Raw genomic sequence first — 57,671 nt, 5'->3', positions numbered from 1 at the left:
AAAACCATCAATTGCCAGCTTATCAAGTGAAAGATGCTGGCGTCTACTTTGTTCTTTTTTTGAATAAGTCTTTCTTAAAAGATCCATTGCTTTATGTTGCAAAGCCGAAAAATAGTAAGTGGTAAATTTACTGTCGAAATTATTTTGATACTTATCGACCGAACGCATTAGTACATCCAAGGCTTCGCTCTTCCACTCGTCAAAATCCAATACACTCTTTAAATAGCGATTATGTATTTTTCTAAGGAAACCTTCGGTTTCTTCTATTCAGAAATAAATAACCCATTGATCCCCTTTTTTAATCATTTTCAAAGCTGATTCGGCCCTCATATTTCCTCCACTAATTTATCAAACAGCTTATAGTGCTTTATTTTCGAAAGATAGCGAACATATGTTCTTAAAATTTAAAAGATATCAAATATTTGTTTTGAGATAAAAAAATCCACATATATCAACGATTTGACTCAATTGAAATAAATATGGATTAAAGATAAAAAATATTTTATAAAATATACCAAATATTCTTTATTTATTTTTTAAACGACGGCTGTTAAAACCCTGGTAAATCAATAAAGCCGCTGCGACACTAGCATTCAATGATTGAACATGACCAACCATTGGAATCGTCAGCATTTGATCAACTTTTTTTTTGGTTTGAGCCGAAATTCCTTTTCCCTCATTACCAATCACAATTGCTACCGGACCATCAGCATTCCAATCATTATAGTCTGCCCCTTTCATATCTGTACCAAAAATCCAAAAATTTGCTTTTTTTAATTTATCGATCGTATTGTTGATATTGACCACTCGCGCAACCGGAACATATTCAATTGCTCCAGTTGAAGTTTTGGCAACCACTTGGGTCAATTGAACGGCTCGTCTTTTAGGAATAATTATTCCATCGACGCCGGTTGCATCTGCTGTTCTCAAAATCGAACCAAGGTTATGTGGGTCCTCTATTTCGTCCAAAATAACCAGAAAAGGGTCATGGCCTTTGATTCCATTTAAAATATCGTCAAGTGGGACATATTCGTAGGCGGCAATCGAAATAGCGATCCCTTGATGATTGCCGTGATTTGTCAATTCGTCGAGGCGTTGATTATCGACTTCCTGAACGACAATTTTATTTTTTTCGGCTGTCTGCCTAAATTGCTGAGCTCGATTTTTTGCCAACGACTTGCTTAAATAAAGCTTATTGATTGTTTGATTATTTTCCAGAGCTTCCATCGAAGCATGGACTCCATAAACTATTTCTTCACTCACGCGTCTGCCCACTTTCAACTTTCTCAATCATCCAATCAATAATTTCATTCAAACGACTGCTTTCTTTATTTAAATAAAGGTAACCCAGCAAAGCCTCCACCCCAGTCGATATTTGGTAAGTTGCAATATCGGTGTTTTTAGCTTTGGTATGAGGGTGAGAATTACGGCCGCGCTTAAAAATATTGCTCTCCTCTTCGGTTAAAAATCCTTCTTTTTCCATCAAAAAAAAGAGTTTCGCATGAGCCTTTGCCGAAACGAATTCTTTTGAACGACGCTGGAGATCGTTAACTTTCGTCAAACCCGTCGACAACAAATAAGTCCGAATTTTTAGTTCATCAACCGCATCCCCGATAAAAGCCAAAGAAAGTCCATTAAAAGTCTTGACATCTTCAATCATGCTATATATTATAGTTTGCAATTCACTTAAAATCTGTGAAGGATAAATTATTTAGGAGAAAGTTTCAAAATGAAAAAATTGATAAGTAAGTTTTTTAGTGGTTTAGTGTCGGCAATTGCAGTAATTGCTATTTTCGCGATAACCGGAAATCAGGTTCAAGCAGCGGGAAATAAGCAGGATGTGCTGTACTCGAAGATTAAAGCCCAAGGAAAGTTAATTGTTGGTACATCTGCTGATTTCCCGCCGTATGAATTCTTGATTTCAAAAGATGGAAAACAGACTCCAGTTGGAGCCGACATGTCTTTGGCGAAAAAAATAGCCAAGAATCTTGGAGTAAAACTACAAATTAAGAACATGTCTTTTGACTCTCTGCTGGTTGCTCAAAAAGCCGGCAAAGTTGATATATTGATAGCCGGAATGGGCTCAACGCCGGAACGTAAAAAAGAAGTCGATTTTTCTGTACCATACTACACCGCCAAAGAAACCCTTGTAATTCGGTCCAACGAAGCAAAAAAAATCAAGTCCTATAAAAACTTGGCTGGTTTAAAGGTTGGTGTCCAAACGGCTGCTCGGCAAAAAGATTTAGTTAAGAAATCTCTGGCAAAATTAGGTAAAAAAGCTCAATACAGTCAAATGCAGGCAACAAATGACTTGGTTTTGGCTCTAAAAACCAACAAAATTGACGCAATTGCTCTTTCAGGTGGTGTTGGCCAAGCCTATGCCAACAGTGTTTCCGGACTGAAATATGTCTATGCGGATTATCCAAAGGGCGTTCAGGATGAAGAAGGAATGTCGGTTGTCATTCCAAAAAACCAAAAAACCTTAAAAACAAAAATCAACAGTACTATTAAAAAGCTGAATAAAACAAAGACATTTGCATCTTGGATTAAAAAAGCCGGGACACAGGTTAAAAAGGCCCAATAATGCAATCGATAATTTTAGACGTAAACCTTTGGAAATTTCGTTCCGAACTTATTTCCGGAATCGAAGTCACTTTGCTCATATCCATTTGCGCTGTTGTTTTAGGTTCGATTATCGGCCTGTTTATTGCAATCATGCACATGTCCAAAAAAAGAGTGGTCAATGTGATCGCTACAACCTATGTCGAAATTCTCAGAGGGACACCGCTAATAGTCCAACTGATGTTTGTCTACTATGCTGTTCCATTGATTCTCCAAGCGATTCTTAGCAATTTCGGATCATCGATTGAAATCAATATCCCAACGATTCCAGCAGGAATTATTGCTGTTGCCATCAACTCATCGGCCTATGTTTCCGAAGCAATTCGGGCTGGTTTCAATTCAATCGACAAGGGCCAGACTGAAGCGGCCCGCTCGCTTGGTCTTCCGAAAAAATTGACTATGCGTTACGTAATTATTCCCCAGGCTTTAAAGAATATATGGCCGGCTTTAGGCAATGAATTCGTTGCCCTAATCAAGGAGTCATCGATCGTACTGGTTATCGGAACTCCTGATATCATGTACCAAATCAATAATATTAGAGCAGTGACCTTTGAACCAGTCGCTCCTTTGATTCTGTCAGCAGTAATCTATTTTGTGCTAACTTTCGGTTTGACCAGAATAATGAAACATTTCGAAGGGAAGATGCAGCATGACTAAAAAAAATAGTGAAGACATCATCATTGAACTAAAGGGATTAACGAAAAAATTCGATGAAAACCTTGTTCTCGATCACATTGATGCCAAAATAAATCGTTCAGAAGTAATTACCCTAATTGGCCCTTCCGGGACCGGAAAGTCGACTTTAATCAGAAATCTAAATATGCTTGATACGCCGACTTCCGGATCGGTAATAGTCGAAGGTCAGGATATTACCAAAATAAAAGACAAACAGCTTGATTCGGTCAGAGAAAAAATGGGAATGGTTTTTCAATCCTTTAATCTTTTCCCACATTTAAACGTCGAGCAGAATATCTCTCTTGCCCCGATAAAACTAGGCAAGTGGAAAGAATCGGAGGCCCGAAAAAAAACTGAAAGTCTGCTGGAAAAAGTCGGTTTGACTGAAAAAATCTCTGCTTTTCCAAAATCTCTTTCAGGTGGGCAGGCCCAACGTGTCGCTATTGCGCGGGCTTTGGCCATGAATCCGGATGTAATGTTATTCGATGAACCAACTTCGGCCTTGGATCCGGAAATGGTTGGCGAGGTTTTAAAAGTCATGCAGAAACTGGCAGCTGAGGGAATGACAATGGTTGTCGTAACCCACGAAATGGGTTTTGCAAAAAATGTCGCTGATCGGGTTTGGTTTTTGGACGAAGGAAAGATTGCGGAGGATGCAAAGCCCGAACAATTCTTTTCACACCCGAATAATCCGCGAGCTCAAGAATTCTTGGGCAAACTACTTGAAGTTAACGTTTAAATTAAAACCGCCTTTCGGCGGTTTTTTTAATACGATAATTCAGTTGTTTAGCGTTCTTAATTCATTGATAATCTTTCGTGCCTCATCGGTTGAATGGGTATTAATTAAAAGATCACGATACTTGGCAGCATCTCGAATACCACGGATATAAATTTTGAAGAAACGTCTCAAAGTCTCAAAACGTTTTAGGCCAACTTCCTGAACATACTGATCGTAAAGATCCAACTGCATTTCAAAGAGATCCAGACAATCATTCAGTGAATGAGTTGCCGCTTTCGTTTCAAAGCAGTAAGGATTTTCAAAAACGCCGCGGCCGATCATGATTCCATCAATACCCGGATGTTTCTTTGCCAATTCAATTCCTTCACTGCGATTTTTAATATCGCCATTGATTTGCAATAAAGTTTCCGGAGCAATCTGATCCCGCATTTTAATTATTTCATCAATCAATTCGAAGTGAGCCGGAACTTTACTCATCTCTTTTCGTGTGCGCAAATGAACTGTCAATACTTGAAGATCCTGTTTTAAAAGCCAAGGAAGCCAATCATACATCTCATCGATTTTTGAGAAGCCAAGCCGGGTTTTTGCCGAAATCGGCAGTCCCGCTTCTTTGGAAGCTTGAATAACTTCGGCAGCAGCACTTCGGTGACGAATTAAATCGGAACCTCCCCCATTTTTAACTACGGTTGAATCTGGACAACCCATATTAATGTCAATTGCCTTAAAACCTTGGTTTTTAACCGACAAAGCAGCTTTGGCAAAGTCACTCGCATGATTGCCCCAAAGTTGAACAATCGGCCTCTGTTCGTCCTTTTTAACATATAAACGGCCCATAACCGAGAACTTGGCTTTAGGATGTGTGACACTGATGGCATTTGTAAATTCAGTATAAAAAAGATCTGGAGGAGCTGCTTTAAAAACAACCCGCCGAAATACACTGTCGGTCACGGCTTCCATTGGTGCAAGACTAAAAAAAGGTTCTCCCTTTTTTTGTGACGCATCTTTAATTGACTTCCAAAATTCACTTATCATAGATTAAAAAATAGCCTCGTAAGCAACCGGGGAACCAGAAATTGGCTGAATCGCAACTTTACTGTCAGGTCCCTTTAAACCGATGTATTGACCACCGCCAATATACATGGCGACCTGGAATTCAGCCCCTCTTTGGCCCCAAAAAAGTAGGTCTCCCGGCAAAGCTTGTGAAATACGCGCCTTTAATTTGCCGGCCTGTCGCAATTTGGCAGCCTGAATATAAACTTTATCACCAATTGCTGTCAGACCGGAAATTGCCCGTAAATACTCGATAAATCCCGGTATATCAAATCCTCTTTCATCATCGCCACCCCAAACAAAGGGTTTTCCAATCAAAGATAAAGCATTAGAAATAGTACGTTTGACCGAGATTGGTTGATTGGTCATATATTTATTAGGTAATTTTATTTGTGCTTTACGAACAGAATGATACTGATCAGAACTGGATCTTGCATCGTCTTTTTTGATCTGTTGAAGATTTTTAAAGATATCGGCCTTGTGTTTAAGGGTTGCCAGCGTCTGATTGGAAACGTGATTAAACAAACCACTAATTTTTGACTGCACATCAAATCCATTTACTTTATCCAGTTGAGCGGCGCCAGACTTTTCCCAATTGTCAAAGTCAGTCGTCAAGCTAACCGCCAAAAAACTCGGTGATTTTTCTGCCTCTATTTTTCTGATAATCAATTCCTGATTATTTAACTCATCGATATAAGGTTGAGCCAATTTAAAAACATCGGACGGCTTTCCAGCTAAACCGGTTTGTAGATTACGAAAATTAAGAAGGTCGTCGGTTCGAGAAAAGTAATAATTAATCTCCTCAAAACCGCTCACTTGATCATCAAGCCATTTACCGTGTTTAACCAAATCAATGATTGACTGATTACGAAAAATCTGGAAAGTATAACTTAAATTCCTACCTCGACTGCCGTCCTCATTCTCAAAAGGAATAATACCAATATTCAGAGCAAAAAGCGCCTTGTTGTCAGCATACTGGTCCCGACTATGACGCCATTTTTTTTCATCCAACATTTTTTTTGAAAGCAGTTTTGTCAGCTCATCCAAAGCTGATTCAACGGTTGAAAAATGTTTTTCGCGTGCTCTGATCGTATCAATCAATTCATCGGAAATAAAACGGCCCTGAAACTGAAATGTTCTCATGTCTGGAAAAAACTGACTAACCTCGCCAATAGAAGTATTTGGAGAAAACAGCCATTTATTTTCATTTGTAAAATAATTACGAAATTGCATATCTCTAATTTACCGTAAAAAAAAAGACCGGAGTCTTAATTTCCAAAACTAATTTATTTAATTTATTACGCGTGGATATATTGATAACTTGAAGCAGATGTAACAGTTCGAGTGTTTGTTGCAAGACCGGCGTAGTTCCCTTCAGAAATACGGATAGATCCGTCGCCATAAACAGCAGTAACAACAGCAACGTGACCCAGGCTACCGGCATATGCCTGACCAGCTTGGAAAACAACAACTGAACCAACAGTTGGAGTGTTATTGACAGTATAACCTTCGGCTGCAGCTGCAGAAGCCCACTGATAAGCATTCCCTAGGCCATTTGGAACCCATGAAAGCATATTCTTAACATACCAAGTGCATTGGCCATAAGTATATGTGTTAGTACTGGAAGAGGTTGTTGCATAATTGGAAGAAACTCCGCTATTGCTAGTGGTACTTGAACTCGAAGATGTCGATGTAGTTGGATATGTGCGACGAGTCGAATATGAAGTAGCACTGCTTGAAGCTTGAGAAGTATAAGAACTTGAAGCTACAGAAGAAGCAGTCGAAGCTGGCGCGCTAGTAGCTACGGAACTCGTAGCAGAACTCGCTACAGGTGCTTGGCTAGAAGCTACAGAAGAAGCAGCTGAAGATACAGCAGCCGATGAGGTAGTCGTTGCGACAGCAGGACTAGCAGTCGTTGCTGCAGCACTGCTTGTGGTTGTAGCGGCACTAGTTGTCGTAGTGGCTTTCAAAGAAAGTTTCTGACCAGCAACGATAAAAGTAGATCCATCGTTATTGGCAATCAAAGTTGAAACAGAAACACCATAGCGTTCGGCAATTCCGTAAAGGGTATCGCCGGAAGCAATCGTAACAGTTCCATCAGCATTCTCAGCAGAAATACTCGTAGCAGCTGTTGTAGAAGCCGAAGAAGCTGTCTCACTAGTAGTTGTAGCAGCAGACGAACTTGAAGGAATGTTCAAGCTGGAACCACTTAAAATCAAAGCGGGATTTGATAATTTATTTGCCTTAGCGATCGCACTAACACTCGTATCGTACTCTTTAGCTAAGGCCCAGACACTGTCACCCTGCTTAACGGTAACAGTATCAGCATTTGCAGAAACGGCACCTACCGCAAGAGCGGCAGCGGCACCGGTAGAAATAAGAAGCGCATTTTTAACAGTTTTTGTAGTCATTAATAATTCTCCAACGTGCAAAGTATCCGATTTTTTAAAAATCTATAAGGATTTCTAAAGCACGGTTTCTACAATAGGGGGCTTTCTTGACAGCATAATTAATACTTTTTTAAGGTTATTTTACATTGTTACAAAAAGATTACATAAATAAATTAAAAGCCCGGTATAACAGCCTTTATAGCAGCCTTCACCGAAGCTTTAAATGATTTTTTTTATTCCGTTAATTGAAATTTTGTAAAAAAGAATTTGATTTGAAAAGCACTTTTCTGTTTAAACCATCTTATATATTTCTTAAAAACTTCCCTTAATTCCCGGAAGCCGAACTAATGATTGATTTAATCGTTGCAACCACTGTATTGGAAGGAATTGAAAAACTCATTCCTTCGACGTCCTCGCTGCCGTCCTCAGTCGAACTGATTTTCATCGAATTTATGCCGATAACTTCACCAGCCATGTTAATCAAAGGGCCACCCGAATTACCGGGATTTAGTGCAACATCGGTTTGAATAGCCGACAATTTGATTGGGCTGTCATCGATTTGCCGATTGGTTGCCGAAACAATTCCGGAAGTTAATGAGCTGGCATAATCCGATCCCAAAGGAGAACCGATTGCCAGTACCTGCTGACCAGCCTGAACTTTGCTGGAATTAACAAAAGTTCCCGTTGTCGTGACGCTTGCCGAACTGATCCTTAAAACAGCAATATCTTTAGTCGCATTTTTCCCAATTAATTTTGCTTTGACCTTAGTACCATTGGCCATAATTATTTCAATTTCGTTAGCCCCTTTAATCACGTGATTATTCGTAACAATATAAGAATAGTTCCCGTCTGTTTCGTAAATCAATCCGGTCCCTTCGGCCGCCAATTGATCCTCTGTCGAAGAACTGCTGCTACTGCTGCTACCACCGGACTGGCTGCCGAACCATTCAAAAAAATAGTCGCTGGCCTCGGTAGACGGTTTCTGATAATTCTCTACCGTTACAACCGCATTCTTAACTTTGTTGTAAGCTTTGGTGGCTTGAGAGCTTGAAGTCCCGGTCAGATTGACAACTTTCGTCATGCCGGCTGCAATTGACGAGCTCTTCGCCGCTTTATTTTGTGCCGGTGCCAAATAAAACAGATAAAAACAACCCAAAACAACCGTCGCTCCGATGATGGCACTCAACAGCCCAATTAAAAAATACTTGAAAATGTGGTCTTTATTTTTCATGCTTATATTATTATCTCTAAAAATAAAATTAAAGTTAACTATTTATTTCAAAAAGCAAAAACAAGCCTTGTTTCAAGCTCTTTAAAAACTACATGTAAAATAGTTTATTAATAAATTTATCGGCCCCTTCTTGAGTCAATTGCCAATTATCGTTAATAATGACTGTTGCTCGATTTTTAAGTTTTTCAGGAAGATGCATATCGCGCTCGAAGTCGTTGGAACTAGTTCGTTCGACGACACGTTTTGGATTATCTCCACGCGCAATCAAACGATTTCTCAAACCAGCGACATCACTAACTGTTACAAACCAGATAATCGCTTGGTCTTTTAAGGTTTCCTTGTATGTGATTGCCCCAATCGTATCAACAACCAGGCTTATAACACCCGGATGATTCGATCGTTTCGACTTGGCCCAGGCCCGTTCGAGTCCTTCATAAGAGGAACCATACTTGTAACCAGAATAATTAACCTGTTCAATAAAGTGATTCTTGCCCCATGAATCTTCGGTTTCAAAGTAATAGTCGACACCGTCGATTTCACCTTCTCTTGGCTCGCGGGTTGTATGAGTGATCACCCGCGGAACACTGTATTTAGCACGAAGATAACGAGCAACTGATGTCTTACCAGCTCCGGAAGCCCCAGTGATTACGATTACGCGATTTTCGTTTTCCATATTGATTAAATATTATAAACTGAATTAACTTTTTCAAGTTTAAAATAAAATAATTCCCAAAAATATTCGGGAATTATTCTTCAACTTCTCCGGGCTGCATATTCGACATAGAGGCGATATCAATAACCTTATCAATCCAGCCTTCATAAAAACTCCGTTCGTGAGTGACAAGAATCAAACTTCCGTCAAATTTTTGAATCGCCTTTTTCAAAGAATTTTTGGTTGCTTCATCCAAATGATTGGTCGGCTCGTCTAAAATCAAAAAATTCGACGGTGTTAGTTCCATTAAGGCTAATTTAACTTTCGTTTGTTCCCCTCCAGACAATAAACACATTTGTTTAGTCGCATTGTCGGCATTAATCCCGGCCGCGCCAAGCCTTTGACGCAATTGTTTTTGTTCTTCCAAAGGATAGGCCGCCTGCATAATTTGTAAAGGAGTCTTTTTATCATCATCCCAAATCAGATCCTGGTCAAAGTAATTTGTCTTTGCCGATGGCGAAAATTTCGATTTACCGGAAATAGCCGGCAGAATGCCAAGCAGAGTTTTAATCAAAGTCGATTTACCAGCACCATTAAAACCCGTAAAGACGATTTTATCGCCCGAAGACATGCTGAAAGTAATCGGATTCAAGACGGGTTTTTTAGGATCGTAACCAACGACTAAGCGTTCCGCTTTCAAAGCATCGGTTGACTGCGATTCGATATAAGGAAATTTAAAAGTAGCCTTCGGATTTGTTTGTGGCGGCTCGATAATATCCATATGAGCCAGCATTTTCTCCCTCGACTTGGCTCGTCCGGTTGTCGAGGCTCGTGCTTTGTTCTTTTGGATAAAAGTCTTTGTTTTTTTGATAACTTCCTGCTGCTTGTTATAGGCCCGCAATTGCTGCTCGGTTTTTTCCGTTTTCTGCCGCATCGCTTGGTCGAAATTACCACGGTATTTTGTCAAAGTATTAAAGGATACATCCAAAATGACATTGGCAACATTATTTAGAAAATCAAAATCGTGACTGATGATCAAAGCAGCTCCATCGTAATTTTGCAAGTATCCTTCCAACCATTTAATGTGGGAAACGTCGAGATAATTGGTCGGTTCGTCAAGAATAATAACGTCATTGCCCTCTAAAAGCAGCTTTGCCAAAATAATCTTCGCCCGCTGGCCACCCGACATCTCGGAAATAATATGGTCGCGGCCGATCGAATCCAAACCCAATCCGGTGATAACTTGCTCGACATTGTTGTCAATCGAATAAAAATCGGCTGCATCCAATTCGTTTTGAAAACGGGTTGCCCGTTCCAACAACTTGTCATCGACAAGCTCGGCGTACTTCGAGTATAAATCGGTCATCTTCTTTTCTTTGTCGTAAAGATCGCTATAAGCGGTATGCAAAAAATCGATCAGACTCATTCCCGACGGTATATCGGCGTACTGATCCAAATAACCAATCTGAATTTTTTTCTTCCACTCAACCCGACCGGCGATTGGTAAAACTTTCCCGGTCAGAATTTTAATCAGTGTCGATTTACCGGCACCGTTTTGGCCAACAATCCCTAAATGTTCTCCTCGTTCCAGTGTAAAACCGGCATCCGTATACAATTTTTTATCGGCATAGGCCATCGTTAACCCAGTCACATCTAATAAAGCCATCAGAAACAGTCTAGCATGTTAGAATATTTGCTGAAATGAAACCTCGTAAAATGCGTCCAAAAATAATTCCGGCCGATGATACAAAACGTGCTTATCGCTTTTACCGGGATGTTTTCGAATTCCTTCGTAATCCAAAGGACCAAACAACATTAATTGTCGACGGCCAGCCAATAAAATTTATCAAGAGTTCGAAAAGAATCGAGCTGGAATTGCTGGTACGCGATCATCTTCATGAAATCCGTGAACATTTAGCCAACAATTTTTTAACTGAAATAGCCGAACCAGAACATCGTTTTAATAAAAAAATTGCCCTGAGAATCCATGATTCGGAAGGCAATACGGTTATTATCGAAGGAAACGAAGATAACTAATTTTTTAAAGCCTGAGCAGCAGTAATAATTGCAACTTTATATACGTCTTCTTGACTTGCTCCACGCGACAGATCGGAAACAGGTGCTGCCAATCCTTGCAAAATAGGACCAATTGCTTCGTATCCACCCAAGCGTTGGGCAATTTTATAACCAATATTTCCTGCTTCCAAACTTGGAAAAATGAAAACGTTCGCATGACCGGCCACTTTTGATCCCGGAGCTTTTAATTTGGCAACCGATTCGACAAAAGCTGCATCGAATTGTAATTCACCATCAATATTATCAGCTAAATCCGGTGCCATCTCCTGCGCCAGCTTAGTTGCCTGAGCAACTTTATCGACCAATGCATGTTTTGCCGATCCTTTGGTTGAAAAACTCAGCATGGCAACTTTTGGATCGATTCCAAATATTTTAGCCGTATGGGCTGATTGAACGGCAATCTCAGCCATGGTTTGTGCATCAAGTTCGATATTAATTGCCGAATCGGCAAACAGATAGCGTTCATCATTTTTTTGCATAATAAAAGCACCGGAAATACGACTGACACCAGGAGCTGTCTTGATAATCTGCAAAGCGGGACGAACCGTATCGCCGGTTGGATGAACAGCACCGGAAACCATTGCGTCGGCCTTGCCGGTATAAACAAGCATGGTACCGAAATAATTTACTTCCTGCAGCCACATAGCTGCCGTTTGCGGGTCAGTTTTCCCTTTTCGTCGGGTAACCAGTTTATCGATCAATTGATTGAACTGCTTCTCATCGAATTTAAGCGGATCGATAAGCTTGATGCCACTCAGGTCGAAATGATTATCTGCAGCTGTCTTTTCGACCGCTGCCTGATCTCCCAATAATATCGGCGTTAGTAAACCATCTTTTTTTAAACGGATGGCCGCCCCCTGGACTCTTGAATCATCGCCTTCCGGAAAAACGAGTCTCAGTTTTTTTTCCTTAATTTTATCAGCCAACTCAGTAAATAAATTTGTCATTTTTCCTCCAACCCCGTTATTATAGAAAGGGTTTTCATTTACACCTTATTTTAACCAATCAATTGCTGTTCGGTCGTGTGAAAGCAACCAGCTGTTCGTCTGACTGAAAGGTTTGCTGCCAAAAAAGCCTCGATTTGCCGAAAAACCCGAAGGATGAGCCGATTGAATTATCAGATCCTTTTTTGGATTGATTAAAACCGCTTTTCTCCGAGCAAAGTTCCCCCACAAAATAAACACCTTCGGCTGGGGTTCGGCGCTCGCCAGTTGAATGACTGAATCGGTAAATTTTTCCCAGATCATTCCGGCATGCGAATTTGCTTTATGTTCTTCAACTGTCAAAACAGAATTCAAAAGCAGAACACCCTGTTTGGCCCAAGGTATCAAATCATGTGAGTTACGCGTTTTTCCAAGATCGCTGGCAATCTCTTTATGAATATTTTGAAGGCTGCTTGGAGCAGGAAAATTGTCTGGAACACTAAAACTAAGACCCTGTGCCTGGCCTAATTCGTGATATGGATCCTGACCAACAATCACAACTTTTGTGTTCACCAGGCTCGTATAAAGCATTGCCGAAAAAATCTTGTCCTCCGGCGGAAAAACCCGAAGCGGTCCAGTATAAGCCTTATTAAGAAAATCATTAATCTGATTTAAATAGTCTAAACCCAGAACCGGTTTTAGATGTTGATACCAATCAGTCTTTTTTAAGTTAACCAAATAATCTTTCACGGTTAAAATTATAGTATGAGTCGCTACTTTTTAATGCAACAACATAATACAAATCAACGAGAAAATCGAGCTTATAACGAAGATTTTTCGATTGCTTTCAATATTTCCGGAAAAATCGGAAGCAAAAACGACGTCCTTTACGTATACGATACCCAAGGTGTAGAACAATCGAGAATCAGACAGGTATCTTATGGAATATTGCCGCGTTTTCAGCTGCTCTATCAGGACAAATACGTTGGTTCAATCGGTTTCAACTTTGCCGGTTTCAACGATGTGATTTTCGTTCGTTATTTAAATTGGGTAATTACCGGCGAAATAGTTTCGGGAAAGTACCGCATTAGACACGGCCGAAAAAAACTCCTGGAAGTCAACCCGGTTGAATTTCCCGATGGTCTTTTTTACCAACTAGATGTGCAAAACGACGCTCAAGCTTCTGTTCATGTCGCAATCGCCGCTCTTTTGGATCGTTGGGGAATGAAAAAAAATCGTAGTCTCTTAAAGCTGCCGACCAGATCGACTAAATATAAATACAAGATGGCAACAAGAATTAATCAATGAAAATTCTTCAGATTCTTGCCTAATTCCCGTTTTAAATCACGTTCTTTGATTGTTTGCCGTTTATCATAATTTTTCTTACCGGTCCCAATCGCAATTAATATTTTGGCGAAACCTTTAACAATATATACCCGTAAAGGAACGATTGTTTTTCCTTCTTTGGAAACGGCTCGATCCAGTGCAAGGATTTCTTTTTTGTGCAAAAGCAGTTTACGCCGTCGCAAGGGATCGACATTAAATTGATTGCCTTGTTTGTAGGGAGAAATATTCGCGTTGTTTAAAAAGGCCTGTTGGTCGCGAACCGTAATATAAGCATCTCCGATCGTAATTTGGCCAAGACGAACCGATTTAATTTCGGTACCCGTAAGCTGAATGCCAGCTTCGTAAGTTTCTCCAATAAAATAGTTGAAAGATGCCCGCCGATTTCTTGCCAGGGCATCATCATGTTTGTCTTTTTTGGCCATTAACGACGTCCTCCACGCAAACGATATTTGCCGGTTGATTTATAAGCTCCCTTTTGATGACGATTGTTTTGCCGATTTTCCTGATGCTGGTGATTATGGTGGTCCCCATTATGGTCATGATGGAAACTGTGCCGTTCCGGTTCGGCAGCTAAACGAATCTTGGTTACCGGCGCTGATTGCGGATCGATTAACTCAAAATCGATCTTGCGGGTTTCTTTATTGGCATTGATAACCCGTACCTTAACTTTCTGACCAATCGCGAAAATCCGGTGCTTGGTCCGGCCGATCAAAGCTTGACGGGTTTCATCATATTGATAAATATCATCTTTCATGGTACTTATGTGAGCAAGTCCTTCGATTGTGTTCGGTAAACTGATGAAAAGGCCGAATTTCAAAGCTGAATTAACAACTCCGTCATAAATATCACCGATATGATCCTCCATATATTCGGCAAATTTCATATCGTTAGTCGCTCTTTCGGCGTCCACAGCTCTACGTTCCCGCTCAGAGGTATCGATCCCAATTTGCGGTAGTTTTCCCCGCACAGCGTCAGTTGAAGAAGGACCAGTCCCGAATTTGGCATAATGTTTGATCAAACGGTGAACAACCAGATCGGGATAACGACGAATCGGCGAGGTAAAATGAGTGTAAAATTTTGCAGCAATGCCAAAGTGTCCAATTGGTTGCGGTGAATAATGAGCTTGTTTGGTTGCTCTAAGCATCATCGTTTGGATCATCATTTCTTCCGGCAACCCGGCAACCGCATCCAGCGCTGCTTGAAAGTCCTTTGGCCGCAGATTTTTCGGATCGGCTTTGATCGGATGGCCGATAGCCCGCATAAATTCGAAGAAATTAACAACCTTATCACCTTCCGGCACTTCATGAACACGGTACAAAAAAGGAACGTGCAAATGATCAAAATGCTCGGCAACCGTCTCGTTGGCAGCCAGCATAAAGGATTCAATCATTCGTTCACCAATTCCACGATCGCGAACCAACACATCAGTCGGGTGTCCTTTGGCATCGACGATAATTTCCGCCTCATCGGTTTCAAACTCGATTGCTCCACGTTTTTTTCTCATTGCCGCGAGAATTTTGTGCAAATCACCCATCTGATGGATCATTTCCGATAAATCAGCATATTTAGCTGTTTCCGCCTGATCGCCGTCTAGAATTTTATTAATCGAATCATAAGTCATTCGTGCATGCGAACGAATAATGCTTGGTTGTATCTTATGTTTGACAACTTGTCCTTCTTGATTAATTTCCATTTCACAGGACATTGCCAAACGATCTTCATTAGGATTCAAAGAAGCAATCCCGTTGGATATTTCCGTCGGCAGCATTGGGATAACCCGGTCAGTTAAATAAACCGAGGTTCCACGTTTATAAGCTTCGGCATCCAAAGACGTTTTCAAAGGCACGTAATTTGAAACATCGGCAATATGAACCCCTAGATGATAATTGCCGTTTGGCAGTTTCCAGACAACTACCGCATCATCGATATCCTTCGTGTCGGCTCCATCAATTGTAATTAAGGGCTGATCGCGAAAATCCGGTCGTCCCTCTGCTTCAGCGGCCTTTACATCAATCGTTTGTGGAATATTTTTTGCCTGTTGGGCAGCATCTTCCGGATAGTTGCTGGGAATTTTCAAGCTGTAGACAATCTCCAAAATATCAACTCCCGGAGCATCCGAACGGCCGATAACATTAGTAACCGATCCAATTAACAGATTTGGACGATCGCTGGTTGGAAACTGACTGGTTGTCGCCGTGACCGAATCGCGGTCCTGGGGCTGCAAACCTTTTTTATCAACGAGGTATTTGTATTCCTGAAGTTTTTCATCGTTAAAGGTGATCGTGCCGATGTAGTCATTTGGATTTAAATTACTTCTATTCGGCAAGTCGTTTTCGTTAACACCGGAACGAAAAATACCAACTACCTCTTGATTGGCATGGCTAAGGATCTTTTCGATTTTTCCTTCCGGAACCCGACCATCTTTGCCCGGGTGAATAATTGAAGCAAGAACTTCATCGCTTTGCATGGCCAAATTGGTATTGCTGTGACCGATGAACAAGTCATCCTGGCCTTCATCAGTTTTGACAAAGCCGAATCCCTTTGGATTAGCAACGAAGGTACCGTTAATAAAATTTTCAGAAGCGAATTGAGTAGCAGACATACTAATAATTATATCGGTTAATAAAAACGCCGCGATAATTAAATCGCGGCGGGTAGGTAGATAGATAAACTACCTCAGCTGGTCGCCTACCATTATATCAAATATTTTCATAAAGTTGCTGATCGATTTGATCAAACAGGCTGCTGAATGAATCGTCGGCAAGAACTGTCAAACGGTGCATAGCACGACTGGCGATTGTGTACAATAATTCCCGATCGTCTTCACTACCGTAATTTCGATTGTCGGCCTGCCAAAGAATAACAGCATCGAATTCGAGCCCTTTGGCTAAATAACCGGGAATAATAATTGTCCCGGGAACCAAACGCTGGTTTTCCAAGGTAATCAAGGTCGCTTGATAATTCTTTTTTTGTAGTTCTTCATAAACATTTTTTGCCTGAGCGGCCGTCTTCGTAATGATAGCGGTCGTTAAGTCAGCTTTAAGGTTGCGAGATAGACTATCAGCAAGATTTTTCAAGGAATCGCCACTTCGAAAAAGCGGTTTTTCACCCTCGCGGGCAAAAGCTTCGATTGTTTCAGAATCTTTCAGCAGAGCACTTGTAAAATTAGTGATTTGTTCGGTCGAACGGTAAGTTTTTGTTAATTTGATCGTCTTTGATTTCTTTGGATCGAACAACTCATACATTGCCGATTGCAAAGTTCCCGCATTTGTTCGGGTAAAAATCGCCTGATTCAAATCACCCAGCAGGGTAAATTTGGCTTTCGGAAATGAAAACTTCAAAAAAGCCAGTTGGAAAGCCGTATAATCCTGAACCTCATCAACGAATAGAAAACGAATTGTTCGATCCCCATGATGTCCATTGACTAAATCAAATAAATACAAGTAAATCGCCGTATCGTTCAAATTAAGTTTTTGAGTACTTAAATCAGATTTTGATCCTTCAAAAGCAGACTGCCATTCCTGATCGGAAATATCGAAATCGGCGAGATTGATTAATTGAGGTAGTGATTTTAGAAAACCCAAAAACAATTTGTTTGGATTCATAAAAATTCCATGACGGATTCGTCGAATAATTGGTTTTAAAGCATTCCGAACAATTATTCGTGCCAGTTCATTACGCTCTTTTTTCTCCGATTCGTATTGGCGTTTATCAGGGTCGCCAAGCATACTTTCCAATTCATCGGCTTGGAGATTTTGAATCGCAATGTCAACCCAGTCTTTTTTCATTTCTGAAGAAATTCGGCCGAAAACTTTTCTTAATAAAGCCTGTTTCGTTGCTTCTAAACGCTGATTGAGCGAATAATTGTCATTGAATGAATAATAGATTTTTTCGATATCTTCGCTTTTAAAGAAAGGTTCTCCCCGAAAAGCGAGACTGCGAAAACTCATTCCGCTGCGGCTAATTTTTTGAGAATAACGACCAACAGCCTTGAAAAAAGCCAAACTGCCCTTTAAATTGGTCATTTTAACCGATTCCGGGTCGTTTTCACTCTCGAATCGCTCGGCAAGGGTCTGCACTTGAATTTTTGGCAAACGATAATTAGCGTACTGATAAAAAGTCATCTGGATCATGTTATTTTCACCAAGATCCGGCAAAACTTCATTCACATAATCGTTAAACACCTGATTGGGCGAAAAAAGGACTACCTGTCCAGAAGTTATCTTCCCGCGATAACGATACAAAAGATAAGCAACCCGCTGTAAAACAGCTGCTGTTTTCCCAGATCCGGCCGCTCCTTGAACAAACAACAAATCCGAATCGGTATCCCGAATAATTCGATTTTGTTCATGTTGAATCGTAGTGACGATCGATTTCATTTTTGTCGAAGAATCAGAAGACAGAGCATTTAGCAAAAGCTTATCGCCGACCGCTTCTTCGGTATCGAAAACCGTCAGAATAATTCCGTCGGCAATTTCGAACTGACGCTTTAATTTAACATCCGCCGTTTGTTTGCCGACCGGAGTCTGATAATCAATTTTCCCAAGGCCGCCATCATAATATATTGAAGATATCGGAGCCCGCCAGTCATAAACATAAAAATGACCATCATTGTCGGAAAAAGATGCCAAACCGATATAAATCGTTTCTGTTTGGTTGGACTGATTACTGATATCGGTAAAATCAATCCGGGCGAAATAAGGCCTTCCCCGCAATTTTTGCAATGTCTCAAACTGGACTTCAGCCTGAGACATATCACGCTCTTTTTGTGCCAAGACCTGTTGCTGTGCGTGAACCGAAGCTCCAGTCTCGACCACTGCATTGAAATCAGAGAATTTAACTCTAATATCGCGCCAGCCCTTTTCAGCTTCTTTTAAATTGTCATTGGCCCGGTCGATCCGTCCTTGAGTTTCGCTAATTCTTTCATCAAGTTTTTGCAAAACCAAATCGAGATGCCGCTGTTCTTGTGCCTTAATATTATCTTTCATAAATCGTCATAATATTATACGCCAGATTTTTGCGATTAGATAGCGTTCAGCTGCGTGCTAGAATTAAAACATGACACAAAAGGGTATTAATGTATTTTTTGTTCGACACGGACAAACTTATTTTAATTTGATGAATCGTTTTCAAGGCTGGTCGGACATCGATTTAACAGAAAAGGGAATCGCCGATGGACAAGCGGCTGGTAAACGCTTAAGCAAAGTTCATTTCACCGCTGCCTATGCCTCCGATTTGCCAAGAGCTTATAAAACAGCTCAATTCATCCTTGATGAAAATGAAGCTGCTTCCCCGGCCAAGGCAACTTTAAATCGGGACTTTCGAGAGATTTTCTTTGGCAGTGCCGAAGGATTGACGATCAAACAGATCGCCGAGGATTTCGACCATGATATCGATACTTCAATGGTTGACGGGGCAATTGGTTATGGTGACACAATTAAAAAATATGGTTTTGACGGCCTGATGGATTTATTCAAGAAAAATGATCCATTGAGCCTGGCTGAAAATGCCGATGAATTTAATTCTCGTTTACAGCATGGCCTGAATATGATTCGCCAAAACTATGAGATTGGCGATAATGTTCTCGTTGTCACCCATGGAAGCTTAATGCGAGCCTTGGCAAACAAATACAAGTCCCCGGAATTAGCCTCCAAAAGCTTATCAAATGGCGCTGTTTCAAAACTTACTTTCGAAGCAAAAAAAGATGGCGATGTAACAATTGACCTATGGAACGATACAGAAAAAGTCTGGTAAATATAACCAGACTTTTTTATTGGCGATGAAGAATTTTTTTAAATAAACGATAAAAGTAATATTTTGTTTTCTGGACCGGGAAATCAAAGCTGCCGACCATTTCTCTCGTATAACCATTGAAGTGGGTCTTAAAACCAAGAACCCCATCAGATCCGTCGAATTTACCGCTGACACCGTAAAAATTGTAAAGAGGAATCCTCTCTTTAACCGCTTCGGTAATCATCGTATCCTGAATTTCGTAAGGAGCAAAAAGATGTTCGTATTTCTCATCGCTGCCGGAATAAAGATAGACAACTTCTTGATTTTCAATTACAAAAAGCGCAACCGAAACCAACACGATGTCGTGTTTAGCTTCTTGGTGCATTTTTTTGGCTTCCTGCAAACGCTTCTGCAAAGCCGTTTCGGTTTTTATCCCCTCGGATAAATGCCGCTTGGCAGAAGCGGAAAAATCACTTAAATCACTTATATTATGGTAATCCGCTCCAGCAATTTCAGTTAATTTTTTTTGAATATCGTTTAAATCCTTTTCAATAGATTCTGAGTATTCTTTAAAATTAATCTCGGCAAAAATAAATTTTGCTTTTTTGCCATATGTATCGAACAAAGTTTCATAAAAGTCTAAACTTTTATCGTGATAATGCAAACGATCAGCGGTTTGTTGAGTAATTCTCTTAAAGGCCGGCAGTTCATCCCTGCCGATTTTACGTAATTTAATACAAAACTGTTTATTTTTGTTCAAATGGTACTTCGCCTGTCGGTTATAAGATTTGACGACATGTTCTGGATCAACTTCAGTCAAATCTTTAACAAATTGCCATTCCGGTTCAGAAGAGGTTGAAAAACCAATTTGTGGTAATTGATGATCAGCCGCCAATGAATTTAATTTTTCGACAAACGTGGTATTTTTATCGCCAATCAGTTTGCCTCTCTCTGTGTATTTAGCATAGGCGATATTCGGACGGATTCTGATGAACAAGCCATCACGCTTTTTAGAAAAGACTGTTAGGCCACTGATAAAAGCTTTAATAAGCTGTTCATTTGAATAATCCAGTAAAGGGCCGCGTTCAATTGAAAATAAATTCCCCAATTTTACTTTCGCCCAAGTCACTAGCGCACCGGCAACAACTTTTCCAGTATCGTCTTTCAAACCAACCAGAGCAGCATTTTCGCCGCGCTTTTCCAAGAGACTCTTCTGTTCGGCCGACTGGACAAAGTTCCCTTGTGGATGATTATTCTCAAAATTTGCATACTCTAAAACAGATAACTCGCTGAAACGATAATTCATTAATTCTTAAATCCTCCCATAGCTCCATTTGATCCTTCTTCTTGTCCGGGATTCCACCAATTGACATGCGCATTGGTTTGATTAATTCGCATATCAAAAACTTTCAGCAAATCCTTCGGAGCTTTTAGGACTGGATATTTAACCAATAATGTTGCTCTTGTAATAATTCGATAATTAATATTAGGAAACAAACAGGAAATAATCGTCAGCGTCGGCTGGCCATTAATCGTATTGTTCGAGTCCATAACAGATACTTTTGTTTTATAAACGGTATTTTGAACTTTTACTTTATAAACATACAAATATTTTTTATCAATCGTGTAAACTTTCGTATTTTTCAGTGCCTGAACACTGTGAGTTCCACTCGAGGTCAAATAAGGCGCGTTTTTGTTCTCGGTGAGCTGCAGAGCAGAAAATCCGGTTACATGATTATTAAAATTATGAGCTGCCAAAGTGAAGTTCGTCGCCTGTCCCATTTTTTCGCCCTTAATCGAAGCGGCGCCTAAATTCAAAGTACTGCTGCTGTATGGATTGACGTAGATCGGCAGTAAAATATGACGGCTCGGAATACCGACATAACCGATTTTCGTTTTGCCTTGATCAGCGTGAGGATTCCATTCAACCATTTTTAAAATATCTTTTGCGTAGTCTGTGTCACTTTCGGACTTTGATATTTTTGAAGAAGTTTTTTTAGGCTGGCAAACTTTTAAAGGTTCGACTTTGGCAAGAAGCTCTTGATAATGCTGATAGCCCCAATAACTAAGCAGGCCGATCGAGAGCAAAAACAGGCTGATTGTAATTAGCCAATGTTTAAAAGAACGCTTCTTGTTAACTCTGGTTTTCTTTTTGCTCATTTATTAAATGTTAGCAAATATTTATCATAGGCATCTTTATCAAGAACTTTATCAACCTCGCCAATATATTCGCGCGGTGCGTCTTTGTAAGTAAAACCGTGTTTAAAACGATAAAGACCGTCAGAAGGATCAAAAACGCCAACACCACCAAAATCATATTCGGCTTTTTGTAGAGACAGACCCCACTTTGTCATTTCCCATTGCAACAAATAAGGCCCATAGTGTTTGGAATATTTCCGGTCGGAACCGGCATACATATACCAAATTTCATCCCCATGAGCAAAACCGATTCCCGATGCAACGATGTGGCCTTGAAAGTGGGCCAAAAAAATCTTGAACAAACCGGTTGAAGCAAATAAATCACTCATCCGATAAAAATATTCTTTTGGACGATAAGTAATTTGTTGGGCGTTGGCCATCATGACATAAGTCTCGTAGAAATCATCGACAAATTCACGCGAATGGCCAAAATCAACCGTCATACCGTCTTTAATCGCATGACGAATCTGAGTTCGGTAATCACGCTTGAAATGAGTCATCAAATCATCCTCATTTTTTATATCCTTATAGCTTAGGACCATATTTTTCCGCGGTTGAATATTTCCGTGCATGCTTTTAATCTGGACGTTTCTCGTTTGATAACCAGCTGCCTGATATCTGTCATTTAGATCCTGATCGTAAATAACCTCTGGATCCATCCGCAAAAGAAAAACATTATTCGGCAGGGCTTCAAGTGCCTCATTAACAAGGCTGTCAACAAGCTCGATATTTTCAAAATCGGCAATTGGCCCCCGCGGCGAATAAGCCAAAAGTTTTCCGGGAACCGCTTCAATTGTCAAAACGGCCATCGCGGCATCAATCTGGCCGCTTTCATTCTCATGGTATACGTAAAGGTGTCCCCAATTGGCCTTCAAAGCGCCCCAGAGAGTATCTTGGGTTGCTTGACCACGCCAGTTGGTCCGCACGAAATCGTTATACTTTTTTACTGCTGCTTCATTGTTTAAATCTAATATCATTACTTATCTATCATACCCGACATTTTCAAAGCTTCCTGCCAAGTTGGGATTATAAAACCTGTTTGTTGAGATTTTTTTAAACTTAAAACCGAATGCCGCGGGCGATAGGCTTTTTGAGGAAACTGATCTGAATTAACCGCTTTTATTTCAAGCGAATAGTTGTTTAAAATTTCTTTGGCAAAATCATACCAGCTGGCCGTTCCCCGATTAGATAAATTATAAGTTCCGTAAGCTGCCTGATGATCGATTAAATAGAGTATGAATTCAGCTAGTGTTTTTGTCCACGTTGGTCTTCCGACCTGATCGTTAACAACCGTTAATTTTGGATGCGTTTTAGCTAATTTTTGCATCGTATAAACAAAATTATTTCCGTATTTTCCAAAAACCCAACTGGTCCGAATAATATATGCATCAACAGCAGCATCCAAAATCGCTTTTTCACCGGCTAATTTCGCTTTACCGTATTCGTTTTTAGGATTAGTCGGGTCATTCTCTGAATATTCGTCGCTGGAAGTACCATCGAAAACATAATCAGTTGAAATATAAACCAATTTACTGGCAAAAGCTTTAGCTGCTTGTGCTAAATTCTTACTGCCATCTCGATTAACCTGCCAGTTGATCTGTTTTCCCTCGTCTTCGGCCGCATCGACTTTGGTATAGGCTGCTGCATCCAAAACAACATCCGGTTTTTGAGCTTCGATTGCTTCAAAAACCAATTGTCGGTTAGTTATATCTAAAGTTTTTGAATCGTAAGCAACAAAATCAAGACCACGATCCTCTAATAATTCATGGAGTTCTTGACCAAGCTGCCCATTAGCGCCGGTAATCATATATTTCATATTTCTAATCATAATACTGAAAACAGGCAAAGCTCTTTAATGAATAAATATTTTTCCATTGAGTTATAAAATAGTGCTAAGTTAGAGATTAAATAATTCTTTTTAAGGCGGTTTATTTTTTATGCAGGTTTTCCTTGAAAGCGGTTCAGGCATTCTAATGATTATTTTGATGGTGGCGGTCGGTTATTTTTTGGCGACACGCGACTGGTTTTCCGAGGATTCAACCAAGCTGATTGCTAAATTGGTCACCCAGGTGGCTTTGCCTCCCTATATGATTTCTTCGATTACAAGCGACTTTTCTAGGCAAGAACTTTTGAACATTCTCCCTGATCTCCGTTTTCCGATTTTATCAATGATGATCCTTTTTATTATTTCGATTATGATTGTTCGCCTGATTAAAGTTCGTCCAATCCACAAAGGACTTTTTGAGTCGATGTTTTTTAATTCAAACACGGTCTTTGTTGGTCTGCCGATTAATTTGGCGATTTTTGGATCAAAAAGCCTGCCTTACGTGCTTGTTTACTACATGGCAAACACGATGATTTTTTGGACTTTAGGTGTTTATTTAATTCAAAGAGATGGCGAGACGGCCGAACGTATGAGCCTCCAAGCAATTATTAAGAAAATTTTTTCGGCTCCTTTAATCGGCTTTATTATTGGAGTTGTTTTGGTTATTCTTGGAATTCATCTGCCTACTTTTTTAATGGAAGGCTTTAGCTATATGGGTGGATTAACAATTCCGCTTTCAATGATTTTTATCGGCATCTCAGTTCATACAGCCGGAATTAAAAATATGGAATTAAATCGTGATAGTCTTGGGGTTTTGTCTGGACGTTTTATTTTTGCCCCACTTTTGATGATGCTTTTGGTTCTGCCATCATCAATGCCAATCCTGATGAAACAAGTCTTTATTCTGCAATCTTGCATGCCGGTTATGACAAATGCTCCGGTAGTTTCGAAAATTTACAAAGCCGATGCCAATTTCTCATCAATCATGGTAACCGAGACTACTTTGCTGTCCCTATTGATCGTTCCGATTATGATGGTCATCATAACTCATTTGGCTTAAAATTTTTTTGGAAATTGTTTGATAACTTTTAACCTGATTTTTGTGGTCACGATTTAGTCTCGTGAACAAATATCAGTTCCCATTGGAACCACCTCGTTTCTTTCTCAATCAGTTTTAATTTTCCTAACTGACTATGGAAGAATAATATAGGCGTATTCGATTAAAAGGAATATAAATAGAAATTAAGTAAAAATAAAAAGCATTCCATTTTTCGGAATGCTTAATCGATATTTTACTTCAGCGCTGCCTTACTTTTAAGTGGCTTCCACCAGTCTTCGTGTTCCTTATACCAATCAATCGTCTTGATAATTCCCTTATCAAACATAATCGTTGGTTCCCAGCCCAATTCACGTTTGATCTTGCTTGGATCGATTGCATAACGACGATCATGACCAAGACGATCCTTGACATATTTGATTCGGTCTTTGGAAAGACCAAGATTTTCGACAATCAAATCAACAATCTGGTTGTTGGTTTTTTCGTTGTGGCCACCGACATTGTAAATTTCACCAGGTTTTCCTTGGTGAAGAACCAAATCGATTGCCCGACCATGATCCTCGACATACAACCAATCACGAATATTTTCGCCGTCTCCGTAAATCGGCAGATTCCCCCCGGTCATTCCATTGGTAACCATTAAAGGAATTAACTTTTCCGGGAACTGGTAAGGACCATAATTATTGGAAGTACGGGTGATATTGATATTCAGGCCATAAGTCTCGTAAAAAGCCCGTGTTTCCAAATCAGCCGCCGCCTTAGAGGCCGAATAAGGAGAATTGGGTGCCAAAGGAGATTCTTCGTTAAAATACCCTTCCTTGCCCAGACTTCCGTACACTTCATCGGTAGAGACCTGCAAATATTTTTTGATGCCATACTTTCTAGCTGTTTGCAATAGATTTACCGTGCCTTCAACATTGGTCTGAACAAAAATTTCCGGATGAAGAATCGAACGGTCAACATGCGATTCAGCGGCAAAATTGACAACTGCATCGAAGTCGTAGGTCTTAAATAAATAATCGACCAATTGCGCATTGCGGATATCACCGTGAATAAAAATATGGTGTGATTCATTTTTAATATCATCAAAATTATGCAGATTACCGGCATAAGTCAACAAATCAAGATCGATTAAATTATAATCCGGGTGTGCTTTCAACATATAATGTACAAAATTAGAACCAATAAAACCGGCTCCACCCGTAACAAGAATATTCATTGCCATTTAATCAAATCTCCCCATAAACGAAATTATTTTCAGCATCCTTGAGCAGTGGATGCTTTAAATCCTTATCGGACATAATTGCATGTTCGACATTGGTTGGCCACTGAATACCAACATCGGGATCATCAAAAGCAATTCCTCGGTCGGCTTTTGGCGCATAATATCCATCAACCTTATAGACAAAATTGACATTCGGAGTCAATGTCACAAAACCGTGGGCAAATCCCTTTGGAACCAATAATTGACGATGATTATATTCGGAAAGAATGTATCCTTCCCATTTGCCGTATGTCGGTGAACCTTTGCGCATATCAACCAAGCAGTCCCAAACAACTCCGGTAACAACCCGAACAATCTTCGTTTGCGCGTATGGCGCCAATTGATAATGCATGCCTCTTAAAACACCTGCTTCGGCCGAAAGAGACTGATTATCCTGAGTAAAATCAAATTTTAAACCAAGTTTTTCAAACTTTTCTTTCGTCCAGGTCTCCGTAAAGAAACCCCGTTTATCACCAAAAACCTCTGTTTCAATCAACTTGACATCCTGCAAGCTCGTATCGATTAATTTAACCATTCATTTATTCTCCTCATCGGCAATTCGTAAAAGATAACGACCATAATCATTTTTTTTCAATGACTGGGCTAATCCGCGCAACTGCTTACTATTTATATAACCCATTCGAAAAGCGATTTCCTCAAGAGCGGCAACCTTCAAATTTTGCTGTTTTTCAATCGTAGCAATAAAATTAGCCGCATCGAGCAAAGAATCGTGCGTGCCTGTATCAAGCCAGGCAAACCCTCGTCCCATGACTTCGACTTCCAGGCTTCCGCGCCGCAAATATTCGGCATTGATATCGGAAATCTCAATCTCGCCACGACTGGAAGGCTTGATTCCCTTGGAGATTTCAACAACATCGTTGTCATAGAAATAAAGTCCTGTCACGGCATAATGTGATTTCGGCTTTTTCGGCTTCTCGACAATCGAAAGCGCCCGTCCATCTGCATCGAAATCAACGACTCCAAAACGTTCAGGGTCCTTTACCCGATAGCCAAAGACCGTCGCGCCATTCTTCTTTGCTGCAGCTGTTCGCAAAAGCTTTGTTAATCCGGCTCCGTAATAAATATTATCCCCAAGCACTAAAGCAACATTATCATTGCCAATAAAATCAGCTCCCAGAATAAATGCTTCAGCTAAACCATTTGGTTTTTCCTGAACCTTATAGGAAATATTCAAGCCTATCTGCGATCCGTCGCCAAATAGCGCTTTAAATTGATCAACAAACTCCGGAGCACTAATTAAGAGAATATCTTGAATACCGGCTAACATCAAAACCGACATTGGATAATAAATCATCGGTTTATCGTAAATCGGTACCAATTGCTTGCTGGTGGCTTTCGTAATCGGATAAAGCCGAGTACCGGAACCACCCGCTAAAATAATACCTTTCATAAAATTCCTTTCATTTATCTAACAATAATTAGTATACTAATTTTTTTGAATATATAGCTGTTTATGCAAAAATTATAAAGAAAATGAAATTTTAATTTTGTAATTTATCGTATTTTGAGCAAATATAAATGATACTATTATGTTGATTTTTAAAATTTATTGAATTTTGGGAAAATAGAAAATGCCGTATAAAACGCTAAAAACAATTGACTATGAAGCACATCACGACAGCAAAACAGTCGGAACAGAATACGAACGGCGGATTCACAATTATGGTATTTTCAAAAGCGGTCTTTATCCTTTTCTGATCGATCATCAAGAATTGTCACAGGATCGTCGCGAGCTGTTCATCACCCCTTTAAGAGAGATTGCAATTGCCTGTGAACGAATCGAATATAATTCGGCCGAATTGAAATCCAAGCTAAAAGAACTTCCTCCAATTGCCGAAGAACTATATTTAAAAAAATCCCTCATTAATGAAATAACTACCAGCAATCGCCTATCAGGAATTGCAGTTAGAAGAACGGAAGTCAAGGCAGCCCTTGACTCGATCAATAAAGACAATCAAGAACAGGTTCGCTTTGCCCCGATGGCAAAAATGTATAACAAAATTCTTGAGGATGACTTCCAAAGAATCGAAAGTTTTGTCGACCTTCGAAAGGTATACAATCAGCTCCTCTTCGGTTTAATTGAAAAAGAACAAATGCCGGACGGTGCCTTCTTTCGTAATCGACCGGTTTCGATCAAAAATGATCAACAGAAAATTATTTTTCAACTGCCCGGCAACGAAAACGATCTGGAACAACGGCTGAGTAATTGGTTGAAATTTATTTCCAACAAAAATATTCCTTTCATGATTAAAGGATTATTGGCTCATGGCTATTTTGAGAATATTCATCCATTCTATGACGGAAACGGCCGAACAAGCCGCTATATTCTTTCTCTTTACTTGGCCAGAAAATTAGACCTTGTTACCGGCTTGAATGTTGCCCAGGCAATTTACGAAAATCGGGAAAGTTATGAGAAGGCTTTGCTTGCACTCGGTGATCAGGGAAATTTCGCCGAAGGAAGTTTTTTTATCAATGATTCACTTTCGATGATTGAAAATCGGCAGCGCAAGATCATCGAAGATCTCGATGTAAATATTAAACAGTTGTCCCGAACCAATAAAAAAATCCAGCAAATTTATCAAATAAATTCACCGGAGTATTTTGTTTTAAATCTTTTATTACAATCGAAAATATTCACTGATAATCAAGCAGACGGACTCCTTGATCGTGAAATTGTCGAAATTTCGGAAAACAGCAAGCATTCCAAACGGGCGATAAACCTGGCGATCAAATCTTTAGAGCAAAAAAAACAAATTACTACCCTCAAGAAAAATCCATTCCAGCATTCAATCGATATAAACTAAAATCAAACAGGATTGGCTAAAAGATCAATTTCTTCGGCAATAACTTTCTCTAATTTCTGCTGTGCCTGCTTTGAAAAACGGGAATAAGAATAACTATGTAAGAGAAAGTTCTGAATTGATTTTAAAAAGACAATATAGTTCGGTCCTTCTTCAGGCAGGCCAACGAAAAGACTGCGGTTATTTTTCCTAACCGTTTGCCAGGTACTGTCCAAATGAGCTCGATGAACCATTAATGGTTGGTTTACATGATAAAGAGACTCGCGCATTAAACCCGCCAACCAGGTTGCTTGATCGTGAGCCTGGTCCAAACCGTTCGAATCAGATCTGATTCCCGCATAAACTTCTTCAAGCGGTCCAATAATTGATTTCTTAAAAGCCATTGAACAACCGTCACGACGAATAATCAGATTATGGAGGTCAGGAATAACTTGGCCTACATCCCCATTTCCGACTTCGTCAATTGTGTCTTTTGGAAGGATCTTTTGATCAGCCGGAAGGAAATTGTAATCGGATACCAAAACTTCCATATCATCGTTTTCAGAAAAACATTTCATTGATTCAGAAATTTTGTTTTTATTCCAAATGTCATCTTGGTCGGCAAAAAAGACAATATCGGTATCGGTTTGATCAACCATATCCATAAAGTTGTCCCGCCAGCCTTTCCTTTCGGGATTAACCTGAAAATCCCAGCTATTCTGTAAATCATGTTCAAAAATAAAATTTTTAACAATTGTTTCCGTATCATCGGTTGAACAATCATCGCGAATAATTACTTTTGTCGGTTTAAGCTTTTGATTGGCAATCGAATCGAGTTGATCGTAAATATATTTGGACCCGTTGAATGCCGCCATAATCACTGTTGATGTTAATTTCATAACCACCCCCTAATTTAATTGTAATTTTTTCTGACAAAAGTACAAATCAGGGTTAAGTTTGTGCACTCATTAAAAATAAATCGTATTTAAGTGTGCATTGAATATCAGAAAATGAATTCAAGATAGTTCATCAACTGAAAAACTGCGAATTTTATTCTTGATTTCTTCTTGAAAATTCCGCTGTAGGAAATATGGATAGGACTGATTGCCGGCAAAAAATTTTTCAACTGCCTTCAAATAAACAACGAAACTAAGACTGTCACCATATAAATGATCTTTATGCTGCTTTTTTTCAGTTTGCCAAGTGCTGTCTGGATGAATCCGTCTAATAAACAAAGGCTGGTGAAGATGATAAAGCGTTCCGCGGGCAACTGCCGCCAACCAAGCAGCCTGGTCGTGAGTCTGGGCAACCGCATTAAAATCGACTTTTACACGACGAAAGATTTCGATTGTCGAATCAATAATCGACTTTCTTAAAGCCATGCCGCACCCAGGACGGTATACGGCCAAATTCGTCAGTGTCAGATCGACTTTATAGAGTTGACTGGAAACAGGTGTCTCTTCAAGTTGACGAACAACCAACAAATTTTGTTCTTTGGGAATAATTACATAGTCGGAAACCAACACTTCCATTTCCTCTTCGGCCTCAAAGGCAGTTAAAGTAGCTTCCACTTTGTTTTCCTGCCAAATATCGTCCTGGTCACTATAAAAAACGACATCGGTTTCAGTCTGCCTCAACATTGAAATAAAATTTTCCCGCCAGCCTTTTCTTTTTTGATTGACTTTAAAATCCCAACTAGCTCGCAAATTATTTCCGTCAATAAACTGGTTGACAATTTCAGCCGTATCATCACTTGATTTGTCATCGCGAATAATAACTCTGGTCGGCAAAATACTTTGATTAAAAATTGATTGAAGCTGATCATGAATATACTTGGAGCCATTGAACGTTGCCATGATCACAGTGGACGTTAATAACATATATCACCTCTTACATACATTGTAAAGCGTTCTCAAATCTTCTGCTGAGGCAAGACTTTCCCAATCTACTGGAGATCCTTTAAAATTCAAAGTAGAATGACTGTATCGTAAAAATTGTCATAGTAATATAATTTAAGTCATAAAGGAGAATAAACGAATATGAGCTTAAATTTGGGTGCCGGCGACTTAACAAAAGCTACCAAATCAAATTATGATTTGGTAGTCGAGAAAACAAGCATTCTGGTTCAATTTAAGGAGGCTGCTTACACAGGGGAAGGAAACAACAATCTACTCATATTAAAAACATCTTTTAGCAATCTGAGTTTCGATGACAAAATTATCGACGGCATTGAAATCTTGATTGGTAAAATTTCCAAAAAGCAGGAGCCAAGTTTTCAGGGATTAAAACAGCGGCTTACGAGGCATTAATTGATTTCGGGGAAGAAAAAAAGAAAACTTCGATTCTGCCCCTTGTCGTAAAGGCCAGGGAAAGCAAAACGGTCTTTCTCATTTTCGAGCGAGCAAATGGATTGGACGAGTGGCCAAGAAAAGCAAACCATTACCATTTCCTCGTTTCAATTGATTATAAAAAATATAAAAAAGTTTATTTGGAACTCCAAGAAGATCCAATCAGTCTTAAAGAATTCAAGAGCAGAGAGGGATTAGTTATTTGAATCAATTCAATAAAAAAACGCTTCAATAGGAGCGTTTTTTTATTATAAATATTAAAAGTAAGAACCCTTCTGAAAAAATCGAAAAATAACAAAAATCAAACAAGCCAACAATTTATTCTTTTTTAAGAACCCTCTTCTTTGATAAATAGAAGGAATTAATTTTCTTAAAAACTGATCTCATAAAGAATAAAACGGCTATTGTGATCATATCTGTCCCCTCATAGCAGAGAACATCGTAATTCATAAAGGATGCCAAAAATATAAAGAAAGAAAGTAATGGTATAAAAACTATTTTTTATCAAAAAGTTAATGGCGATATTTCTTTGGAGTAACACCGGTTATCGAATGAAAAATTTTTACAAAATAACTTTTATCAACAAAGGACAAGTAATTGGAGATTTCCTGCAGATTTTTCTTATTATCAGCCAGCATTTTTTTCGCTAATTCGATTTTCTTATTATTCACATACTGTTTGACGGTCACGCCATACCTTTTTTTGAAAATTGGATTAAGGGTTTGTTTAGAAACATTTCCCTTTTCGGCGATTTCATGTAAGGTTAGCTTTTTTTCAAGGTTGCCATCAATGTAGTTGCGACAAATAAAAGCAACACCGGCGCCGTCTTCGCGATTATGGTTTTTCAGTTTATCAAAATATGCCCAAACAATTTTTTTGATTTCACTATAAAAATTAACAATCTGCTGCTGATATACCCGATTGATAAGTTCCATTCTAATTTTGGCAGATTCATTCAGCGACAAACCAGAATCAATCGAATGATCGGCCATGCTGCAAATAAAAGAAATTAACAGTTCCTTTAAATAACTCTGATCAGCCGGGACGATCAATTGATTTTTCTGATGTTGATAATTCGGAAAAAGAGATTTCAACTCATTCATATTTTTGATGATATTCTTTTGATCCAAGGCCTGTAAATTATTCGCAATTTGTTCCTGGTAAAAAAAGAAAAGCGATTCTTTGGAATCTTTTTTAAAATTCAGATTTTCAACCTGTTCCACAAATTGTTTTTGTTCCAGCCAATAAGTCATAACTTGGCGGGTCGGCGGTTTCTTTTGCGTATAAAGAGAAAAAACAAGTTCAGCAAGTTGTACGGCATCAGCAATCGAGTGGACATCGCTTTGGGACTTGTCACTAAAATCTCTTTGAATATATTCATTTGGAAGCAACAAAATATGCGTTTCCAAATTAATCGGCAATTCGATCATGACCTTGCCTGCTCCGCGAATCAGAACATAGTTGCCCAAGTTGGCCAGGCGAAAAACCCGCTGCAGATCGTCTTTCCCAATTGCCGGTAAAACAAATTTATTGGCGTCGAATAGAAAATCGAGGCTGCCTTTTTTTACAAAAAAAATCTCCTGATCGGAAATATCACTGAAAAATTTGAGTTGTTGATTAGATTCATTCATATCGCAGACAAAAATAGAAACAAAAACAACTTTATACAAATTAATTATAACGTTACATAAATAAAAGCTTTCAGTTGCTAAGATACGGGCGTTTATTAAAAAAAGAACGGGGATGATTATTTTTTTAAAAAAGAAGTTGGAATTTTTAATCGAAAAATAAGGGAAATTTACGGAGAACTACTTTGTCAATCGAATTTAAGAATATTACAAAAACTTATGATCAAGCACCGGTACTTGAAAATATCAATGCCGAAATTGAAAACGGTGAATTCTTTGCAGTTGTCGGACCATCAGGATGCGGAAAGAGTACCCTTCTAAGAATGTTGGCTGGCCTGATCGATATAACCGACGGAATTATAAAGATTAATGGAAAACAAATTAATGGACTGGCCGCCAAAGACAGAAATCTGACGATGGTTTTTCAGGATTATGCGCTTTTTCCTTTTCTCAATGTCGAGGACAATATCGCTTTTGGATTAAAGGCCAGAAAAATGCCCGAAGAGGAAATTAAAAAGAGAGTTGCTCACGCGCTTGAAATGGTTGATCTTTCCGATTATAAGGAAAGAAAACCGAGGGATCTTTCCGGTGGCCAAAGGCAAAGAGTTGCATTGGCCCGGGCAATCGCCAGCGATGCCAAAATATGTTTAATGGACGAGCCTTTATCCAATCTGGATGCCCAATTAAGAGTAAAAATGCGTTCCGAAATTCGCGACTTGCAGCAAAAACTAGGTTTAACGCTTATTTATGTCACCCATGATCAAATCGAGGCAATGACGATGGCTGATCATATCATGGTTTTAAACGACAAACATGTCCAACAAATCGATACGCCGTTGGGAATTTATAATCAGCCGGCTAACGAATTTGTTGCCAATTTTTTTGGCTCCCCAAAGATCAATATTCTGTCAGGAAATTATCAATCGAACAATCACGAGATTACAATCGACAAATATTTAAAAATAAAAGTCAATAAAAAACTTGATAAGAACGACTATGTGGTCGGAATTCGACCGAATCAAATGGACTTTGAAACAATTGATAATTTAAAGGAGGGAAATGCAAGCGTAAAAAATGTTTCCAATTTAGGTTCGCAAACGATTGTATCGGCTTTGCTGGATAATGGCCAAACAGTCAGAATCGTAAAAGAAAATCAGCTATCGATTGCCCCGGGAGAAAGAATAAAAGCCACTTCAAGAGGCGACGCTTTCGTTTTCGATCCTGAGAAAAGAAACTTGGCTGCCATCAGCGTGGGAGTTTAATCAATGGAAGAGGAAAATAATTTACTCGATGCAAAAAAACAAAATATTCTTGAAAATTCAAAAAAATCAATATTGGCGAATAAAATCAGCGTCAAAAAAAATGACAAATTTTACGCACTGCTTTTTTTAGGGCCGTCGCTGCTCCTTCTAATTCTTTTTATTTTTTATCCAATGCTGAAAACAATCTATCTAAGCCTGTTCTTGACGAATGGGAATGGACAAAACACAGTCTTTGTTGGTTTGGAAAACTATGTTTCCCTTTTAACATCCAGCACTTATCTTGCCAGCTTAGGATCCACTTTCGTTTATGTTATTGGTGTTTCTGTTTTGACGATTTTTTTAGGTCTTTTACTAGCAAGTACAGCCAGCAAAAACGTTAGAGGGTCCGTTTTTTTTCGAACAATTTTTTCTTCGACGATGGGCGTTTCCATATCGGTCTCGGCAATCTTTTGGCTATTTATTTTTAATCCTTCAATTGGAATTTTAAACCAGGTCGCAGCCTTCTTTCACCTGCCGATTCTAAACTGGTCAACCGATCCGAACTTGGCGATGATTTCCGTGATAATTTCAACTGTCTGGATGAATTTGGGCTTTGCGTTCCTGGTACTTTTCAGTGCCTTCGAATCTTTGCCGCTAAGTCTCTATGAAGAAACAGCAATTGAGGGAGTTGGCCCGGTCTACCGATTTATGCACGTGACAATTCCACTCATCTCACCAACTCTTTTCTTCGTTTCTATCATTACATTAATCGAATCATTTAAAAGTTTCGGCCTAATCGATCTAATGACAGCTGGTGGGCCAAACAATGCAACCAATATGCTGGTTTACCAAATTTATCAAAATGCTTTTTTGAATGGTAATTATTCGCAAGCCAGCGCTGAATCGGTCATCCTAACGATTATTATCGCTATCTTAACCTTTATTCAATTCAAATATTTGGAAAAGAAGGTCAGCTATTAATGGAAAATCTAAATCAGTGGACCGGAAGCAAAAAAACTTGGCATTACCTGTTGCTGATAATTTTGTCGCTTCTAATACTTGGTCCTTTTATAATCGGCCTTTGGACAAGTCTTCTACCGACTGCCGACATTTCAAGCGGAAAACTGTTTATTGACAATATTTCCCTGGACAACTATTGGGCAGCCTTGACGCAAACACCAATAATTCGCTATTTGTTCAACAGTTTGTTTATCTCGATTTTAACAATGATCTGTCAGGTATTTTTCTGTTCCCTGGCTGCGTACGCTTTTGTCTTCATTGATTTTAAGTATCGGAATTTTTATTTTTATCTGGTTCTTTCAACAATGATGCTGCCATTTGAAGCAGAAGTAATTCCTAATTTTCAAACAATCAAATCATTAGGATTACTGAACAGTTACTTGGGAATGGTCATCCCCTTCATGACTTCGGCTTTTGGTATTTTTATGCTGCGGCAGTCTTTTATGCAAATGCCTTACGAATTAAAGGAAGCCGCCGACGTTGAAGGGTTGAGCCATTGGCAATTTTATCTAAAAGGAGCTTTGCCCTATAGTAAATTAAGCATTTATACATTAGCAGCCTATAGTTTCCTTTCTGCTTGGAATCAATATCTCTGGCCCTTGTTAACAACTTTCAGTGACGACTACCGGCCAGTTCAAGTAGGCCTGCGCGAACTTCAATCCCAGGAAACTTTCAACAACTGGGGGATGATCCAGGCGAGCGCGGCAATTATCGTCATTCCAACCCTGATCGTTCTATATTTTGGTCAGCATTACTTTAAATCGGGTCTCAATGAAGGTGCCGTCAAATGAAAAATCAGAAGAGAGTTATTTATAACTTAATCATCGTTCTTACGGTTGCGTTTTTATCTTTGCTCCCAGTTAGTTTGTTGGGCAACAAGCAGGCCTCTGCAGCCGACAATTCCAAAAGAATTAAAATTGTTTTTTGGCATGAGATGACCGGACCGGCACAAACGCAACTCAACGAATTCGTCAAACAATTCAATAAATCGCAAAGCAAATATCAAGTCGTTTCTCAATTTGAAGGAACTTACGAAGAAGCCGTTCAAAAAATCTTAAACACACATGAAAGCAATACTTCTCCGGCCGTTTTTCAATCAGCTGATATTTCAGTCAGCCAACTTTATCACAGCGGCTATATCACGAAGGTCCAAAAGTTCATCGATAAAGACAAGAGTTTTAACGTAAACGATATATCCTCGGTTGCCCGAGCCTTTTATAGTCAAAAAGGAGAGCTATTGGGGATGCCCTTTAATACATCGCAACCAGTTCTTTACTACAATGCGTCGTTATTAAAAAAATATAATATCACTCCGCCGCCAATGAATCCAAGTTATAGCGATATCACTCGCGTGGCAAAACAGCTCTATCAAAGATCAAACAAAAAAGTCAAAGGAATGACAATGGAAGTTTATGGCTGGCTATTCGACCAATTGATTGCAAATTCCGGCAACTATAGCGTTAACAATCAAAACGGTCGTCTAGCAACACCAACAAAAGCTTCTTTCATTAATTCCGGTTCGCTGAAAGCGATGGAATGGATCCAAGAAAACGTTAAAAGCGGCGACTTTATAAATTACGGTTCCGGTACAAACGCCTCAGCCAATGAAATGGCAGCCTTTTTATCCGGAAAATTGGGTATATTCATGGAATCATCAGCCGATATCGGCCAGTTGACTCTCGGCATGAAAAATCAAAAACTTGGTGTAACCTACTATCCTCATGCTGACGGCCAAAAAGCCAACGGCGTCGCAATTGGTGGTGCCGCTCTTTGGATCAGCAACGATAAAAGCTCAGAAGTCCAGCAAGGCGCCTGGAATTTTATTAAATACCTGGAAAGCGCCAAAAATCAAGCTACCTGGCAAAAAGCAACCGGCTATCTGGCTTTGAATAAGAACTCGAAAAAGACAAAAACTTTGAAAAATCTTTATAAAAAGAATCCAGCGCTAAAGGTTCCCAGCGAACAATTAGCCAAGACCGTTCCAAACAATTCCAACTCGGGAATCTTTGTCGAAGGAATTGTCCAGGAAAGAATAATTCTCAACACAGCCCTTGATCAAATTTATAACGGCAGCAATATAAAAAGCTCTTTGACTCAGGCTGAGGAAGCTATGAATAGTTACATTAAAAATAATAATCGAGCCAACGGTTGGCGTTATTAAAATCATCATTTAGGGAGTATATAAAGAAATGTCAGATCAGAAAACTTTAATTTTTGCCCATCGTGGAATTCCAGCCCGCCTTCCGGAAAATTCATTGGCAGGTTTCCAATATACAATTGACCATTCGGCCGATGGAATTGAATTCGATGTTCATTTAACCAAAGACCGGGTTCCGGTGGTCATGCATGATGAAAGAATAGATCGAACAACAAATGGAAACGGCTTTATTAAAGACTATCAATTCGCTGAACTTAAAAAATTCAAATTAGCCGACGGGCAGACAATCCCTTCTCTAAAGGAGCTTTTAAAATTAGTCGAGAATAAATCAATTAGGTTAAATCTTGAGTTTAAGACCGATTTATTCCACTATGAAAATATCGAAGCCATCGTTATGGAAATGGTCAAAAAAACAAATCTCAAATATCAAATTATCTATTCGTCTTTTTATCTAAACTCTTTAAAAAAATGCTATCAAATGGATAAGAATGGCCAATACTGTTTTTTGACTCCTAAATACCTTCATAATGCCCACCATTTTATGAAGATTAATCATTTGGCTGGTTTGCACTTAAAGCACTATCAAAAATTGGCAAACACAACCGAAAGAATCTGGACAATCGATGATCCATTAGAAGAGAAAAAACTGTTAAAAAAGCATGTTGCCGGCATTTTTACGAATAATTTTCAAAAAGCCGCCGAAATATTGAACGAACAATAGGCAAACTGTCAATTGCCAAGATAGCAATTTTACCGATAAAGATAAGCAGAAATATTCATTTTAGAAACAAAATAAAATCTTTTAAATTTATTCAGTATTCATTTTTCAAAGTGCAGAATCATTAAATAATCAAATATAGGAATATAAGAAAAGAACGTTGAATCATTCAACGTTCTTTTTTATGCCCTATGAAAAAATCCAAATATTGAATTCTACCATTGCTTTTGAAACCAATTGGAGAATGCTTCAACATCGACCTTCTTTGCAACTTTGGCATTAAAAGGTTGTTTTAATTTACCACGATCATCAATAACTGTAGCGCCACGCGTATATTTGCCGCCAATTTCGACAGCAACAAAGGCCGACGCAAGCGTAAAGAATTCCGGATGAAGCAAATAAGAAACCGTCAGAGCATCGTAAATATTAAAAGTATTCCTATCAGGACCACTATGGTAACCGCCAAACATTAAGGATATGGAATATCCAATTATTCCAGAAGCTTTAATCGATGTTATCGTGTTCTTGTTTATCTGTGCCATCCGTCCAATTTCTAAAGGAATAATCGTTAATGGTATCGTGCTTTGAAAGATAATGTTTGCTGCTTCCGGGTCATTAAAAACATTAAATTCCGAAAATATGCCAGCGTTTCCTCTGCCCCAAGATCCACCCATCATAATGATCTCTGATATTTTTTTTCGATCTTCCGGATATTCTTTTAATAAAATTGCTAGGTTTGTCAATGGTGCAATCGCCAAAATTGAAATCTTGTGATCAGAGTTACTTAACAATTTATGAATGGAGGAAACTGCATTTGTATTTAAAAGCAGTCCTTTGTCTGGAGCAGGAAACTTCGCATCTCCAAGACCATTGTTTCCATGGACCGATCGCGCCTCAAAATTCCTTCCCAATAGAGAAGCTTTGGAACCAGCGGCAACGGGAACTTTTTTACCCCAAAATGTTAACAATTTTAGCGCATTATTAGTAGACTGTTTAACGCCAATATTCCCATAAACAGTTGTGATTAAATCGATCTTTAAGTTGCTGTTCCTAAAAGCAAGCGCTAAAGCCAAGGCATCATCAACCCCCGGGTCGGTATCTACAATTAGCTCTTTGAGTTTATTCATTCTTCCCCTGCCAGCAATAAAGGTATTTTAGTTTGAGTTTTAACATCAAAAATACCTTTATCTGATACCTTAATCGAAGGTGACACCAATAAAGAAAGAGTCGACAAAGACATGATTTCATTGGTATTGACATATCCCAAATCTTTCATTGCCAGTCTTACCTTTTTTAATTTATGACCAATAATATCAATGGGTTCATCACTTATGATGCCTGCTATCGGCAGTTGGACATTGGCGACAATTTCTTTATCCTTAACAACTAAATAACCACCCTGCTGACTAGCAACTTTATCGTAAGCAATCGCCATTGAATCAGGATTCGTTCCCAAAACCATCAAATTATGGTGGTCGTGAGCCCAAGTCGTTGCTATTGCGCCACTTTTATTAATAGATTTAGAAACCAAAGCAAGAGTCAATTGACCTGTTTTGCCATATCTTTCCTGAACAGCTAATAATGCCAGACCAGCTTTTTGCCAGTCGACAATACCATCCTTAACAAGCAACTCTTTTTTGACTGCTTTCGTAAATGTTCCTTTAGCAGCTATTTCAATAACATTAGCAGTAATTTTTTTTAGATCTTTTGAAACTCTAAGTGTAAAATCTTTAGCTGATCGATTAGGAACATAAATCGAATGATACTCTTCACTAGCAAACGGTTTCTCATCATCAATCGACAATTTATCTATTGGGACGCCTCTCTTGTATACATTTTTGATAGAGAAACCATCTAAGTTGTTTAAAACGACAAAATCAGCAATTTTGCCGGGAGCAATCACGCCACGATCTTGAAAATGCATGTGCTGCGCGGGTGTATAAGTTGTCATATATATTGCCCACTCCAGCGGTAAGCCACATTTCACTGCCAGTTTGATAATAGAATTAAGGTGACCGTTGATCAAATCGTCGGCCATTGTATCGTCGGTAACCAGGGCCGAATAATCGTAGAAATGGTTCTTAACGATTGTTTCTATATTTTCCTTATTGAGAGATTTTTTCTGGAGCTGAATAAACATGCCATTCTCAATTTTCTCTTTAATTAAGGCAGGCGTTTGCTGAGTATGATCAGATAAAATACCGGCAAAAATGAACTTAGCCAAATCTTCTTTACTAATGTTTGGTACATGGCCTTCAAGGGGCATTCTTGGACGTTTCTTTTGACATAAAGCAATAATTTTTCTGATTAAAGAATTAGGCTCAGAAGTGATTCCTTTAAAATTCATCGCTTCTCCCAGACAAATAATTCTAGGATCTGCCAATAATTCCTTAACTTCCTCTAAATCAATAATTCCACCTGTTGTTTCCAGTTCGGGATTTGTAGAAGGAACAGAAGAAGGAATCGCGAAAAAAGTATCTATCAAAGAAGGCTGATCCATAAAACGTTTAAGGCCTTTAATGCCGCTCGTGTTAGCTATCTCATGAGCATCGGCAATAACGGTTGTCGTTCCAAAACGAATCGCAGTTTCGCTAAAATTAGTTGGCGTGGCCATAGAACTTTCAATATGCATATGCGAATCAATCAAACCAGGAATAACATAAGAACCTTTGAGATCCAGTATATCTTCAAATTTAAAATCATCGGATAGTTTATCTGCTATTTGAAAAAATTTCCCATCGACAATCGCAACTTCTTTTGCAGCGAACTGACGTGTAAAAGTGTTATAAATTTGGCCATTGATTATTTTTAGATCAGCTTTAATCAATTTATTGTTGTCTCCTTAATTATTAATCAGCGAATTCCAACGGGTAATCCAATTCTTTAAATGAGCGTTCACATATTTAAAATCAATTGTTTTAGCCCGATCGGCAATTTTTCCATAAGTTTTATTTTTAGCGTTAGCTGCACTTAATTTGACTTTTGTATTTACTGGTGCATTGTTAAGGGAACTTGTTTTAGCGACTTTTTTCTGAACACTTTTAGAAATACGGTAATCCAAATACTTATAGGCGGCTTTCAAATTCTTGGTTCCTTTAACAATCGAAACTGTATCATAGTTTGCATAAGTACCACTGTTGGGCACAACGTAACGAAGATTAGAATTAGAAGTTTCCAACATTCCAACAGCATAGTCACCGACAACGGCAGCTTGAATTTCCCCAGAATTAAACATATTTGCCAAATCAGATGACTGTGTATATGTTTTAACTAGGTTTGGCTTTAATGATTTCAAAGCAGAAAAAGCCGATGCTCCACTTTTGCTAGTGATGCTCTTTCCGGAATCATCTGCCGCAATATATAACATCGCCGGACCAAAGGTTGTTGTAACATCAGGAATCGAGATTTTGTTTTTTAATTTAGAAGACCACAATTGATTCCATGATGTTATTTTGCCAACCTTTTTTGCATTGTAGACAATTCCAACACTATTGATCGTATAAGGAATACTGTTAGTCTCTTTGGCCAGTTTTTGTTCACTTTTCGATAAATATTTAAAGTTTTTCAATTTGGAAAAATCCAATTTCTGAAAGACTTTCTCGTTATTTGCAGTTAATGCATTATTTTGCGATAACTCAACCACGTCAACGTTACTGTTTTTATTTTTTTCAATCTGAGTTAATCTAGTAGCACTATCGCCAAATTGGGTGTTTATTTTAACATTTGTCTTTTTAGAAAACGGAGTTAAAACATCGCTCTGCATTTGTTTGGTACTTAATCCAAAAGTCGAAACCGTCAAACTTCCTGAACTTTTAGCCTGTACATTTGTGTTTATTAATGAAACAAATGTTAATAAGGCTCCGGTAATAATTGCCGTACGCATAAAAATACTTTTTCTTAATCCCATTTTAATTCCCTTTTAAATAAATTTATTTGCTCAATCCCAAAACCTTTTGGCTGGGAAAGTTTAAAACAATCGGCTGTCCGGAAAGATATTTTTTATCCGTTCCAGAAACCGCAATCACAATCCCTAAAGGTGTATCAATTTGATAGCGATAGCTATCACCCAGATAGGTGGAAAATAATATTTTTCCTTCTAATTGATTATGATTATCCGAATTTTCCGTTTCTTTTTCGATTATTTCGATATCCTCTGGACGAATCGTCAAACTGATCACATTCGGAGATGAGTCAGCCGCTGTAAACTCAAGATTATGATCTAATAAATATTTTTGATTTTTTAAGAACTTTTTTACTTGGAAAAAGTTTTCATAACCAATAAAATGTGCAACGAACTCCGTTAAAGGATGATGATAAATAGATTCTGAACTGTCAAATTGCTCAATCACGCCCTTATTCATCACAGCTACATGATCAGAAATAGCAAAACATTCTGACTGATCATGTGTTACGAAAAGCATTGTTAATTTTAAGCGTTGTTGAATTTCGCGAATCATTTCTCTCATTTCAACCCTTAACTTCGCATCAAGATTACTTAAAGGTTCATCCAACAGAAGAAGACTGGGATGGGTAACTAAAGATCTTGCTAATGAAACACGCTGCTGCTGTCCGCCGGATAATTGGCTTGGAAATCTCGCCGCGTAATCCAAAAGACCAACTATATCCAACATTTCATTTACTCTCGAACTCAGATCGGGCTCACGAATATGCTGATTTTTAAGACCAAAAGCAACATTTTCTCTCACCGTCAGTTGCGGAAAAAGTGCATAACTTTGAAAAACCATCCCAAAATTCCTTTTATAAACCGGAATCCTACTGATATCTTTTCCATCAACCAGAATTTGACCCTGGTTGGATCGAATAAGCCCTGCAATTGATCTTAGAGTAGTTGTCTTCCCACATCCGCTTGGTCCAAGAAGCGAAACCAACTCACCATCTTCAATCGTTAAATTTATATCATTCAATATTTTATTTTTTCCGTTATAGCTTACTGCCAAATGTTTGACATCTAATCTAGCCATCTGATCCCCTTTTTTTAATTGATTAAGCTTTTCAGGCCTAATTTCTTTTCAGCCATCAGCATGAATATAAGTGTTAGCAACATCAAGCAGGTTGAAATTGCCGAAACAGTCGGATCGTAATTGTTTTGCAGATAATTTAGAATTGACGTCGGCAACATATTCACGTTTGCTCCGCTTAAAAATACAGATACCGGAATGTTATTAAAAGAATTGATAAAGGACAAAAGAAATCCGGAAATAATACTGGTGGAAATATTTGGCAAAACCATTTTGAAAAATCCAGATAAACGAGAAGTTCCCAGAACCCAACTTGCCTCTTCTATACTTGAATCAAATTGCTCCAAACCGCCAATAAGCAGCCTAATCGTATACGGCATACAAATTAGAAAATGTCCAAAAAGGAGGCTGAGAAATAATGGAAAACGGGCATATATAACAAGAGACGAATACAAGGAGAAACCAAGAACAACCTCAGGAACCATAACCGGTGCCAAGAAAACACTTTCTAAGAAATGACTGAACTTTGTCTCACCCCTTGTCAAAGCATAAGCAGCTGGAAGGCCAACCAAGGCAGAAGCAAGCGATGCCAATAATGCAATCACGACACTGGTTATAAAACCTTGAGTAAAAGAATCCTGAGAAAAAATGTTTGCATACCAAGCAAAAGTAAAGCCTTTGATTGGAAAAGAAATAGTTGGCTCAGTTCCAAATGATGTTACGACTATCAAAATCAGTGGAAAAACAAGGAACACAATCGTCACAATCCCAATTATTTTCGTAAGTAAGTGCTTATTCGTTGTCACAATGTTTTCCTCTTATCTACCTTTTTTTGAAATTTCCTTAACAGAAATGTCACAAACAAAGCAATAACAATCATTATCGTTGCGATAACGCTCGCAGCTTGCCAATTCCCGAGGGTCATAGCCTGCTGATACAAAAGTGTCGACATCACCAACCGCTGATTACCTCCCAAAATTTGTGGTGTTGTATAGGCCGTTAACGCTCCGACAAAAACCAGAGTTACTCCAGTAATAATCCCAGTTGTCAATTGAGGAATGGTTACTTTCCAAAATATTTTTGCCGGTCGAGTGCCCAACATCAAAGCTGCGTTGTCCAACTCAGGATCAAGCTTTTCGGATTCGCCAATTAGAGTAATTATCATAATTGGCAAAAATAGATAAACGATTCCGGCAATAATAGATCCATCAGTATAAAGGAAAGACAAAGGACTATTAATAATATGTAGAAATTTCAATAAATTGTTTAAAATTCCACTATTCCCCAAGATCGTAATCCAAGCGTAATTCCGGACAACACTATTGGTTAGGATTGGAAAGACAACTAAAGTCAGTAGAAAAGTCTTTTTGAAACCGGATAGTTTAGAAAGCCAAATGCTGGTTGGGATCCCTAAAAGTACAATAATAAAAGTTGAAACCAAAGCAATTGATACCGTTCTTAAAATTACCAGTTGATTTTGTTGATTGGATAAAAATCCAAAATAACTATTAGCCGAATCTTCGCTGGAAGAAAAAGTCGGCAATACCATCATTATCAAGGGGTAAAAAAAAGTAATAAGCAGAACAACAATCCCAGGAATAATCAATCCGAATTTATTTTTCTTCGACGAAGAAATACCAGCCTTTCAATCATAATTTGCGTCCCTCCAAAATGACGACTAATTCATAATATCACTATTTTACGAACTATATTAGAGTAATTTCCATAATCATTCATAAAAAAGTATTAAAAAAGCCTTAAAAAATATTTTTATTCGTTTTTGTTCGTCTTTAATCGTGATTTACTTGTTTTGTGATTTATGCTTGTAAGACAATTTTTTAAATCCATCAAAATAAAAAGCATCGATGCTTCCAATGATAAATTTTTATTAATATTTTTTTGATTCTCAATATCTATCTGAAATAATTTATAAATAAATAGTTCCCATAAAAATTATGTAATCGCTTGCAAATATTACCATAAAGATTTATTATCTACTTGAGTACTCAAGTACTCAAATTAGGAAATTATCTATGGAATCTTATAAAGGAAATAAAACAACTAGAAAACAAATTGTTTCTAGCATTCAGATGGACATTATAAAAAATAGAAAAATTGGAGAAAAACTGCCATCAGAAAGTGAGTATGCGAATCTCTTTGGAACAGCAAGATCGACAGTGCAAAAGGCTCTAAGAGATTTGGAAACAATGCAGTTAATCGAAAAAGTTCAGGGAAAGGGATCGTTTGTGATATTTAAACATCCAAAAATAGAGATGTTTAATTTTAAAGGATTTTCAGAGTATGCACATCAAATTGGGGCAACTCCAATAACAAAATTAATTAAAAAAAAGAAAATTGACAATGGCCACAAAATGCTTCTCAAGCGCTTACGCAGTATCAAAATCAATGATGAGATAGCTCCTTTGACATTCGACGAATCGATTTTGAGTTTAGATGATTTTCCAGGATTGGATCAATATAATTTTGAAAAGGGTTCTTTATATGACGTCCTAAGAAATAAGTACAACACTTATCCAGCGATAGCTAATCTTGAAGTCATACCAGTTGCTCCAGAAGAAGAAATCAGTAATTTATTGAGGGTCTCAAAAGGTAATCCTTTATTGAAAGTAAACGGTTTTGTATATGACTCCAATTCTGAAATCATGGAAAAAGTCGGCATAATATACAGTGACCAAGCGCGCTTTAAATTCACTCTTGGAATTTAGGAGAAATCGATGAGAGATAAAGACAAAATTTTAGGAACATTATACGGTCAGGCAATCGGTGATGCAATGGGAATGCCGTCTGAGCTATGGCCAATTCAAAAAATTAGAAAAAAATTCGACGGAAAAATAACTGATTTCATGGATGGCACACAAGATAATGAGATTGCGCTGAATTTCAGTCGAGGTGAATACACCGATGATACAAATCAAGCCTTTGCGATTCTTGATGCTTTAATAGAAGCACATTGGGAACCCAAACAAGAAATTCTGGTTAAGCACATTATGGAATGGGCTAATAAAGTTGGGGCGTGGAAAAATAATATTCTAGGACCAAGCAGCAAAGCCGCTCTCACTCTAATTAAAGAAGGAAAAGATCCAACTGAAGTTACAAAAAAAGCGTTGACTAACGGGGCTGGAATGAGAATAGCTCCAATTGGATCTCTTTTTGAAACAAATCAAATAGATAATTTGGTAAAAATGGTATATCAAGTCACAAAAATAACTCACTCAAGTGACGTTTCAATAAGCGGAGCAAGCATGATCGCTGGTGCAGTAACAGCCGGAATTGCCAATTATTCATGGGATGACATTATCAATTATGCAATTAAAGCAAACAACAAAGGACTAAAACTTGGGTCCCCCACTTGGGCTGCCAAAAACAAAAATCGTCTGGAAATAGGAATTGATATAGCGGACAAATATGCGAATAACGAAGACGAATTCAGCAAACAAATCTATGAAACTTTAGGAACTGGGACTATGATTTCGGAGAGCATTCCAGCAGCAGTTTCAGCGGCATATTATACAAAAGATGTTCAAAAATGTGCGATCCTATGTTCAAATCTTGGTGGCGATACAGACACAATCGGAGCGATGGCCACAGCAATCTGTGGTGCTAAAAATGGAGCGTCAAGCATTCCAATTGAATGGAAACAATTGATAGACAAAAAAAATCCGCAACACAACATTGAGGAACTTAGCGACAAAATAATTTCATTTAAAAACTAAATAAAAAAATTTTTTATGAATAACAGCGCAAGAATTTTTGAAATTATTTTATAGATTCCGAAAAGGAGCTAGAAAATGAATGAAGATTCAATCAGGATACAAAATTCAGAAAAAACACTCACGCCGGGTAAGCTTTTTTACAACTGGTTTGCTGCGAACATCGGAATATTAGGATTCGTCTACGGAGCTATAATTGTTAGCTACCATTTATCATTTATACAGTCAACTATTGCAGCTTTAATTGGAGCCCTCTCATTCACAGCACCTGGTTGGGTGGCAATGATCGGGCGAAAAGAAGGAATTACAACTTTTAAACTTAGTCGGGCCGCCTATGGGACCCGCGGAAACAAAATTCCGAATTTCATCGCCTGGATAAATATGATTGGTTGGGTTTCGGTGAACGTTTTAACCGGAACGCTCTTACTTACGGCTATGTTCAAAACAATTAATATTCCTAAAACTACTTTGTCTGATGCAATTGCTTTGGCTATCTTTGGTGGATTAGTCATTGCTTCGGGTCTTCTTAAAGAAAACGTCTTGGCCAAAATTCAAACTTGGTTAAGTTGGATTTTTGGAATATTAACACTAGTTATTTTATTTATATTCCTCTTTAAAGCTAATTGGAACGAAGCTTTTCAACTACCATCAGGAAGTTGGGTCAAAGGTTTTTTGCCAGCGATAAGTATCGTAGCTGCAGGATCAGGCATTTCTTGGTCTATGGCTGCAGCTGATTGGGGAGCTTATGTAAAGACTAATACTAAACCTTCCGCCACATTTTGGAATACAACTTTAGGTGGATCAATTCCACTTTTTATCCTAATGTCCGGAGGCGTCTTATTAAGTACAATTTCCCCAAACTTAGCAAACGCAAGTGAACCATTTTCAGTTATGTATAACGTATTGCCAAGTTGGTTCGGTTTTACTTATTTTCTTGTTGCAGTGGGTGGTTTGATCCCGCAATGCATAATATCGCTGCGCTCAGCAAGAATTAATCTATCAACCGTCGGAATAAATATATCTCAAAGATCATCACTTGTAATCCATGGTGCGATCGTTATATTAATTCCGATTTATGTTTTATTTGTTTCCGGAAATTTTCTCAGCAGCTTCGAACTCTTCCTTAATTTCCTCGGTATTTGTTTGGCATCTTGGGTTGCCATATTCTTGTGTGACAGCGTTATGTATAGAAAAAAGGGATATGACATTAAATTAATGGAAAACCGTTCACCAATACATTATAAATGGGATGGAATAATTTCTTGGATTTTGGCTACTCTTATAGGGCTATTATTCACAAATAATGCAATTTGGAACGGGCCGTTCGCGAAAGGTATATTCCGAAATAACAGTTTGGGAGTATTCATTTCCGGAATTACTGCAATTTTATTTATGTTTATTTTTTATTTACTTAAAAAGATGAACAAACGTGATTAGAAGGAGCGTTAATTATGAATAAAACACTAGTAATTGGAGCAGCTTTCGTCGACGTAATAGTTGATGTGCCAAAATTGCCAAAGACAGGTGATGACATTCCTGGAAATCTCAAATCATATGTAGTAGGTGGTTCGGCATTTAATGTTTTTGGAACTCTAAAGCACGAAAAAATTAATACTGATTTATTTGTACCTGTTGGTGAGGGAAATTATGCAAACCAAATCAAAGAAAAAATGAGAGAATTAAAAATTCCAATAAAATTACCAGTTAGGGGAAATGACAATGGATGGGATATTTCCTTTATTGAACCAGGAGGAGAAAGAAGCTTTCTAACAATACAGGGCATTGAACAAGATTGGAAAACGGAATGGTTCAAGACAATTAATATTAATGAATACAAATATTTTTATTTAAGTGGATATGAAATGGAAAATGAAAACGCAGGCAAGGTAATTCTTAAAGAACTGCAGAAACGTATCCCAGAATCATTACTATTATTTGATGCATCCCCTCGCATCTCTTCCATATCTAAAACAATAATTCAAAAAATAATGAAAAAAAACGTGATTATAAATTGCAACAAAGAAGAAGCAAATTATTTCATGCCCAAAGGCCACTCACTAGAAGAAAAAGCGAGAAGGATTTATGCAAAAACAGAAAGTCCCGTTATTGTAACTTTGGGGTCAAACGGAAGCTATTATTATGATGGAAATGATCACATAATTCCTTCTGAAAAAAAGGATAAGATAATCAACACAATCGGAGCTGGCGATACTCATTGTGGCGGTATTTTAGCGGGGTTAAACAAAGATATGTCATTCAAAGATTCTGTAATACTAGCAAACAGGCTTTCCGGTTTAGTAGTTGAAAAAGAGAGCGGCAGTTTGTAAATATAAATATAATTAGGTTCTTTAATTTAAAGTGATAAAAAGGAAAACAGCCCAAGATTTAATCAAATCAGAATTGAATCTTAGTTGTTTTTTAATTTATTTCATGAAAAAAATAAAGTTCTATAAAATCACTCTTCCTTCAGCCAACTCATTTTTTCTCCAATCATTTCAACAACATCGTTTAAAGCAAGTGAAGCAACGATTATGTAGACTGGTAAAAATTGGATCATGTATCTGCTTCTTCCTCCTTCGAAAATGAGCAGGTACAAAAATCCACCAACGATTGCCAACCGCAGAACTTGTGAAAACTTTGTTCTGTATCGCCATCCAAAAGCTATTATAAAGAGCCAAATTATCCACCAAAATTGCGCAATATATCTAAAATCCGCTAAATGTTTGCCATTCGGATATACAAAACTTTGAACAAAAAGCCTTAAGACCCTTAGAAGCAACCTTTGCTGACATAAAATGCCCTTCTATCAACCAAGCAAAACTACCATCGGATGAGTTCTTATTTTGTTTATGAAATAAAAACTTTATATATCCAAAAATACCCATTCTTGCTAAACGCTGATTAATCTTTCTTTTAGAGTATTCAACTTTTTCCTTTTTACTTGGTCGAGCAGCCATGGCCAAATTATCCTCTTTGTTATAGCCGCCATCTCCAGCCATCCCCATGCTAATAAAATGAATTGCCGGCATCGTCCTGCTTCTATCTATTTTCATATAGGTTTCAGAATTATTCGCATTTTGCAGATAACGGTAAGTAATTCCAGTTGAAACAATGAAAAAAAGAGAGGAAATTAAAATAATAAACGCGTATTTTTTCTTTCTTCGATCATCTTTTTTAAATAGATAAAGTATTTCAACAAGGAAAATAGCAATAAAAGGAATAATAGCCGACGGTTTGATAAAGTATGATGCACTTAAAACACTCCCGCCACTAATCGCTAAAAATACTCGAAGGATACCATTAAATTTTGAATGGAAAACAATACAATAACTCAACAAATAAAGCGAAACAAATGGCAAAACCCAAGTATCAGAGTAAGGAACCAAGATCATTGGAAATAGAGCCAACCAAATCGACTGAATATACAAAACATTGCTTATTTTTCTTCTATCCAGAACCGCGACAATCAAAGCGTTGAAAACTGCCGATAAATCAACCAAAAAGAGATTAATGTTATCAAAAAGCAACCATGAACTATTGGAGAAGAATTTCGCAAGATAGTGTTGCTGTAGCATCAAATTAATGTTGTTCGTGCTCAAACTATAATAGGCTTGTAGTTCTCGACTTTTAGTATCCGTCAATGCCGAATGAATGGCACCTGCATCGAAACCAATCGAGGGATGAGTCAGCTCGACAAAAATAATTTGCAACAGGATCACTAGAACAAAAATAACAATCGAACTGAATAAAGCGCGTTTGATAAAAATATACCGAAAAACATTGCGTAACTTTTCATTTACGAAAATCGCAAGACTGATTGTCAACAGAAAAAGTAAAAAGACAACTGAAATCCATGTCGTTCGATTTCCGGCAGGAGTATCGCCAAGTGTTAAATTGGGAGATGCGATAGCAAAATAGAGCGTTAAAAAAATAAAAAAATTGAAAATATAAAAAATAATTCTATTTCCCAAAGAAAATAGTCCCTTTCTTTTCATCAATTCATCTCCTCTTTAAGCAATTCCACGATAGGAAAATTAACCATACTTTTCCCGCTTTCTTGATAATCAATCTAAAGATATACAGTAAAAACGTGTCGGAGATTCTCCTACTTCAATTCTTATCAATTTACAGTTTATTTTTTTCAAGGAATCAGTGATCATATCGAAGAGATAATTTGTTAAATTTTCCAGTGTCGGATTGATTTTGTCGAAAGGGGCGATTGTATTGAGAAATTTGCCTGATAAGCCACTGATTGTCTCAGTAATAACTTCCTCAATATCTTCAAATTTAATCATATGATCATTAGAACTAACGATTTCACAAATTATCTCCCAAGTGTGGGGGTGCTCAGAACCAATCCCGGCCTCCCAACGAATTGCATGGCTGGCATTAATGTAAGATCTCATTTTGTAAGTATATTTTTTACGTGTCATTTATTTGTTTCCCTTTTTGTCTTTCATTCCCTTAAAATCACTCCGAACAACTTTTTTTATATCCGCGCATTCTTCTTTAAACGTTTTGGATTTCCATTTGATTGGTAGAGTGATACTGTTTATAATTCCAATTAGCCTGATAAAAGAACAGATTAAGTTGTATAAAGGCATCGTAAACATAATCCACCATTTTCTGCTATAGAACGATCGCTCTTCGTCAAATTTTTTTAGAAACATTCTAACGTTGATAAAATTCAGAAATGAATCAAAGACGTATAGCAAATACATAAAAATGACTGATAAAAGCAAAACAATTGGTGAGTAACCAAGGTAGGCCAAAACAAAAATTCCGAACATCCAAATCATTCGTGGAAAAACAAAGGTGTGGTCAATCATTAAGCGTCGAACCATAAAATTTTTAAAAAACTTATCGAGATGCAGCTGGTCGCTCATAAAGGAACGCGAGACTTCGATTTCGCCACGCTGCCATCTTTGTCTTTGAATATACAGCTGATCGAGACTTTCAATCGGGTCTACGTAGAAAAAAGAATCAGTACACAAAGCCACCCGCCCTTTTAATTTACTGCGAATTTGAAAAGTCATATCTGTGTCTTCACCCACTGTTTGAGTATTGTACATATAGGTTTTTAATAATACTTCTTTTCTAAACGCCGAGAAAGCACCCGACATCGTGAAGAGCCTATTAGCCGATGATTCGATACTTCTTCCTGAAAGAAAAGCCTGAGCGTATTCGAAATATTCATTATTTTGTAATAATCTCAATAACGGTTTTTTGTTATTTTGAATAATTGCTTTTTCGGTTAAAATGGTGCCAGTCATTGCATCAATATCAGAGTTATTTTCAAAACCAAGAACCATCCGCATTAGTGCATTCTTTTCCAAAACACCATCACTGTCCAAATTAATAATATATTTGCCAGAACTATTATAAATAGCCGAATTCAAGGCAGATGCTTTCCCTTTATCGGTGTTCATCCATTGAAGCCTCAAATTGGAGAAAGACTGTTGAACCTTATTGAATACTTGAAAGCTATTATCAGTACTTTGATTATTAGCAACGATAACCTGCATAAGTTTGTTTGGATAGCTTGAATCACTGATTGATCCAAGGCATTTAAAAAGTGTCTCCTCGGAATTATAAACAGGGACAATAATCGAAATAATCGGCAATTTCGCCGGTTTCTTTAAGTCGTTTTTTTTTCTGCTTTCAAATGTTAATTTGACAAAGTAAAGACATTCCGGGACTATCTCAAAAATAATCGGTATCAGCATCCAAGTTATCCAAAAACCCATTTGAGCAAATGCTTGATCCAAGAAACTCATTTTTCGTCTCCCTTATATATCAACTTTCCTGTAAAGTTTTTTATAATATGAGCACGGGTAAAAACATTGTAATATAAGGCTATAACCAAAATATAAAAGAAAAGTCTTCCTAAAACAGAATGCGCCAGGAAAAATATTTTATTTCCGTTAAAAAAGACAATTGTCGCGACAACAAAAAGACGTAAAATATTTGCAGCATAGATCCACAAAGCTCCAGCGACGCCTATAATAGTTCTTTCTTTGCGACTGTAAACAGGGTAAAAAGCTATCAAACTCCAAAAAGCAGTCGTTTCAATGATTCCGGAACATTCATAATCGACAAACATCAGAATTGTATCGTGAGTATTTTGTATCTCGATTAAATTTTCTCTGTAAAAAGCAGTAAACATTCCACTTAAAGACCCGAAAAGACCAATGCCCCTTGTCACAATCGTTGAAAAAAGCCAGATTCCATATGGCCGGCTTAAGGCCATCAAAATTAAGAAAAGACCGACGCTTCCAGTTATAAAATAGAAAGCCGATAACTTGGCGCGTTTTAAAACTGACAGGATATAAACCCATATAATGGTCCCAATCAAAATTATTGTCGTAATCAGCATTAATGAAATCCAATCTTTTCGTGATTATTTTTCTTCTTATAAGTAATTCCAAAAAATCCAAACAAAGCAAGCAAAAAACCAATTCCCACAATAATATAAGGTCCCGTGCTAGTACCTTAAATCGTAATATGTTGATAACCCAAATTCGAATTAGCAAGTGTTATCGATTGACCTGAAATTGTGCTGAGATTGAAATCCGTTATGGGAATTTTGACTTCAGCTACACTATTGGTATATGTTCCTTTTCGATATAAAGATGTGTCTGCAGGGAAAGTCTCACTATATGCGTTTACATAGCCCACTCCGTTGGTTTTATATGTGTAACTTGTCTCATCCCACACACCTGCACTGAAGCTGGCCGTCTGACCAGCTGATAAGTTGCCTGGAACATTAAGAAAACTTATATCGTATTTCTTATTGCCGATAGTAATAACATATCCAGCAGTTTGTAGACCGGATTGATGTCCGCCGTAAGGAATCATATTAACGTATAAATACAGGTATTGATCGTCTGACAACATAGACAGCTTATAAGTAACGTTTCCATTCGTTCCTTCTTCGTAAAAATCCGTCATCGGCTTACCAGACCAATCGTCGAATTTTCCATCAATTAAAATTCCGGAACCGCTCGAAATACTGTCAGCGTGAACTACTACAATTGGAAGCAAAAAAAATCCGAAAAAACAAGTTATCAATACAATAATTTTTTTCATATTTTTTCTTTCTCGTATATAAATAAGATAATTTTTCCTACAGGAAAAGAACTTAATCTCTATTTTCTTCTATTGAGTCTTAACATATTAATAATTTTTTGTCAATAGTTAATAAATAATAATATTTCATTGTCTATTTTCTTAAACAAAACTTATGAGTCAAAAAAATCAATTATTAAGATAAATTTCATAAAAAGCTACAACCGGATAATAATTTTATATTTAGTCAAATAGGGATCCTTTTTAGCCTAAATAGTATTTTCAAAAAATAATTAACGATATTAAAAAACGCCAAACTGATATTTTGGCGTTTTTTATCTGCTTTTTAATGTGATACCTGGATTATTGTTGGCTGATTAACCGACCGACATTTTCTGCGGTTTGCGTTAAGTTTTTCTTGGCATTCTTAATTGCCTGATCCAAGCTGACCACCCCCGGCAAAATACAAAAGATCGAATCAATCCCAAGTTGATACAATTGATCGATTCCATCGCCGACATTCCCGGCTAAGGCAACCACTTTCACATTGGGAACAGCTGCCTTAACAGCCTGTGCAGTTCCCATCGGAGTTTTGCCGTACTGAGTTTGAGAGTCGATTGCTCCTTCGCCAGTAATAACATAGTCTGCCCCTTTGGAACGTTCTTTTAAACGCGTCATTTCGACAACAATTTCAACTCCTTTTTCCATTTGAGAATTGGTGAAGGCCAATAAGCCGGCTCCCAAGCCACCGGCGGCTCCGGCTCCAGGAAAATCAGCCAATTTTTTGCCAAGATCATGTTGAATAATATCGGCATAGTGTTTTAAATTTTTATCCAAGATTTCGATTATTGATCTTGTTGCGCCTTTTTGCGGACCGAAAACCCTAGCTGAACCTTTCGGTCCAACCAAAGGATTTACAACATCCGAAGCGATTCTGATTTTTGTTTGAGCAACCAGTGGATCGACTTTGGAAAGATCAATATGGTCGAGTTCAGCCAACCCAGCTCCACCGCGCTTGATTGGATGACCGTCTGCATCCAGAAATTGAACCCCGAGTGCCTCCGCCATTCCTTGTCCGCCATCGGTCGTTGCACTGCCTCCAATCCCGATAATAATTTCTCTGGCACCCTTATGCATGGCGTCCAGGATCATCTGACCCGTACCAAAAGTTGTTGTGATCAAAGGATTTTTCGTCTCCTCATTAACAAACTGAATACCACTGGCGGCAGCCATTTCAATTACAGCTGTTTTTTGATTACCGAATAAGCCATAACGAGCTTTTGCCTTTTTTTCCAAGGGATCCAAAACGTCAATCGTCTCAAAATCGCCATTGGTCGCATCAACCAAGGATTGAACCGTACCTTCGCCTCCGTCGGCCATTGGAATAATTTCATATTCGGCATGGGGAAAAATGCGCAGCAGTCCCTCGTGAATTGCGTCTGCAGCTTCCTTTGCCGTTAGACTTCCTTTAAATGAATCTGGTGCGATTACGAATTTCATGTTTCACCTCACGCTTATTTAATATTTTTTAAAAAAATCCATATATCAAAGTACCGACGATTGTCATTGTCAAACCGACTGCCGTTTCATAAGGAACCGAACCCATTCGTTCCTTTAAATTCATATTCATCGCATTGGCAGTAACATGAAAATAATTTCCTTGAGGAAGATGATCGATAACTGTTGCGCCAGTATGGACCATTACAGCTGCTGCTAATGGAGCTGTTCCAAACGAAAGGATTGCTTTACTGAATGATCCGGTAGCGAGAATAACTCCTGTCGAAGTCGAAGCGGTCGCTGCGGCCATTAAAATCCCAGAGATCGGGGCAAGGAAGGTCCCAGAAATGCCCGACACTTTGATCAATGAAACAATCTCAGCCGGCAGCGTCGAAGAAGTTATCAAACCTCCGATAGCCCCGGCACCAATCAAAATCAAAACAACATCGGTCATTCGCTCCATTCCCGCTTTTGTATACTCCAAGACCTTATTGCCTTTATGCATCGCCAGCATGCCGACGATTCCGGCAAAAGGAAGAATGTACATCGCGTCGACTTGAAATTTTTCTAAAAAAGAAACATGCAAAATGCTGCCAATCGGATTTATCAATAACAAAATAACCGCCAGCAGTGGAGCGACAATTGCAGAGCGGAGCGAAGGTGTTTCAAGCTTAGTCTGGCCGGTCTGCTTTTGATTGACTTCAACATCAGCCATACTGGCAATCGCCCCTCTATGTCTGAGAAAAGTCGCCAACAACACAGCCATTGCCAAACCGAAAAGTGCCGGAATAAAATCAGCCACCATTAATTGGCTAAGCTCTAAATTAAATCCCCGAGCAGCGGCAATTGTATTAGGGTTCGGTGAAATGATATTACCAGCTTTGCCACCCCCGGACAGAGCAACCAACAATGCCAATTTAGAAATTTTCATGCGGCTGCCAACCTCAAGAGCAATTGGAGCAACAATCAAAACGGCAACCGGAATAAATACTCCGACAGCAGTGATGATCATTGTTGCGAGCGCCAGCGATAAAATTGCCCATTTTTCACCTAATTTGGTAACGATCGCCCTTGCAATGGCATTCGCGGCTCCCGATTCCATCATGACGCCGGCCAAGACACCGGCTGCCAGCACTCTAACAACCGTCCCCATTACACTTTGTGTTCCGGCAACAACTATATTAACCGTTTGGCTAAGACTGGAGCCGCCAATAATGGCACCAAAAATAGTTCCAAGCAATAATGAATAAACTGGATTTAATTTCCATAAAATTAATCCAATTGCCAGGGCTAAACCCAATAAAGCCCCGACCCAACTAACTGAATTTGACATTCTCTTTCCTCCCTTCCAAGAAAATTCAAATCTATCCTAATTATAAATGATGGCTATAATCGAATTACTATTGCAAACAAAAAGGCGCCGCAGCTATTAACCGACGCCTTTTCAATATCACTTTTCATAATCCGACTGTAAGATTGAAAAATAAGTTTATTTGACTATTTGTAAGTTTTTATTTTCGTCGATCATCTTTTTGACCATCCGGGATATATGGGCAAGATTGAAACCGTAATCGTCGATTACATCATTTGCCTTGCCAGATTTGCCAAAAGTATCGACGGCAAGATTCTTTCCAAAAATTCCGGTATAGCGTCCCCAAGCCAAACTCGATGCCATTTCGATCGACAAACGGTTAACGACCTGCTTGGGCAGGACACTTGCTTGATATTCTTCACTTTGCCTTTGAAAAGCCTCCATGCTGGGCATCGAGACAACTGAAAGATCGTAACCTTCTTTTTCAAGTTCTCTTTTAGCTTCCAGAGCCAAATGGAGTTCTGACCCGCTGGCAATCAGAATCGCATCGGGAAGATCTTTTTTGGCTGAGGAAACAATGTAGGCTCCTCTTTCTACTGGAGCGTCCTTTGTTTCTCTTAATACAGGCAGCTTTTGTCTTGAAGTAACCAAAGCCGTTGGACGATTCGTTGTTTTGGCAATGGCCTTCCAAGCGGCCAGGGTTTCGTTTTGATCGGCAGGACGATAAACATCGATTCCCGGCGTGGTCCGAAGCGTCTCTAACTGTTCAACCGGTTGATGAGTCGGCCCGTCTTCGCCGACAGCTAAGGAATCATGAGAAAAAATGAAGATCGAAGCGAGTTTTTGCAGGGCGGCCAAGCGAATGGCCGGCTTCATATAATCGCTGAAGATAAAGAAGGTCGAAGCAAAGGCGCGACTATTGCCATGGAGGAGAATGCCATTGGTAATTGCGGCCATCGCAAATTCACGAACTCCATAAAAAACGTTTGAACCCTGAGGCGTTAAATCGGTAAAATCGCCTTGATCTTTCAGATAGGTCTTGTTAGATGACGAAAGATCGGCCGAACCGCCCCAGAAAGTCCTGTTTTGATCGGCGATTTGTTGCATGACCTCAGAACTGCTTACACGGGTTGCTAGTTCTTGATCATTATTTTCAGCCAATTTCAGATTATCGGTATTTAAAGTCGAATCATTATTTTCCAGCTGCTCTGCTAATCGAGGAAAAGCTTCGGCGTAAAGCTGAAAGGATTCTTGCCAACTTTTATAATACCGGTCTTTGGCTTGATGACTGTCGTTAAAAAGATCGTAAACATCTTTTGGAATTTCAAAGGGCTGATAGGGCCAGTGATAGAAATCCCTGGTCTTGGCCACGTTCTCTTCGCCGATT

The 57,671-nt window shown here is 38.5% G+C and carries 56 protein-coding genes (2 of these 56 running past the window's edge); 18 read left to right on the top strand and 38 right to left on the bottom strand.

What is annotated here, in order from left to right; translation table 11 throughout:
* The 3 genes from A3G9_RS1000000110185 to A3G9_RS0101435 form a co-directional block, all read right to left on the bottom strand.
* A protein-coding gene (locus A3G9_RS1000000110185) for a competence protein ComX (RefSeq protein ID WP_226489933.1) crosses the window boundary here: on the bottom strand, window positions 1-210 show its 5' portion. 192 nt of this gene lie to the left of the window's left edge; the window shows 210 of its 402 coding nt (coding positions 1-210); it begins with the start codon at window positions 208-210; its stop codon lies off the left edge, out of view.
* 315 nt (window positions 211-525) lie between these two features.
* Complete coding sequence (gene rlmB / locus A3G9_RS0101440; protein ID WP_256207129.1) at window positions 526-1,263, bottom strand: 23S rRNA (guanosine(2251)-2'-O)-methyltransferase RlmB; 738 nt, start codon at window positions 1,261-1,263, stop codon at window positions 526-528.
* Window positions 1,256-1,660, bottom strand: coding sequence for a Mini-ribonuclease 3 (locus A3G9_RS0101435; RefSeq protein WP_002820815.1), 405 nt, complete (start codon window positions 1,658-1,660; stop codon window positions 1,256-1,258). Before A3G9_RS0101435 ends, rlmB begins: the two co-directional genes overlap by 8 nt.
* A 69-nt stretch (window positions 1,661-1,729) precedes the next feature.
* On the opposite strand from A3G9_RS0101435, the gene A3G9_RS0101430 reads away from it, so the two are divergent.
* The 3 genes from A3G9_RS0101430 to A3G9_RS0101420 are packed head-to-tail and all read left to right on the top strand — an operon-like array spanning window position 1,730 to window position 4,036.
* Window positions 1,730-2,584: a transporter substrate-binding domain-containing protein gene (locus A3G9_RS0101430; RefSeq protein ID WP_002821732.1), complete on the top strand. Its 855-nt coding sequence runs from the start codon at window positions 1,730-1,732 to the stop codon at window positions 2,582-2,584.
* Complete coding sequence (locus tag A3G9_RS0101425) at window positions 2,584-3,279, top strand: amino acid ABC transporter permease (RefSeq protein WP_002817325.1); 696 nt, start codon at window positions 2,584-2,586, stop codon at window positions 3,277-3,279. The genes A3G9_RS0101430 and A3G9_RS0101425 overlap by 1 nt, the downstream gene beginning before the upstream one ends.
* On the top strand, window positions 3,272-4,036 hold the full coding sequence (locus tag A3G9_RS0101420; RefSeq protein ID WP_002817324.1) for an amino acid ABC transporter ATP-binding protein: 765 nt from the start codon (window positions 3,272-3,274) through the stop codon (window positions 4,034-4,036). The genes A3G9_RS0101425 and A3G9_RS0101420 overlap by 8 nt, the downstream gene beginning before the upstream one ends.
* A 39-nt stretch (window positions 4,037-4,075) precedes the next feature.
* Here A3G9_RS0101420 and A3G9_RS0101415 read toward each other — a convergent pair whose 3' ends face one another.
* The 6 genes from A3G9_RS0101415 to A3G9_RS0101390 all read right to left on the bottom strand — a co-directional run bounded on the left by A3G9_RS0101415 (window position 4,076) and on the right by A3G9_RS0101390 (window position 11,025).
* Window positions 4,076-5,068, bottom strand: coding sequence for a tRNA dihydrouridine synthase (locus A3G9_RS0101415; RefSeq protein WP_002820816.1), 993 nt, complete (start codon window positions 5,066-5,068; stop codon window positions 4,076-4,078).
* A 3-nt stretch (window positions 5,069-5,071) separates the two neighbouring features.
* Window positions 5,072-6,319, bottom strand: coding sequence for an NlpC/P60 family protein (locus tag A3G9_RS0101410; protein ID WP_002821731.1), 1,248 nt, complete (start codon window positions 6,317-6,319; stop codon window positions 5,072-5,074).
* Window positions 6,320-6,384: 65 nt separating this feature from the next.
* Window positions 6,385-7,497, bottom strand: coding sequence for a COG3942 and LysM peptidoglycan-binding domain-containing protein (locus tag A3G9_RS0101405; protein ID WP_002820818.1), 1,113 nt, complete (start codon window positions 7,495-7,497; stop codon window positions 6,385-6,387).
* A gap of 304 nt (window positions 7,498-7,801) precedes the next feature.
* Window positions 7,802-8,707, bottom strand: a complete 906-nt coding sequence (locus A3G9_RS0101400) for a S1C family serine protease (RefSeq protein ID WP_002820821.1) — start codon at window positions 8,705-8,707, stop codon at window positions 7,802-7,804.
* Between the two features lie 88 nt (window positions 8,708-8,795).
* Window positions 8,796-9,380, bottom strand: coding sequence for a nucleoside/nucleotide kinase family protein (locus A3G9_RS0101395; protein WP_002817319.1), 585 nt, complete (start codon window positions 9,378-9,380; stop codon window positions 8,796-8,798).
* 73 nt (window positions 9,381-9,453) lie between these two features.
* On the bottom strand, window positions 9,454-11,025 hold the full coding sequence (locus A3G9_RS0101390) for an ABC-F family ATP-binding cassette domain-containing protein (protein WP_002821730.1): 1,572 nt from the start codon (window positions 11,023-11,025) through the stop codon (window positions 9,454-9,456).
* Between the two features lie 50 nt (window positions 11,026-11,075).
* Here A3G9_RS0101390 and A3G9_RS0101385 point away from each other — a divergent pair, with 50 nt between their 5' ends.
* Complete coding sequence (locus A3G9_RS0101385) at window positions 11,076-11,396, top strand: VOC family protein (protein ID WP_002820824.1); 321 nt, start codon at window positions 11,076-11,078, stop codon at window positions 11,394-11,396.
* On the opposite strand, the gene pta is transcribed toward A3G9_RS0101385, so the two are convergent.
* Both pta and A3G9_RS0101375 read right to left on the bottom strand, forming a co-directional pair.
* Window positions 11,393-12,382 carry a phosphate acetyltransferase gene (pta, locus tag A3G9_RS0101380; protein ID WP_002820825.1) on the bottom strand — a complete coding sequence of 330 codons (990 nt, stop codon included), beginning with the start codon at window positions 12,380-12,382 and terminating at the stop codon, window positions 11,393-11,395. The two genes, A3G9_RS0101385 and pta, sit on opposite strands and share 4 nt — an antisense overlap.
* Before the next feature lie 45 nt (window positions 12,383-12,427).
* Window positions 12,428-13,108: a uracil-DNA glycosylase gene (locus tag A3G9_RS0101375; RefSeq protein WP_002821729.1), complete on the bottom strand. Its 681-nt coding sequence runs from the start codon at window positions 13,106-13,108 to the stop codon at window positions 12,428-12,430.
* A 33-nt stretch (window positions 13,109-13,141) separates the two neighbouring features.
* Here A3G9_RS0101375 and A3G9_RS0101370 point away from each other — a divergent pair, with 33 nt between their 5' ends.
* On the top strand, window positions 13,142-13,666 hold the full coding sequence (locus A3G9_RS0101370) for an LURP-one-related/scramblase family protein (RefSeq protein WP_002820827.1): 525 nt from the start codon (window positions 13,142-13,144) through the stop codon (window positions 13,664-13,666).
* Here the strand turns inward: A3G9_RS0101370 and smpB are convergent.
* The 3 genes from smpB to helD form a co-directional block, all read right to left on the bottom strand.
* Window positions 13,660-14,127 carry an SsrA-binding protein SmpB gene (gene smpB / locus A3G9_RS0101365; protein ID WP_002817314.1) on the bottom strand — a complete coding sequence of 156 codons (468 nt, stop codon included), beginning with the start codon at window positions 14,125-14,127 and terminating at the stop codon, window positions 13,660-13,662. The two genes, A3G9_RS0101370 and smpB, sit on opposite strands and share 7 nt — an antisense overlap.
* A complete protein-coding gene (gene rnr / locus A3G9_RS0101360; RefSeq protein ID WP_002820828.1) occupies window positions 14,127-16,307 on the bottom strand; it encodes a ribonuclease R in 2,181 nt (726 codons plus the stop codon). Before rnr ends, smpB begins: the two co-directional genes overlap by 1 nt.
* Before the next feature lie 97 nt (window positions 16,308-16,404).
* Entirely contained in the window at window positions 16,405-18,693 is a 2,289-nt protein-coding gene (gene helD, locus A3G9_RS0101355) for an RNA polymerase recycling motor HelD (RefSeq protein ID WP_002817312.1), read from the bottom strand.
* 70 nt (window positions 18,694-18,763) lie between these two features.
* On the opposite strand from helD, the gene A3G9_RS0101350 reads away from it, so the two are divergent.
* Complete coding sequence (locus A3G9_RS0101350) at window positions 18,764-19,459, top strand: histidine phosphatase family protein (RefSeq protein ID WP_002817310.1); 696 nt, start codon at window positions 18,764-18,766, stop codon at window positions 19,457-19,459.
* A gap of 16 nt (window positions 19,460-19,475) precedes the next feature.
* Here A3G9_RS0101350 and A3G9_RS0101345 read toward each other — a convergent pair whose 3' ends face one another.
* Genes A3G9_RS0101345 through rfbD form a run of 4 tightly spaced genes read right to left on the bottom strand, consistent with a single transcriptional unit; the run spans window position 19,476 to window position 23,444 of the window.
* Entirely contained in the window at window positions 19,476-20,744 is a 1,269-nt protein-coding gene (locus A3G9_RS0101345) for an aminoacyltransferase (RefSeq protein ID WP_002820829.1), read from the bottom strand.
* Window positions 20,744-21,598, bottom strand: coding sequence for a class A sortase (locus A3G9_RS0101340; RefSeq protein ID WP_002820830.1), 855 nt, complete (start codon window positions 21,596-21,598; stop codon window positions 20,744-20,746). The genes A3G9_RS0101345 and A3G9_RS0101340 overlap by 1 nt, the downstream gene beginning before the upstream one ends.
* Complete coding sequence (locus tag A3G9_RS0101335) at window positions 21,595-22,614, bottom strand: lipid II:glycine glycyltransferase FemX (protein ID WP_002821728.1); 1,020 nt, start codon at window positions 22,612-22,614, stop codon at window positions 21,595-21,597. The genes A3G9_RS0101340 and A3G9_RS0101335 overlap by 4 nt, the downstream gene beginning before the upstream one ends.
* Window positions 22,614-23,444 (bottom strand): dTDP-4-dehydrorhamnose reductase, encoded by an 831-nt coding sequence (gene rfbD / locus A3G9_RS0101330; protein WP_002820832.1) that lies wholly within the window; start codon window positions 23,442-23,444, stop codon window positions 22,614-22,616. The genes A3G9_RS0101335 and rfbD overlap by 1 nt, the downstream gene beginning before the upstream one ends.
* 130 nt (window positions 23,445-23,574) lie before the next feature.
* Here rfbD and A3G9_RS0101325 point away from each other — a divergent pair, with 130 nt between their 5' ends.
* The gene (locus A3G9_RS0101325) at window positions 23,575-24,522 is read left to right on the top strand and encodes an AEC family transporter (protein ID WP_002820833.1); all 948 of its coding nucleotides are present in this window, start codon (window positions 23,575-23,577) and stop codon (window positions 24,520-24,522) included.
* A 232-nt stretch (window positions 24,523-24,754) separates the two neighbouring features.
* Here A3G9_RS0101325 and rfbB read toward each other — a convergent pair whose 3' ends face one another.
* Genes rfbB through rfbA form a run of 3 tightly spaced genes read right to left on the bottom strand, consistent with a single transcriptional unit; the run spans window position 24,755 to window position 27,194 of the window.
* On the bottom strand, window positions 24,755-25,744 hold the full coding sequence (rfbB, locus tag A3G9_RS0101320; protein WP_002820835.1) for a dTDP-glucose 4,6-dehydratase: 990 nt from the start codon (window positions 25,742-25,744) through the stop codon (window positions 24,755-24,757).
* Window positions 25,745-25,748: 4 nt separating this feature from the next.
* Window positions 25,749-26,318 (bottom strand): dTDP-4-dehydrorhamnose 3,5-epimerase, encoded by a 570-nt coding sequence (gene rfbC / locus A3G9_RS0101315; RefSeq protein ID WP_002820836.1) that lies wholly within the window; start codon window positions 26,316-26,318, stop codon window positions 25,749-25,751.
* A complete protein-coding gene (gene rfbA / locus A3G9_RS0101310; protein WP_002817303.1) occupies window positions 26,319-27,194 on the bottom strand; it encodes a glucose-1-phosphate thymidylyltransferase RfbA in 876 nt (291 codons plus the stop codon).
* 181 nt (window positions 27,195-27,375) lie between these two features.
* Between rfbA and A3G9_RS0101305 the strand changes: the two genes are divergently transcribed.
* Window positions 27,376-28,608 carry a Fic family protein gene (locus A3G9_RS0101305; RefSeq protein WP_002820837.1) on the top strand — a complete coding sequence of 411 codons (1,233 nt, stop codon included), beginning with the start codon at window positions 27,376-27,378 and terminating at the stop codon, window positions 28,606-28,608.
* Window positions 28,609-28,610: 2 nt separating this feature from the next.
* On the opposite strand, the gene A3G9_RS0101300 is transcribed toward A3G9_RS0101305, so the two are convergent.
* The gene (locus tag A3G9_RS0101300; protein WP_002820838.1) at window positions 28,611-29,483 is read right to left on the bottom strand and encodes a glycosyltransferase; all 873 of its coding nucleotides are present in this window, start codon (window positions 29,481-29,483) and stop codon (window positions 28,611-28,613) included.
* 117 nt (window positions 29,484-29,600) lie between these two features.
* On the bottom strand, window positions 29,601-30,464 hold the full coding sequence (locus tag A3G9_RS0101295) for a glycosyltransferase family 2 protein (RefSeq protein WP_002817300.1): 864 nt from the start codon (window positions 30,462-30,464) through the stop codon (window positions 29,601-29,603).
* 159 nt (window positions 30,465-30,623) lie between these two features.
* Between A3G9_RS0101295 and A3G9_RS0101290 the strand changes: the two genes are divergently transcribed.
* Window positions 30,624-30,893 carry a hypothetical protein gene (locus A3G9_RS0101290; protein ID WP_002820840.1) on the top strand — a complete coding sequence of 90 codons (270 nt, stop codon included), beginning with the start codon at window positions 30,624-30,626 and terminating at the stop codon, window positions 30,891-30,893.
* A gap of 551 nt (window positions 30,894-31,444) precedes the next feature.
* On the opposite strand, the gene A3G9_RS0101280 is transcribed toward A3G9_RS0101290, so the two are convergent.
* Window positions 31,445-32,602: a helix-turn-helix domain-containing protein gene (locus tag A3G9_RS0101280; RefSeq protein ID WP_002821723.1), complete on the bottom strand. Its 1,158-nt coding sequence runs from the start codon at window positions 32,600-32,602 to the stop codon at window positions 31,445-31,447.
* Window positions 32,603-32,745: 143 nt separating this feature from the next.
* On the opposite strand from A3G9_RS0101280, the gene A3G9_RS0101275 reads away from it, so the two are divergent.
* From A3G9_RS0101275 to A3G9_RS0101255, 5 genes are read left to right on the top strand one after another with little or no spacing between them, the layout of a single operon-like run.
* Window positions 32,746-33,822, top strand: coding sequence for an ABC transporter ATP-binding protein (locus A3G9_RS0101275; RefSeq protein WP_002817298.1), 1,077 nt, complete (start codon window positions 32,746-32,748; stop codon window positions 33,820-33,822).
* 3 nt (window positions 33,823-33,825) lie between these two features.
* The gene (locus tag A3G9_RS0101270; RefSeq protein ID WP_002821722.1) at window positions 33,826-34,782 is read left to right on the top strand and encodes a carbohydrate ABC transporter permease; all 957 of its coding nucleotides are present in this window, start codon (window positions 33,826-33,828) and stop codon (window positions 34,780-34,782) included.
* On the top strand, window positions 34,782-35,612 hold the full coding sequence (locus tag A3G9_RS0101265; protein WP_002821721.1) for a carbohydrate ABC transporter permease: 831 nt from the start codon (window positions 34,782-34,784) through the stop codon (window positions 35,610-35,612). The genes A3G9_RS0101270 and A3G9_RS0101265 overlap by 1 nt, the downstream gene beginning before the upstream one ends.
* Window positions 35,609-36,982: an ABC transporter substrate-binding protein gene (locus tag A3G9_RS0101260; protein ID WP_002821720.1), complete on the top strand. Its 1,374-nt coding sequence runs from the start codon at window positions 35,609-35,611 to the stop codon at window positions 36,980-36,982. The genes A3G9_RS0101265 and A3G9_RS0101260 overlap by 4 nt, the downstream gene beginning before the upstream one ends.
* Before the next feature lie 28 nt (window positions 36,983-37,010).
* Window positions 37,011-37,700 carry a glycerophosphodiester phosphodiesterase family protein gene (locus A3G9_RS0101255; RefSeq protein ID WP_002820844.1) on the top strand — a complete coding sequence of 230 codons (690 nt, stop codon included), beginning with the start codon at window positions 37,011-37,013 and terminating at the stop codon, window positions 37,698-37,700.
* 212 nt (window positions 37,701-37,912) lie between these two features.
* On the opposite strand, the gene A3G9_RS0101250 is transcribed toward A3G9_RS0101255, so the two are convergent.
* From A3G9_RS0101250 to A3G9_RS0101225, 6 genes are read right to left on the bottom strand one after another with little or no spacing between them, the layout of a single operon-like run.
* A complete protein-coding gene (locus A3G9_RS0101250) occupies window positions 37,913-38,824 on the bottom strand; it encodes a nucleoside hydrolase (protein WP_002821719.1) in 912 nt (303 codons plus the stop codon).
* The gene (locus tag A3G9_RS0101245) at window positions 38,821-40,524 is read right to left on the bottom strand and encodes an adenine deaminase C-terminal domain-containing protein (protein WP_002821717.1); all 1,704 of its coding nucleotides are present in this window, start codon (window positions 40,522-40,524) and stop codon (window positions 38,821-38,823) included. Before A3G9_RS0101245 ends, A3G9_RS0101250 begins: the two co-directional genes overlap by 4 nt.
* Window positions 40,525-40,539: 15 nt before the next feature.
* The gene (locus A3G9_RS0101240) at window positions 40,540-41,604 is read right to left on the bottom strand and encodes an ABC transporter substrate-binding protein (protein WP_002821716.1); all 1,065 of its coding nucleotides are present in this window, start codon (window positions 41,602-41,604) and stop codon (window positions 40,540-40,542) included.
* A gap of 22 nt (window positions 41,605-41,626) precedes the next feature.
* Window positions 41,627-42,679 (bottom strand): ABC transporter ATP-binding protein, encoded by a 1,053-nt coding sequence (locus A3G9_RS0101235; protein WP_002821715.1) that lies wholly within the window; start codon window positions 42,677-42,679, stop codon window positions 41,627-41,629.
* A gap of 14 nt (window positions 42,680-42,693) precedes the next feature.
* Complete coding sequence (locus A3G9_RS0101230) at window positions 42,694-43,482, bottom strand: ABC transporter permease (protein ID WP_002817287.1); 789 nt, start codon at window positions 43,480-43,482, stop codon at window positions 42,694-42,696.
* Complete coding sequence (locus A3G9_RS0101225; RefSeq protein WP_002821714.1) at window positions 43,479-44,282, bottom strand: ABC transporter permease; 804 nt, start codon at window positions 44,280-44,282, stop codon at window positions 43,479-43,481. The genes A3G9_RS0101230 and A3G9_RS0101225 overlap by 4 nt, the downstream gene beginning before the upstream one ends.
* Before the next feature lie 427 nt (window positions 44,283-44,709).
* Between A3G9_RS0101225 and A3G9_RS0101220 the strand changes: the two genes are divergently transcribed.
* The 4 genes from A3G9_RS0101220 (at window position 44,710) to A3G9_RS0101205 (ending at window position 48,734) form a co-directional block, all read left to right on the top strand.
* Window positions 44,710-45,402, top strand: coding sequence for a GntR family transcriptional regulator (locus tag A3G9_RS0101220; protein ID WP_002820847.1), 693 nt, complete (start codon window positions 44,710-44,712; stop codon window positions 45,400-45,402).
* A 9-nt stretch (window positions 45,403-45,411) separates the two neighbouring features.
* Window positions 45,412-46,410, top strand: a complete 999-nt coding sequence (locus A3G9_RS0101215) for an ADP-ribosylglycohydrolase family protein (RefSeq protein ID WP_002817284.1) — start codon at window positions 45,412-45,414, stop codon at window positions 46,408-46,410.
* Window positions 46,411-46,485: 75 nt separating this feature from the next.
* Entirely contained in the window at window positions 46,486-47,844 is a 1,359-nt protein-coding gene (locus tag A3G9_RS0101210; protein ID WP_002817283.1) for a purine-cytosine permease family protein, read from the top strand.
* Window positions 47,845-47,858: 14 nt separating this feature from the next.
* Window positions 47,859-48,734 carry a carbohydrate kinase family protein gene (locus A3G9_RS0101205; protein ID WP_002817282.1) on the top strand — a complete coding sequence of 292 codons (876 nt, stop codon included), beginning with the start codon at window positions 47,859-47,861 and terminating at the stop codon, window positions 48,732-48,734.
* Between the two features lie 378 nt (window positions 48,735-49,112).
* Here the strand turns inward: A3G9_RS0101205 and A3G9_RS0101195 are convergent, their stop codons facing one another.
* From A3G9_RS0101195 to tkt, 8 genes are all read right to left on the bottom strand, one after another.
* Window positions 49,113-50,402: a TIGR03766 family XrtG-associated glycosyltransferase gene (locus A3G9_RS0101195; protein WP_002821712.1), complete on the bottom strand. Its 1,290-nt coding sequence runs from the start codon at window positions 50,400-50,402 to the stop codon at window positions 49,113-49,115.
* Between the two features lie 69 nt (window positions 50,403-50,471).
* Entirely contained in the window at window positions 50,472-50,840 is a 369-nt protein-coding gene (locus tag A3G9_RS0101190) for a 6-carboxytetrahydropterin synthase (protein WP_002822142.1), read from the bottom strand.
* Window positions 50,841-52,184: a TIGR03111 family XrtG-associated glycosyltransferase gene (locus A3G9_RS0101185; protein WP_002821711.1), complete on the bottom strand. Its 1,344-nt coding sequence runs from the start codon at window positions 52,182-52,184 to the stop codon at window positions 50,841-50,843.
* Window positions 52,181-52,783, bottom strand: a complete 603-nt coding sequence (xrtG, locus tag A3G9_RS0101180; protein WP_002817279.1) for an exosortase family protein XrtG — start codon at window positions 52,781-52,783, stop codon at window positions 52,181-52,183. The genes A3G9_RS0101185 and xrtG overlap by 4 nt, the downstream gene beginning before the upstream one ends.
* 116 nt (window positions 52,784-52,899) lie before the next feature.
* Complete coding sequence (locus A3G9_RS01000000109375; RefSeq protein ID WP_018025207.1) at window positions 52,900-53,496, bottom strand: Firmicu-CTERM sorting domain-containing protein; 597 nt, start codon at window positions 53,494-53,496, stop codon at window positions 52,900-52,902.
* 342 nt (window positions 53,497-53,838) lie between these two features.
* Window positions 53,839-54,975, bottom strand: a complete 1,137-nt coding sequence (locus A3G9_RS0101170; RefSeq protein WP_002817277.1) for a glycerate kinase family protein — start codon at window positions 54,973-54,975, stop codon at window positions 53,839-53,841.
* A gap of 28 nt (window positions 54,976-55,003) precedes the next feature.
* Window positions 55,004-56,305 (bottom strand): GntP family permease, encoded by a 1,302-nt coding sequence (locus A3G9_RS0101165; protein ID WP_002820854.1) that lies wholly within the window; start codon window positions 56,303-56,305, stop codon window positions 55,004-55,006.
* A 156-nt stretch (window positions 56,306-56,461) separates the two neighbouring features.
* Window positions 56,462-57,671 carry the 3' portion of a transketolase gene (gene tkt / locus A3G9_RS0101160; protein WP_002821710.1) on the bottom strand. 830 nt of this gene lie beyond the right edge of the window, so only the last 1,210 of its 2,040 coding nucleotides appear in the window; its start codon lies beyond the right edge, outside the window; it ends in the stop codon at window positions 56,462-56,464.

This window comes from Oenococcus oeni DSM 20252 = AWRIB129 (assembly GCF_000372485.1).
Taxonomy (GTDB): Bacteria; Bacillota; Bacilli; order Lactobacillales; family Lactobacillaceae; genus Oenococcus; species Oenococcus oeni.
Note: the sequence above shows the minus strand (reverse complement) of the source record. Positions and strands in the feature narration are given on the sequence as shown.

Bases quoted from the DNA above. Each gene is read 5' to 3' on its own strand.
- A3G9_RS0101305 (WP_002820837.1), top strand. From the start codon at position 27,376: ATGCCGTATAAAACGCTAAAAACAATTGACTATGAAGCACATCACGAC.
- rfbC (WP_002820836.1), bottom strand. From the start codon at position 26,318: ATGGTTAAATTAATCGATACGAGCTTGCAGGATGTCAAGTTGATTGAA.
- A3G9_RS0101260 (WP_002821720.1), top strand. From the start codon at position 35,609: ATGAAAAATCAGAAGAGAGTTATTTATAACTTAATCATCGTTCTTACG.
- A3G9_RS0101270 (WP_002821722.1), top strand. From the start codon at position 33,826: ATGGAAGAGGAAAATAATTTACTCGATGCAAAAAAACAAAATATTCTT.
- A3G9_RS0101185 (WP_002821711.1), bottom strand. From the start codon at position 52,184: ATGAGTTTCTTGGATCAAGCATTTGCTCAAATGGGTTTTTGGATAACT.
- A3G9_RS0101335 (WP_002821728.1), bottom strand. From the start codon at position 22,614: ATGATATTAGATTTAAACAATGAAGCAGCAGTAAAAAAGTATAACGAT.
- A3G9_RS0101385 (WP_002820824.1), top strand. From the start codon at position 11,076: ATGCGTCCAAAAATAATTCCGGCCGATGATACAAAACGTGCTTATCGC.
- A3G9_RS0101295 (WP_002817300.1), bottom strand. From the start codon at position 30,464: ATGTTATTAACGTCCACTGTGATCATGGCAACGTTCAATGGCTCCAAG.
- helD (WP_002817312.1), bottom strand. From the start codon at position 18,693: ATGAAAGATAATATTAAGGCACAAGAACAGCGGCATCTCGATTTGGTT.
- A3G9_RS0101350 (WP_002817310.1), top strand. From the start codon at position 18,764: ATGACACAAAAGGGTATTAATGTATTTTTTGTTCGACACGGACAAACT.
- pta (WP_002820825.1), bottom strand. From the start codon at position 12,382: ATGACAAATTTATTTACTGAGTTGGCTGATAAAATTAAGGAAAAAAAA.
- A3G9_RS0101410 (WP_002821731.1), bottom strand. From the start codon at position 6,319: ATGCAATTTCGTAATTATTTTACAAATGAAAATAAATGGCTGTTTTCT.
- A3G9_RS0101435 (WP_002820815.1), bottom strand. From the start codon at position 1,660: ATGATTGAAGATGTCAAGACTTTTAATGGACTTTCTTTGGCTTTTATC.
- A3G9_RS0101345 (WP_002820829.1), bottom strand. From the start codon at position 20,744: ATGAATTATCGTTTCAGCGAGTTATCTGTTTTAGAGTATGCAAATTTT.
- A3G9_RS0101300 (WP_002820838.1), bottom strand. From the start codon at position 29,483: ATGAAATTAACATCAACAGTGATTATGGCGGCATTCAACGGGTCCAAA.
- rfbA (WP_002817303.1), bottom strand. From the start codon at position 27,194: ATGAAAGGTATTATTTTAGCGGGTGGTTCCGGTACTCGGCTTTATCCG.
- A3G9_RS0101210 (WP_002817283.1), top strand. From the start codon at position 46,486: ATGAATGAAGATTCAATCAGGATACAAAATTCAGAAAAAACACTCACG.
- smpB (WP_002817314.1), bottom strand. From the start codon at position 14,127: ATGGCCAAAAAAGACAAACATGATGATGCCCTGGCAAGAAATCGGCGG.
- A3G9_RS0101240 (WP_002821716.1), bottom strand. From the start codon at position 41,604: ATGGGATTAAGAAAAAGTATTTTTATGCGTACGGCAATTATTACCGGA.
- rfbD (WP_002820832.1), bottom strand. From the start codon at position 23,444: ATGATTACCGGCGCTAATGGGCAGCTTGGTCAAGAACTCCATGAATTA.
- A3G9_RS0101170 (WP_002817277.1), bottom strand. From the start codon at position 54,975: ATGAAATTCGTAATCGCACCAGATTCATTTAAAGGAAGTCTAACGGCA.
- A3G9_RS0101415 (WP_002820816.1), bottom strand. From the start codon at position 5,068: ATGATAAGTGAATTTTGGAAGTCAATTAAAGATGCGTCACAAAAAAAG.
- rnr (WP_002820828.1), bottom strand. From the start codon at position 16,307: ATGTCTGCTACTCAATTCGCTTCTGAAAATTTTATTAACGGTACCTTC.
- A3G9_RS0101370 (WP_002820827.1), top strand. From the start codon at position 13,142: ATGCAACAACATAATACAAATCAACGAGAAAATCGAGCTTATAACGAA.
- A3G9_RS0101220 (WP_002820847.1), top strand. From the start codon at position 44,710: ATGGAATCTTATAAAGGAAATAAAACAACTAGAAAACAAATTGTTTCT.
- A3G9_RS0101420 (WP_002817324.1), top strand. From the start codon at position 3,272: ATGACTAAAAAAAATAGTGAAGACATCATCATTGAACTAAAGGGATTA.
- A3G9_RS0101400 (WP_002820821.1), bottom strand. From the start codon at position 8,707: ATGAAAAATAAAGACCACATTTTCAAGTATTTTTTAATTGGGCTGTTG.
- A3G9_RS0101325 (WP_002820833.1), top strand. From the start codon at position 23,575: ATGCAGGTTTTCCTTGAAAGCGGTTCAGGCATTCTAATGATTATTTTG.
- A3G9_RS0101425 (WP_002817325.1), top strand. From the start codon at position 2,584: ATGCAATCGATAATTTTAGACGTAAACCTTTGGAAATTTCGTTCCGAA.
- A3G9_RS0101405 (WP_002820818.1), bottom strand. From the start codon at position 7,497: ATGACTACAAAAACTGTTAAAAATGCGCTTCTTATTTCTACCGGTGCC.
- A3G9_RS0101215 (WP_002817284.1), top strand. From the start codon at position 45,412: ATGAGAGATAAAGACAAAATTTTAGGAACATTATACGGTCAGGCAATC.
- A3G9_RS0101390 (WP_002821730.1), bottom strand. From the start codon at position 11,025: ATGGCTTTATTAGATGTGACTGGGTTAACGATGGCCTATGCCGATAAA.
- A3G9_RS01000000109375 (WP_018025207.1), bottom strand. From the start codon at position 53,496: ATGAAAAAAATTATTGTATTGATAACTTGTTTTTTCGGATTTTTTTTG.
- A3G9_RS0101250 (WP_002821719.1), bottom strand. From the start codon at position 38,824: ATGAATAAACTCAAAGAGCTAATTGTAGATACCGACCCGGGGGTTGAT.
- A3G9_RS0101265 (WP_002821721.1), top strand. From the start codon at position 34,782: ATGGAAAATCTAAATCAGTGGACCGGAAGCAAAAAAACTTGGCATTAC.
- rfbB (WP_002820835.1), bottom strand. From the start codon at position 25,744: ATGGCAATGAATATTCTTGTTACGGGTGGAGCCGGTTTTATTGGTTCT.
- A3G9_RS0101205 (WP_002817282.1), top strand. From the start codon at position 47,859: ATGAATAAAACACTAGTAATTGGAGCAGCTTTCGTCGACGTAATAGTT.
- A3G9_RS0101195 (WP_002821712.1), bottom strand. From the start codon at position 50,402: ATGAAAAGAAAGGGACTATTTTCTTTGGGAAATAGAATTATTTTTTAT.
- A3G9_RS0101235 (WP_002821715.1), bottom strand. From the start codon at position 42,679: ATGGCTAGATTAGATGTCAAACATTTGGCAGTAAGCTATAACGGAAAA.
- A3G9_RS0101395 (WP_002817319.1), bottom strand. From the start codon at position 9,380: ATGGAAAACGAAAATCGCGTAATCGTAATCACTGGGGCTTCCGGAGCT.
- A3G9_RS0101255 (WP_002820844.1), top strand. From the start codon at position 37,011: ATGTCAGATCAGAAAACTTTAATTTTTGCCCATCGTGGAATTCCAGCC.
- A3G9_RS0101190 (WP_002822142.1), bottom strand. From the start codon at position 50,840: ATGACACGTAAAAAATATACTTACAAAATGAGATCTTACATTAATGCC.
- A3G9_RS0101430 (WP_002821732.1), top strand. From the start codon at position 1,730: ATGAAAAAATTGATAAGTAAGTTTTTTAGTGGTTTAGTGTCGGCAATT.
- A3G9_RS0101290 (WP_002820840.1), top strand. From the start codon at position 30,624: ATGAGCTTAAATTTGGGTGCCGGCGACTTAACAAAAGCTACCAAATCA.
- xrtG (WP_002817279.1), bottom strand. From the start codon at position 52,783: ATGCTGATTACGACAATAATTTTGATTGGGACCATTATATGGGTTTAT.
- A3G9_RS0101340 (WP_002820830.1), bottom strand. From the start codon at position 21,598: ATGAGCAAAAAGAAAACCAGAGTTAACAAGAAGCGTTCTTTTAAACAT.
- A3G9_RS0101165 (WP_002820854.1), bottom strand. From the start codon at position 56,305: ATGTCAAATTCAGTTAGTTGGGTCGGGGCTTTATTGGGTTTAGCCCTG.